The sequence below is a fragment of the Pseudomonas sp. v388 genome (assembly GCF_003935425.1).
Classification (GTDB): Bacteria; Pseudomonadota; Gammaproteobacteria; order Pseudomonadales; family Pseudomonadaceae; genus Aquipseudomonas.
In genome coordinates this window covers 115,343-173,013 of sequence record NZ_RHQN01000007.1, presented here as the reverse complement: position 1 = coordinate 173,013, position 57,671 = coordinate 115,343, and the positions used below count along the sequence as shown (strand labels likewise).

General features: G+C 62.7%; 31 protein-coding genes and 1 other RNA gene (2 of these 32 running past the window's edge). 17 read left to right on the top strand and 15 right to left on the bottom strand.

The window, feature by feature from the left end; translation table 11 throughout:
- On the top strand, positions 1 to 487 hold the 3' portion of the coding sequence (locus EGJ27_RS17600) for an N-acetylmuramoyl-L-alanine amidase (RefSeq protein ID WP_125832015.1). Its footprint begins 17 nt before the window's first position; only the last 487 of its 504 coding nucleotides appear in the window; the start codon falls outside the window, past its left edge; it ends in the stop codon at positions 485 to 487.
- A gap of 214 nt (positions 488 to 701) precedes the next feature.
- Here EGJ27_RS17600 and ffs read toward each other — a convergent pair.
- Positions 702 to 798: signal recognition particle sRNA small type (gene ffs / locus EGJ27_RS17595), an RNA gene on the bottom strand.
- A gap of 237 nt (positions 799 to 1,035) precedes the next feature.
- Here ffs and EGJ27_RS17590 point away from each other — a divergent pair.
- Complete coding sequence (locus tag EGJ27_RS17590; RefSeq protein WP_125832014.1) at positions 1,036 to 1,521, top strand: N-acetyltransferase; 486 nt, start codon at positions 1,036 to 1,038, stop codon at positions 1,519 to 1,521.
- Positions 1,522 to 1,664: 143 nt separating this feature from the next.
- Here the strand turns inward: EGJ27_RS17590 and EGJ27_RS17585 are convergent, their stop codons facing one another.
- The 5 genes from EGJ27_RS17585 to EGJ27_RS17565 form a co-directional block, all read right to left on the bottom strand.
- Entirely contained in the window at positions 1,665 to 2,831 is a 1,167-nt protein-coding gene (locus EGJ27_RS17585; protein WP_125832013.1) for a putative zinc-binding metallopeptidase, read from the bottom strand.
- Positions 2,832 to 2,927: 96 nt separating this feature from the next.
- On the bottom strand, positions 2,928 to 5,291 hold the full coding sequence (gene ligA, locus EGJ27_RS17580) for an NAD-dependent DNA ligase LigA (protein ID WP_125832012.1): 2,364 nt from the start codon (positions 5,289 to 5,291) through the stop codon (positions 2,928 to 2,930).
- Positions 5,292 to 5,417: 126 nt separating this feature from the next.
- The gene (zipA, locus tag EGJ27_RS17575) at positions 5,418 to 6,266 is read right to left on the bottom strand and encodes a cell division protein ZipA (protein WP_125832011.1); all 849 of its coding nucleotides are present in this window, start codon (positions 6,264 to 6,266) and stop codon (positions 5,418 to 5,420) included.
- A 252-nt stretch (positions 6,267 to 6,518) separates the two neighbouring features.
- Positions 6,519 to 10,007 carry a chromosome segregation protein SMC gene (gene smc / locus EGJ27_RS17570; RefSeq protein ID WP_125832010.1) on the bottom strand — a complete coding sequence of 1,163 codons (3,489 nt, stop codon included), beginning with the start codon at positions 10,005 to 10,007 and terminating at the stop codon, positions 6,519 to 6,521.
- Between the two features lie 4 nt (positions 10,008 to 10,011).
- Entirely contained in the window at positions 10,012 to 10,671 is a 660-nt protein-coding gene (locus EGJ27_RS17565; protein ID WP_125832009.1) for a GntR family transcriptional regulator, read from the bottom strand.
- Between the two features lie 289 nt (positions 10,672 to 10,960).
- Between EGJ27_RS17565 and xdhA the strand changes: the two genes are divergently transcribed.
- From xdhA to guaD, 4 genes are read left to right on the top strand one after another with little or no spacing between them, the layout of a single operon-like run.
- Positions 10,961 to 12,415, top strand: coding sequence for a xanthine dehydrogenase small subunit (gene xdhA, locus EGJ27_RS17560; RefSeq protein WP_125832008.1), 1,455 nt, complete (start codon positions 10,961 to 10,963; stop codon positions 12,413 to 12,415).
- Complete coding sequence (gene xdhB / locus EGJ27_RS17555; RefSeq protein ID WP_125832007.1) at positions 12,408 to 14,894, top strand: xanthine dehydrogenase molybdopterin binding subunit; 2,487 nt, start codon at positions 12,408 to 12,410, stop codon at positions 14,892 to 14,894. Before xdhA ends, xdhB begins: the two co-directional genes overlap by 8 nt.
- Positions 14,891 to 15,742: a xanthine dehydrogenase accessory protein XdhC gene (xdhC, locus tag EGJ27_RS17550; RefSeq protein ID WP_125832006.1), complete on the top strand. Its 852-nt coding sequence runs from the start codon at positions 14,891 to 14,893 to the stop codon at positions 15,740 to 15,742. Before xdhB ends, xdhC begins: the two co-directional genes overlap by 4 nt.
- A gap of 7 nt (positions 15,743 to 15,749) precedes the next feature.
- Positions 15,750 to 17,087 carry a guanine deaminase gene (gene guaD / locus EGJ27_RS17545; RefSeq protein WP_125832005.1) on the top strand — a complete coding sequence of 446 codons (1,338 nt, stop codon included), beginning with the start codon at positions 15,750 to 15,752 and terminating at the stop codon, positions 17,085 to 17,087.
- A gap of 10 nt (positions 17,088 to 17,097) precedes the next feature.
- Here guaD and EGJ27_RS17540 read toward each other — a convergent pair whose 3' ends face one another.
- The gene (locus tag EGJ27_RS17540) at positions 17,098 to 22,113 is read right to left on the bottom strand and encodes a dermonecrotic toxin domain-containing protein (protein WP_125832004.1); all 5,016 of its coding nucleotides are present in this window, start codon (positions 22,111 to 22,113) and stop codon (positions 17,098 to 17,100) included.
- Positions 22,114 to 22,188: 75 nt separating this feature from the next.
- On the bottom strand, positions 22,189 to 22,551 hold the full coding sequence (gene uraH, locus EGJ27_RS17535; RefSeq protein ID WP_125832003.1) for a hydroxyisourate hydrolase: 363 nt from the start codon (positions 22,549 to 22,551) through the stop codon (positions 22,189 to 22,191).
- A gap of 208 nt (positions 22,552 to 22,759) precedes the next feature.
- Between uraH and puuE the strand changes: the two genes are divergently transcribed.
- The 6 genes from puuE to EGJ27_RS17505 all read left to right on the top strand — a co-directional run bounded on the left by puuE (position 22,760) and on the right by EGJ27_RS17505 (position 28,255).
- Positions 22,760 to 23,689, top strand: coding sequence for an allantoinase PuuE (gene puuE, locus EGJ27_RS17530; protein WP_125832002.1), 930 nt, complete (start codon positions 22,760 to 22,762; stop codon positions 23,687 to 23,689).
- Entirely contained in the window at positions 23,686 to 24,228 is a 543-nt protein-coding gene (uraD, locus tag EGJ27_RS17525; RefSeq protein WP_125832001.1) for a 2-oxo-4-hydroxy-4-carboxy-5-ureidoimidazoline decarboxylase, read from the top strand. Before puuE ends, uraD begins: the two co-directional genes overlap by 4 nt.
- Entirely contained in the window at positions 24,225 to 25,220 is a 996-nt protein-coding gene (gene alc, locus EGJ27_RS17520; RefSeq protein WP_125832000.1) for an allantoicase, read from the top strand. Before uraD ends, alc begins: the two co-directional genes overlap by 4 nt.
- A gap of 62 nt (positions 25,221 to 25,282) precedes the next feature.
- Positions 25,283 to 25,807 carry an ureidoglycolate lyase gene (locus EGJ27_RS17515; protein ID WP_125831999.1) on the top strand — a complete coding sequence of 175 codons (525 nt, stop codon included), beginning with the start codon at positions 25,283 to 25,285 and terminating at the stop codon, positions 25,805 to 25,807.
- A 12-nt stretch (positions 25,808 to 25,819) separates the two neighbouring features.
- Positions 25,820 to 27,103, top strand: coding sequence for a urate hydroxylase PuuD (locus EGJ27_RS17510; RefSeq protein WP_125831998.1), 1,284 nt, complete (start codon positions 25,820 to 25,822; stop codon positions 27,101 to 27,103).
- Between the two features lie 366 nt (positions 27,104 to 27,469).
- A complete protein-coding gene (locus EGJ27_RS17505; RefSeq protein WP_125831997.1) occupies positions 27,470 to 28,255 on the top strand; it encodes an outer membrane protein OmpK in 786 nt (261 codons plus the stop codon).
- Between the two features lie 62 nt (positions 28,256 to 28,317).
- Here the strand turns inward: EGJ27_RS17505 and EGJ27_RS17500 are convergent, their stop codons facing one another.
- Positions 28,318 to 29,226, bottom strand: coding sequence for a DUF808 domain-containing protein (locus tag EGJ27_RS17500; protein ID WP_125831996.1), 909 nt, complete (start codon positions 29,224 to 29,226; stop codon positions 28,318 to 28,320).
- A 281-nt stretch (positions 29,227 to 29,507) separates the two neighbouring features.
- Between EGJ27_RS17500 and EGJ27_RS17495 the strand changes: the two genes are divergently transcribed.
- From EGJ27_RS17495 to EGJ27_RS17485, 3 genes are all read left to right on the top strand, one after another.
- A complete protein-coding gene (locus tag EGJ27_RS17495; protein ID WP_125831995.1) occupies positions 29,508 to 30,113 on the top strand; it encodes a TetR/AcrR family transcriptional regulator in 606 nt (201 codons plus the stop codon).
- A 352-nt stretch (positions 30,114 to 30,465) separates the two neighbouring features.
- Entirely contained in the window at positions 30,466 to 32,097 is a 1,632-nt protein-coding gene (locus EGJ27_RS17490) for a methyl-accepting chemotaxis protein (protein ID WP_125831994.1), read from the top strand.
- An 81-nt stretch (positions 32,098 to 32,178) separates the two neighbouring features.
- A complete protein-coding gene (locus tag EGJ27_RS17485; protein WP_125831993.1) occupies positions 32,179 to 33,000 on the top strand; it encodes an aldo/keto reductase in 822 nt (273 codons plus the stop codon).
- Positions 33,001 to 33,959: 959 nt separating this feature from the next.
- Here EGJ27_RS17485 and EGJ27_RS17480 read toward each other — a convergent pair.
- Positions 33,960 to 35,123, bottom strand: coding sequence for an HlyD family secretion protein (locus EGJ27_RS17480; RefSeq protein ID WP_125831992.1), 1,164 nt, complete (start codon positions 35,121 to 35,123; stop codon positions 33,960 to 33,962).
- Positions 35,120 to 36,799, bottom strand: coding sequence for an MFS transporter (locus EGJ27_RS17475; protein ID WP_125831991.1), 1,680 nt, complete (start codon positions 36,797 to 36,799; stop codon positions 35,120 to 35,122). Before EGJ27_RS17475 ends, EGJ27_RS17480 begins: the two co-directional genes overlap by 4 nt.
- 234 nt (positions 36,800 to 37,033) lie before the next feature.
- Here EGJ27_RS17475 and EGJ27_RS17470 point away from each other — a divergent pair, with 234 nt between their 5' ends.
- Together EGJ27_RS17470 and EGJ27_RS17465 are read left to right on the top strand one after the other, a co-directional pair.
- Entirely contained in the window at positions 37,034 to 38,167 is a 1,134-nt protein-coding gene (locus EGJ27_RS17470; protein WP_125831990.1) for an enoyl-CoA hydratase/isomerase family protein, read from the top strand.
- The gene (locus tag EGJ27_RS17465; RefSeq protein WP_125831989.1) at positions 38,149 to 39,300 is read left to right on the top strand and encodes an acyl-CoA dehydrogenase family protein; all 1,152 of its coding nucleotides are present in this window, start codon (positions 38,149 to 38,151) and stop codon (positions 39,298 to 39,300) included. The genes EGJ27_RS17470 and EGJ27_RS17465 overlap by 19 nt, the downstream gene beginning before the upstream one ends.
- A 108-nt stretch (positions 39,301 to 39,408) precedes the next feature.
- Here EGJ27_RS17465 and EGJ27_RS17460 read toward each other — a convergent pair whose 3' ends face one another.
- The 4 genes from EGJ27_RS17460 to EGJ27_RS17445 form a co-directional block, all read right to left on the bottom strand.
- Positions 39,409 to 44,595 (bottom strand): hypothetical protein, encoded by a 5,187-nt coding sequence (locus EGJ27_RS17460; RefSeq protein WP_125831988.1) that lies wholly within the window; start codon positions 44,593 to 44,595, stop codon positions 39,409 to 39,411.
- A gap of 142 nt (positions 44,596 to 44,737) precedes the next feature.
- A complete protein-coding gene (locus EGJ27_RS17455) occupies positions 44,738 to 49,969 on the bottom strand; it encodes a dermonecrotic toxin domain-containing protein (RefSeq protein ID WP_125831987.1) in 5,232 nt (1,743 codons plus the stop codon).
- A gap of 110 nt (positions 49,970 to 50,079) precedes the next feature.
- Positions 50,080 to 55,242, bottom strand: a complete 5,163-nt coding sequence (locus tag EGJ27_RS17450) for a dermonecrotic toxin domain-containing protein (protein WP_125831986.1) — start codon at positions 55,240 to 55,242, stop codon at positions 50,080 to 50,082.
- 133 nt (positions 55,243 to 55,375) lie between these two features.
- A protein-coding gene (locus EGJ27_RS17445; protein ID WP_125831985.1) for a dermonecrotic toxin domain-containing protein crosses the window boundary here: on the bottom strand, positions 55,376 to 57,671 show its final stretch. The gene runs 2,753 nt beyond the window's last position; only the last 2,296 of its 5,049 coding nucleotides appear in the window; its start codon lies off the right edge, out of view; its stop codon occupies positions 55,376 to 55,378.

Below are 57,671 nucleotides of genomic sequence, written 5' to 3'. Positions count from 1 at the left end.
TTCCACCCCGCCCCTCAAGCACCGTGAAGCCACTGAGCTGATCGTGGTGCACTGCTCCGCCACCGGGCCGCAGGCTGACATCGGTGTTGCCCAGATTACCCAATGGCACAAGCAACGCGGCTTCGACACCGTGGGCTACCACTACGTGATCCGCCGCAACGGCACGCGCGAAACCGGCCGCCCGGAAAGCGCCATCGGCGCCCATGTGCGCGGCCACAATAGCAAATCCATCGGCGTATGCCTGGCAGGCGGCGTCGATTCCCAAGGCAAGCCCCACAACAACTTTACCGCCGAGCAGTTCGCCACTCTGGAAGCGCTCCTGCGGGAACTCAAGGGGCGCTATCCCCAGGCGCGCATCCTTGGCCATCGCGATCTGTCTCCGGACAAGAACGGTGATGGCCGGATTACCCCGGATGAGTTCATCAAGGCGTGCCCGTCGTTCGATGTAGCCCAGTGGCTGGATCAGCGTCAGATCGTCAACGCCTGAGCCTGACCCTGCACGACGACGGATTTCCGCCGGCGAACCGTCGTCGTGCCTGGAGCGCGCCTGGACATGAAACGACAGGCATGCACACGCAGCGGAGCACAACGTCGGGCATCGTAAGGGAGAAATCAGGGACAGTATGAAGTGCACGCGAGCCACCAGGCGGTGACGGTGCGGCGGCGAAGCGCCAGAATCGACAGGGTTCGTCAGGTGGTAACCCCACCAGCCACACCCCGGCACACAATGTTCCCGCTGTGGCTGCTTCCTTCCGGATCTGACCAGGTTCACGGGTAATCGTTGCGGGGGGACCGATGGGGTCACCATAACGACACTCACCAGTTGGCGAGCCGCGCCATTGTACCGGTCTGGCGCGAAGTTACAACCGTTGACACGGATAAAAATTCGAAGAAGCTCAAGCACTTGTAAGAGTGCACCGAACGCCGCCGCCAGCAGCGGTCGACCGGGCAGCTGCGCCGATGCGTTCGATATCTGCGGACTGTTGCCTGCCCACACTGTAATCTTCACGGACATGACACAGCCAGGAAGTTGCCATGCAGACTCGATTGGTCGGCTATCACGAACTCGATGACACCCAGCGCCGCGAGCTTGAACAGCTTGAGGTTCAGCTCGAACAACAGGCGTATTGCGGAGATATTCATTCGGCGCTCAATACGCTGCTGGTGCGACCCAACCCCAATATTCAGGGTTTCGTGCTTCTGGCAGATGAACATCCGGTGGGGTTTTTGATGCTCAAGCGCGACGATTGCCTGCCGCACTGGGCGCAGGCGGGAACCGCGACTTTGCACGCGCTGCAGATTGACTATCGGCTGCAGGGCCAAGGGCTGGGCAAAGCCTGTCTGCAAGAGCTGCCTGCAGCGGTGCGCAGGACCTGGCCGGAAATCGAGCAGGTGATGCTGTCGGTGGATGCCGACAATCTGCCGGCCATGAGCCTGTACACCCGCCTGGGCTGGGACGATACCGGCGAAGCGTATCGCGGGCGGATCGGTTTCGAGCGGCGCATGACGTTGCGGGTGTAGCCAGGACCTATAGGAGCGCGCTTGCCCGCGCCGCCTTCCATTCGGGTATGTCGCGATTGTGTGGGAGCCAGCTTGCTGGCGAACCAATACTCCAGCAACCAGCGTTCTGCCCTGCCACCGCCCCCCCTCGCGGGCCAGTGCGCTCACGCAGGGCGCAACACCTCATCCGCCTTGCCGCCTGCGTTCTGTATCACCAGGTGGATGAAGTGCAGCTTGGTGATGACCGCCGGCGGCAGGACGAAGGGATAGAAATCCGGTTGGCCCATGCTGCGTGACAGCTCATTCAGCATGCCGGCCAGCTCGATCCACGCATTGACGAACGACAGGAAGGCCGGGCCGCCGGGGTGTTGCGGGTCGTACAGGGTCTGGAGCGGAAACGGCTGGTAGTCCAGCTCCATTTCCCGGGCGCTCATGCCGAAGCCCAAGGCGGTGTCGACCGCGTCCATCATGTGCAGGTAATGCGCCCAGGTTTCCGCCCAGTCCTCCCAGGGATGCATGGTCGCGTAGGCGCTGACGAAGCTTTGCTGCCAATCGTCCGGCGCGCCGTTCTGATAGTGGTGCTCCAGCGCATCCGCGTAGCTGGCCCGCTCGTCCCCGAACAGATGCCGAAACCCGTCCTGCCACCAGGTATCGGCAATCAGCCGGTCCCAGTAATAATGTCCGACTTCGTGGCGGAAATGGCCGAGCAGGGTTCGGTAAGGCTCGTGCATCTGAACGCGCATCGCCTCGCGATGGGCGTCGTCCGCTTCCTCGATATTGAGGGTGATCAGGCCACCCGCGTGGCCGGTGGTGGGCGGCTGACCTTCCAGATCGACACCAATGAAGTCGAACGCAAGGCCGTTTTGCTCATCGACGCTTTTGGGAATGACTTCAAGACCCAGGGCGATCAGTTGCGCGACCATACGCCGCTTGGCAGCCTCCACCTTGCGCCAGCGCTCGGGATTTTCCGCCACGGACAGGTCGGGAATGGTGCGATTCAGGCTGCATGCCGTACAGAACTCGCCATTGTCATGCGCCGGAAACAACCAGTTGCACGCCGCCGGGGTGTCGAGATTGGCGCAGCGCCGATACAAGGCTCCATCGGCATCCCCGCTGACACGCCAGGTGCCGGGTTCGCCAGCAGGCTCCAGGGCGACCACCCGCGCCTGTTCCGGCAGATAGCCCAAGGCTGCCGAACAGGCCAGGCATTGGGAGTTCTGGAAGAACACCGACTGCCCGCACCGGCAAGACCATACCTTGCTGTTGCGCCGGGTCTCGCCAATGAAAGGCGCAGCGATACGTGAACTCAGTTGCTCGAAAAAACGGTACATGGTGATCTCCCGTGGGCCTGGCAGGCACTAGATCATGCGCAAGGCCCGCGGGTTCCGTGATTCGGCCGGAGAACGTCCCGACCGATCAGCGGCAGATCAATCCACCGCAACACCGTGTTCGGCCAGGCGCTTGAGAAAGGCATCTTCGTCCAGCACCGGCAGGCCCAGTTCATTGGCCTTGGTCAGCTTGGAGCCGGCGCCCGGCCCGGCCACGACCGTGTGGGTCTTGGCCGAAACCGAGCCGGACACCTTGGCCCCCAGGCTTTCGAGTTTTTCCTTGGCGATGTCGCGGCTCATGATTTCCAGTGAACCGGTCAGCACCCAGGTCTGCCCGGCCAGCGGCAGGCCTTCGACTTCCTTTCGCTCGCTGCGCCAGTGCATGCCGAAGTCCTTGAGCTGCGCTTCGATGGCCCGGGCGCGCTCGGCGTTGGCCGGCTTGTCGAAGAATTCGCGCACCGAGACCGCCTGTTTTTCCGTCAGGGCCTGGCGCATATCGAGCCAGTCCGCCTCCAGAATGCGCTCCAGGGTGCCGAACTTATCAGCCAGTTTTTGCGCCGCCCCCGGACCTACCGACGGAATATGCAGCTTGTCGATCAAGCCGCCCAGCGTGGTGCTGGCGGCAAATTCCGCGCCCAGCTCGCCTTCGTCCTGCAGTTTCAGACCGCACTCGCCCAGCAACGCGTTGATCACGTCCTGGTTATGCTGGTCTTGGAAGAATGAGTGAATCTCGTGAGCCACTTCCAGGCCGATATCCGGCAGGTACGTCAGCACTTCGGGCAGCGCCTGCTGAACGCGTTGCAGTGAAGCCAGGGAACGGGCCAGCACCTTGGCGGTTTCTTCACCTACATCGGGAATTCCCAATGCGTAGATGAAACGCGCCAGCGTCGGCGTGCGGCTGTCGGCGATGGCCTTGAGCAGCTTGTTGGTGGATATCTCGGCAAAGCCTTCCAGATCGATGATCTGCTCGAACGTGAGCTTGTACAGATCGGCCGGCGAACCGATGAGTTGTTCATCCACCAGTTGCTCGATGGTCTTGTCGCCCAGCCCTTCAATATCCATCGCCCGCCGCGAGACGTAATGGATGATGGCTTGCTTGAGTTGCGCGGCGCAGGCCAGACGACCGATGCAGCGGTAAACCGCACCCTCGGTCACGGTTTCCCTGCCCTTGCTGCGTTTGATCAGCTGGGTGCGCTCGACATGGGAACCGCATACCGGGCAGTGCTGCGGAATTTCCACGGCACGAGCGCTTTCAGGGCGCCGCTCGGTGACCACTTGCACCACTTGCGGGATCACGTCGCCGGCGCGGCGAATGATGACCGTATCGCCGATCATCAGCCCCAGCCGTGCAACTTCGTCCATGTTATGCAGCGTGGCGTTGGCCACCGTGACGCCGGCGACCTTGACCGGCTTCAGACGCGCCACCGGCGTCACCGCGCCGGTGCGGCCGACCTGAAATTCAACGTCCAGCAGCTCGGTCAGCTCTTCCAGCGCAGGGAATTTGTGGGCGATGGCCCAGCGCGGCTCGCGAGCGCGAAAACCCAGCTCACGCTGGGCCGCCAGGCTATTGACCTTGAACACCACGCCGTCGATTTCATAGCTGAGCGACAGGCGCCGCTCGCCGATATCGCGGTAGTAGGCCAGGCATTCCTCGATGCCGTCCGCCAGCTTCAGCTCGCGGCTGACCGGCATGCCCCACGCTTTCAGTTGATTGAGCACGCCCACATGCGTGTCGGCGATTTCCTCGGTCACCTGGCCCAGACCGTAGCAGCAAAATTCCAGAGGTCGGTTGGCGGTGATTTTCGAATCCAGCTGGCGCAGGCTGCCGGCCGCGGCGTTGCGTGGGTTGGCGAACGTCTTGCCGCCGATTTCCAGCTGGCTGGCATTGAGCCGCTCGAAGCCGGCCTTGGACATGAACACCTCGCCGCGCACTTCCAGCACAGCCGGCCAGCCGCTGCCGTGCAGCTTGAGCGGGATATTGCGCACGGTGCGCACGTTGACGCTGATGTCTTCGCCGGTGGTGCCGTCGCCGCGAGTTGCGCCACGCACCAGCGCACCGTCGCGGTACAGCAGGCTCACCGCCAGGCCGTCGAGCTTGGGTTCGCAGCTGTACTGGACACGGGCGCCTTCGCCCAGCAGGTCACCGACCGGCAGATCGAGGCCTTCGGTGACGCGGCGGCCGAAATCCCGCAGGTCGCTTTCCTCGAAAGCGTTGCCCAGGCTGAGCATGGGCATCTCGTGGCGCACCTGGGTGAAGGCCGACAACGCAGCACTGCCGACGCGCTGGGTCGGGGAATCCGGCGTGACCAGATGCGGGTTATCCGCTTCCAGCGCCTTGAGTTCCTTGAACAGGCGGTCGTATTCCGCATCCGGAATGCTGGGCTCGTCCAGCACGTGATAACGGTAGTTGTGCTGGTCCAGCTCGGCGCGCAATTCCAGGATTCGAGTTTCGACGGCCTTCATACGGGTGGTCTCTCAAAAGCAAAAAGCAAAAAGCAGCCGTCAGGCTGCTCATTTTGTACATCCGGCGCCCAGGCCGCCGGGAGCGCATTGCAACTCCCGGCAGGCGGCTGGGCCATCCAGTGGCGATCAGCGGCGTTGAGTCAGAGCACGACGCTCAAATTCGACGATGCGCTGGCGGTAATGTTCAATGGTTTGCGCGGTCATGACGCTGCGCTGGTCATCCTTGAGTTCGCCGTTGAGCTCGTGGGCCAGCTTGCGCGCTGCCGCCACCATCACGTCGAAAGCCTGCTTCGGATGACGCGGGCCCGGCAAACCAAGGAAGAAGCTCACCGCACGGGTGCTGAAATGGTCGATATCGTCCAGATCGAAGACACCCGGCTTGACGGCGTTGGCCATCGAGAACAGGACTTCGCCATTGCCGGCCATGCTTTCGTGACGATGGAAAATATCCATCTCGCCGAAACGCAGCCCGCTTTCCAGGATGTTCTGCAACAACGCCGGGCCCTTGAAGCCGCTTTCGTCACGCGAGATCACGCTGATCACCAGCACTTCCTCGACAGGCGCCAGGTCCTTGTCTTCGGTGATGCGCTGGGTCGGCTTGTCGTCGGCAAAGTCGTCGTCGCCCCCTGCAAACAGGCTCGGGCCATCCACGTCCAGATTCAGGTCGCCCTGCTGCGGCTCGTCCTTGCGCTTTTTCTCGCTGGTTCCCCGTTTGCCTTCCCGAGGGGAGGCACTCATCGACGGCAAGTCGTGCTCGTCGAGTTGCGGTTCCTTGTGGGTGTCCAGGACACGGGATGGACCGAGCAACTCTGCGGAAGTGGTTTCTTCCTCTTCCGGCAGATTGGAGAAGCTACGGTCGAGCCTGAATTTCAATTTTCCCTTGCCGCCGCGCATACGGCGCCAGCCGTCGAAGAGAATACCGGCAATGACAATGATGCCGATGACGATCAGCCACTCGCGCAGACCGATTTCCATGTAATCCAGTGCCTCTAATGAAGAATTCTGAAAATAAGGGCCTAAACCCCTTTAATACGTGGTGCCAAGTCTATGTTCTGACTGGCATTTTGCCCACGAAAAAATAAAAAGTGGTCACTAAACTAGCACGACCAAAGGTAACTTTACACCGTCTGTTACACCTGTTTGGTGCACAGGTTGATATGCACCGCACGCTTGCCACATTTTTCCCGTTTCACAGCGCTGCCCGTAGCGATCCTTGAAGGCTCTGGACTAGGCATCCACCAGCGCCATCGCCTCTTCGACGTCCACCGCCACCAGTCGCGAACAACCAGGTTCATGCATCGTCACGCCCATCAGTTGGTCGGCCATTTCCATGGCGATCTTGTTGTGGGTGATATAGATGAACTGCACGGTCTGGGACATCTCCTTGACCAGTCGGGCATAGCGTCCGACGTTGGCGTCGTCCAGCGGCGCATCGACTTCGTCGAGCATGCAGAACGGCGCTGGATTGAGTTTGAAAATAGCGAACACCAGGGCCAGCGCCGTCAGTGCTTTTTCCCCACCGGACAGCAAATGGATCGTGCTGTTTTTCTTTCCGGGTGGGCGAGCCATGATTGTGACCCCTGTATCGAGTAGATCTTCGCCCGTCAGTTCCAAATAAGCCGAGCCGCCACCGAAAACTTTTGGAAAAAGTGCCTGAATTCCGCTGTTTATCTGATCAAAGGTCTCTTTGAATCGATTGCGGGTTTCCTTGTCGATCTTGCGAATGACATTCTCCAGCGTCTCCAGAGCCTCGACGAGATCGGCGTCCTGGGCGTCCAGATAGCGTTTGCGCTCGGACTGCTGCTGGTACTCATCGATTGCCGCAAGGTTTATCGCACCCAGGCGCTGAATGCGCGCGGCAATGTTTTCCAATTGTTGCTCGGCGTCCTTCTCGTTGGCCTCCGGTATCAGGGTCGCCAATACGCCGTGCAAGTCGTAGCCGTCTTCCAGCAGCTGGTCCTGAAGTGTTTTGCGACGCACCGTCAGCGACTGCCATTCCAGGCGCTGCTGCTCCAGCTGACCACGCAACAGCTGAGATTGCTGTTCGGCCTGGGTGCGGCGTTTTTCGGCATCGCGCAGTTCACGGTCGGCGTCTTCCAGGGCGATCTTGGCGATGCGCATCTCTTCGTCGACGACCATGCGCTTTTCCAGCAGCTCCTCAAGCTTGAGGCGCAGCTCTTCCAGCGGAGCAGCACCCTCCTCCAGGTTCAGGTTCAGCTGTTCGCGTTTCTCGGTGAGCCGTTCGGACTGCATTTGCAGGCGTTCCAGAGCCTGACGCGTCGAGTCATGCTGGGCCTTGAGCGAGCCCAGGCGAACCGCCAGTTGATGGCTGCGATCCTTGTTCAGGCGGGCGTCCTGGCGCACTCGGTCAAGACGTTCGCGCAGGCTGTCGCGCTGGGCCTGCAGTACCTCGCGCTGCTCGGTGTCCTGGGCCATGGCGTCCAGCGCATCCTGCAATTGCAGGCGCGATTCGCCCAGCTCTTCGTGCTCGATGGCCCGCTGTTCGGCCAGTTCGGCCAGTTCTTCGTCGAGACGGCTGCGGCGCAACGTCAACTGCTCGACCTTGGCTCTGGCAGCCGACAGCTGGGCATTGAGTTCGCTTTGCTGGCGGGCCTGATCCTGCAACTGGCGACGCAGTTGCTCGCGGGTTTCCTCCTGGCGGGTCTGCTGCTCGCGCAAGGCCAACAGTTGTTCGTCGAGGGCGGCCAGGGCGGCTTCGCGCTCGTCGCGTTCAAGCCCCAACGCATTGAGTTCCTGCGCACGGGCCAGCACGCCGCTCTGCGCTTCACTGGCGCGGCGCACCCGCAGGAAATGGCGGCTGACCCAGTAACCGTCGCGACTGATCAGGCTTTGCCCAGCCGCCAACTGGCTGCGTCGAGCCAAAGCGTCATCCAGGGTTTCCACCGGCAGCACGCTGCCCAGCCAAGGAGAAAGGTCGACGGCGCTGTCCACTTTGTCCAGCAGGCTGCCGGGCGAACGCAAGGTGTCGGTGCCGCTGCTGAACAGGCGCAGATCGCCCTGTTCGAAGCCGGTCAGGTCCAGTCCGATGAAGTCATCCACCAGCACGGCCTGCAAATCGGCGCCCAGCACGGTTTCCACCGCCAGTTCCCAACCCGGCTCGACACTCAGCCCTTCGGCCAGGCGCGGCCGCTCGGCCAATTGCTGATCGCGCAGCCACTCGGCCGTGCCGGTGTCAGGGTCCAGCGCAGCCTGCTGCAACGCTTCCAGCGAGGCCAGCCGGCCATTGAGGCGTTGCAGCTCGCCCTGGGCCTGCTGCTGGGCCTGGCTGGCGCCTTGCAGGTCCTGACGCAACTGCTCCAGACGCTCGACGACCTGTTCTTCCGCCATCTGCAATTCTTCGAGGGTCAGCTCGCGGGTGGCGAGATCCTCGCTCAACGCTTGAATCGCTGCTTCTTCCGGCGCTTCGGCCAACAGCTGGCGCTCTTCGTTCAGACGACGCTGGCGCTCGGCCAGGCGCTCCATGCTTTGCTCCAGCTGCTGGATGCGCGACTGTTGCACCTGGGCCTGACGCTGGGGTTCGGCGGACTGCTGATTGAACTGGTCCCACTGTTCCTGCCAGCCGTGCATCCTGATTTCGGCTTCTTCAAGGGCTACGGCCGATTCCTCGGCGGCGGCAGCGGTCATTTCCTGCTCCGGCTCGAGCATCTCCAGCTCTTCGCTCAGGGTCGCCAGCAACGTGGTGTCGTGGCCCAGGTGCGATTCGGTTTCCTGACGTGCCCGCTCGGCTTCGCGCAGGTCGTCCTGCAACTGGCGCAGACGCTGCTGGCCGTGCTGGATGCTCTGCTCGACCCGCGCAATGTCACCACCGACCGAATAGAAGCGGCCCTGCACCAGATTGAAGCGTTCCGACAGATCGTGGTGCCCGTCGCGCAGCCGTTCAATGCTGGCGTCGGCGTTGCGCTGCTCGGCCACCAACGCCTCGAACCCGACTTCCTGATCGCCGATCACCGCTTCGCGCTGGCCGACCTGCTCATTGAGCGCCTGCCAGCGCAAGGCTGACAGCTGCGCCTTGAGCTGACGCTCTTGGGCTTTATATTCCTGGTACTTCTCCGCAGCCTGGGCCTGACGGTGCAGGCGTTCCAACTGGCGCTCCAGCTCTTCACGCAGGTCGGTCAGGCGCGCCAGGTTCTCATGGGTGCGGCGGATACGGTTTTCGGTTTCCCGGCGGCGCTCCTTGTACTTGGAGATACCGGCCGCTTCTTCAATGAAATTGCGCAGGTCTTCGGGCTTGGCCTCGATCAGCTTGGAGATCATGCCCTGCTCGATGATCGAGTAACTGCGCGGTCCAAGCCCGGTGCCGAGGAAGATATCGGTGATGTCGCGGCGGCGGCACTTGGTGCCGTTGAGGTAGTAGCTGTTCTGGCTGTCGCGGGTCACCTTGCGGCGGATGGAGATTTCCGCGTAGGCGGCGTATTCACCCACCAGCGTGCCGTCGGAGTTGTCGAACACCAGTTCGATGCTGGCCTGGCTGACCGGCTTGCGGCTGGTGGAGCCGTTGAAGATGACGTCGGTCATCGACTCGCCGCGCAGATTCTTGGCCGAGCTTTCGCCCATGACCCAGCGCACCGCATCGATGATGTTGGATTTGCCGCACCCGTTGGGGCCGACCACCGCCGCCATGTTGCTGGGGAAGTTCACCGTGGTGGGGTCGACGAAGGATTTGAACCCCGCCAGCTTGATGCACTTCAGGCGCATGCTGTCAGCCTGCCGCCAGCGCGCTGATCACCAGTTGGCAACTGCGCTGGCCATAACTGACGAGCACGCTGCGCACCTTGGCCAGATCCCGGGCGAGCACGGCTTCGAGCAGTTGATCGAACAGGGCCAGATAGTTGCTCATCTCCGCCTTGCGTTCATCCAGCGCCAGAAAGTAACTGCGGTTCATGGAAGGTTGCAGATTTTCCACGGTTTCCTGCAAGTACGGGTTGTCGGCGAACGGATAGGACGCGCGCATCACGTTGAAGCTTTCCTCGACGAACGCCTTGACGTCCTGGCTCTCGTAGCTGGCGCGCAAACGGCGCTGGATGTCGAGGAACGGCACCAGGTCTTCCTGGGCTTTCCAGCGGCTGGCCACGGCCACGGCGAGCAGAATGTACAGTTCGCTCATCAGGGTACACAGACTGGTTACATTGTGGGCGTCGAGCACCGTGACCTGGGCACCACGGCGCGGCAGGATCGCCACCAGATGGCGGCGTTCGAGAATCAGCAAGGCTTCGCGCACCGAGCCGCGACTGACGTTCAGGGCTTGCGTGACCTTCTGTTCCTGGATCCGCTCCCCAGGCTTGAGCTCGCCGCGGATGATCCGGTCGGCGAGATGTTGAGCGATTTGCTCGGCGAGGCTATCCGGGGCCTTGAACGTCATGACAGTGCTTCACCAACGGTTGGACATACAAGCCGCGGAGTGTATCGCAACCGATACCTGTGGCGCAGGGCCATGGTGAGCAAACTGGCACGAATTAAGCAGATTTTATCGATTGTCGTGTGGCTGACCCTGTGCAAGCGGACAAGTCCGCTCCCACAAGTCCGCTCCCACGGGTCGCTCAAGCGCAACCTCATTTTTCTGACCCAAGAGTCAGAAACACATTGACCACCCCGAGCAAGCTGCTAGATTCACCAACAGGTCCCAGACCCATGAATGAGGGTACAGCGCCGTGATCCAGTTTCTTTTGAACCAGGAGCTCAAGACCGAGCACACTCTGGATCCGAACATGACGGTGCTCACCTATCTGCGTGAACAGGCGCACAGGCCGGGCACCAAGGAAGGCTGCGCCAGCGGCGATTGCGGAGCCTGCACCGTGGTGGTCGGCGAGCTGCACAGCGGCGCCGATGGCGAAGCACAGTTGCGCTATCGCAGCATCAATGCCTGCCTGACCTTCATGGCGACCTTGCACGGCAGACAGCTGATCAGCGTCGAAGACCTCAAGCATCAAGGCCACTTGCACAGCGTACAAAAGGCGATGGTCGACTGCCACGGTTCGCAGTGCGGTTTCTGCACACCAGGGTTTGTGATGTCGCTGTTTGCCCTGCAAAAGAACAGCACCACGCCCGACGCCGAGCGCACGCATGAAGCGCTGGCCGGCAATCTGTGTCGCTGCACCGGTTACCGCCCTATTCTCGCCGCCGCCCGGCAAGCCTGCGACGCACCTGCGGCCGATCAGTTCGACCAGCGCCAGACGCTGACCATCAGTCGCCTGCAAGCCATCGCGCCGTCTGCGACAGCCGAGCTCAATGATGGCGATAAACGCTGCCTGCTGCCGTTGACGGTCAGCGACCTGGCCGGGCTGTTCATGGTCCATCCCGAGGCCCGGCTGCTGGCCGGCGGCACTGATCTGGCGCTGGAGGTCACTCAGCTGCACAAGCCATTGCCGACGATGATCTACGTCGGCCACGTGGCAGCTATGAAAAAGATCGAACACTTCGACGACCGGCTGGAAATCGGCGCAGCCGTTGCTCTGAGCGATTGTCATGCGGCACTGGCTGCGGAGTACCCGGATTTCGGCGAGTTGTTGCAGCGCTTTGCCTCCTTGCAGATCCGCAATCAGGGCACGCTGGGCGGCAATATCGGCAATGCCTCGCCCATCGGCGACTCCCCGCCGCTGCTCATCGCCCTCGGCGCCCGCCTGGTGTTGCGCAAAGGCGCCAGACAACGCGAGCTGGCGCTGGAAGATTACTTCATCGACTACCGGATCACGGCGCGACAGGAAGGCGAATTCATCGAGAAGATCGTGGTGCCGACCGCCAGGCCGGACGCAGTGTTTCGCGCCTACAAGGTGTCGAAGCGGCTGGACGACGATATCTCGGCGGTGTGCGCGGCGTTCTGGCTGAAGATCGAAGGCGCCGTGATTAGCGACGCCAGAGTTGCGTTCGGCGGTATGGCGGCGATTCCCAAACGTGCAGCCGCCTGCGAACGGGCGCTGATCGGGGCCGCGTGGAGCACCGCCACGGTCGAGCAGGCCTGCGCCGCGCTGGCCGACGACTTCACGCCGCTGTCGGATTTCCGCGCCAGCAAGGAGTACCGCCTGCTGAGCGCGCAAAACCTGCTGCGCAAATGCTTCATCGAACTGCAGACGCCCCATGTCCCGACGCGGGTGACCCATCATGTCTGAGCACGCACTCCCGTTGACTCAGGAACAACGCCTGGCACTGTTCCGGCAGGGCCTGGCCACTGGCGTGGGCCGCAGCGTCAAGCATGACAGCGCCGACAAGCATGTGTCCGGCGAAGCGGTGTACATCGACGATCGCCTGGAATTTCCCAACCAGTTGCACGTCTACGCGCGGCTATCGGATCGCGCCCATGCCCGGATCGTCCGCGTCGATACCTCGCCCTGCCTTGCCATTGACGGCGTGCGAATCGTCATCACCCACGAAGACATTCCGGGCCTGAAGGATATCGGCCCACTGCTTCCCGGCGATCCGCTGCTGGCCATCGACAAGGTGGAATACGTCGGCCAGCCGGTCCTGGCCGTGGCGGCCCGTGACATGGACACCGCGCGCCGTGCCGCGATGGCGGCAGTCATCGAGTACGAAGAACTGGAGTCGGTGCTGGACGTAGTCCAGGCCTTGCGCCAGAAGCATTTCGTACTCGACAGTCACACCCACAAGCGTGGCGACTCGGCTGCAGCCCTGCAAACAGCGCCGCACCGTTTGCAGGGCACGCTGCACATCGGCGGGCAAGAACATTTCTATCTCGAAACCCAGATCGCCTCGGTAATGCCCACCGAAGACGGCGGCATGATCGTCTACAGCTCGACCCAGAACCCTACCGAAATCCAGAAGCTGGTGGCCGAGGTGCTGGCTGTGCCGATGAACCGCATTGTGGTGGACATGCGGCGCATGGGCGGCGGCTTTGGCGGCAAGGAAACCCAGGCCGCCGGCCCCGCGTGCCTGTGCGCGGTGGTCGCGCGCCTGACCGGGCAGCCCACCAAGATGCGTTTGCAGCGCAGCGAAGACATGCACATGACCGGCAAACGTCATCCGTTTTATATCGAGTACGACGTGGGGTTCGACGAGCGCGGCCGTCTGCAGGGCATCGAACTGGATCTGGCGGCCAACTGCGGCTATTCGCCGGACTTGTCGGCGTCCATTGTCGACCGGGCGATGTTCCATGCCGACAACGCTTACTACCTGGGCGACGCCACCATCAACGGCCATCGTTGCAAGACCAACACCGCGTCCAATACCGCCTATCGCGGCTTCGGCGGGCCGCAAGGCATGGTCGCCATCGAAGAAGTGATGGACCGCATCGCCCGTTACCTGGCCCTGGACCCGCTGGCGGTGCGCAAGGCCAACTACTACGGCAAGACCGAGCGCAACGTCACCCATTATTACCAGACGGTCGAGCACAACCTGCTCGACGAAATGACCGCCGATCTGGAACGGAGCAGCCAGTACGCCGAGCGCCGTGAAGCCATTCGGGCGTTCAATGCCGCAAGCCCGATCCTCAAGAAAGGCCTGGCGCTGACGCCGGTCAAGTTCGGGATCTCCTTCACCGCCAGCTTTCTCAATCAGGCCGGTGCGCTGATCCATATCTACACCGACGGCAGCATTCATCTGAATCACGGCGGCACGGAAATGGGCCAGGGCTTGAACGTCAAGGTCGCGCAAGTGGTGGCCGAGGTGTTTCAGGTCGATATCGAACGCATCCAGATCACCGCGACCAACACCGACAAGGTGCCCAACACCTCGCCCACCGCAGCCTCCAGCGGCGCAGATTTGAATGGCAAGGCCGCGCAGAACGCCGCCGAGATTCTCAAGCAGCGTCTGGTGGAATTTGCCGCCAGGCATTACCAAGTGGCCGAAGCCGAGGTGCTGTTCAGCAACGGCCAGGTGCGCATCGGCGAGCGTATCCTGACCTTCGCCGAACTGGCGCAACAGGCGTGGATGGGCCAGGTGTCGCTGTCCAGTACCGGCTATTACAAGACGCCGAAGATTTTCTACGACCGCAACCAGGCCCGTGGCCGGCCGTTCTATTACTACGCCTTTGGCGCGGCCTGTGCCGAAGTGCTGGTCGATACCCTGACCGGCGAATACAAGATGCTGCGCACCGATATCCTCCACGACGTCGGCGCCTCGCTGAACCCGGCCATCGACATCGGCCAGGTCGAGGGCGGCTACATTCAGGGCATGGGCTGGCTGACCTGTGAGGAACTGGTGTGGGACGCCAAGGGCAAACTGCTGACCAGTGGCCCGGCGTCGTACAAGATTCCCACCGCTGCGGACATGCCCGCCGACCTGCGCGTGACCCTGGTGGAAAACCGCAAGAACCCGGAAGACACCGTGTTTCACTCCAAGGCCGTGGGCGAGCCGCCGTTCATGCTCGGCATCGCCGCCTGGTGCGCGATCAAGGATGCCGTGGCGAGTCTGGGCGATTATCGCCATCAGCCGAACATCGACGCGCCGGCGACGCCGGAACGGGTGTTGTGGGGCTGCGAACAGATGCGTGAATTGACCTGCGAAACTGCCGTTTGTGGGAGCGCGCTTGCCCGCGACGGCGTCAGTTCAGTCCCATTAGCGGCGACTGCCCCAGCGCAGTCGCGAGCAAGCTGCCTCCCACGAAGGCAGGAACTCCGGGGTTCGCAATCATGAACAACTGGATCAGCGCCCTGGCCGAGCTGCAGGCCCGCGACGAGCCGAGCATCCTGGTGACCATCATCGAGGAGCTGGGCTCGACGCCGCGCAATGCCGGTTCGAAGATGGTGGTCAGCGCCGAGCACGTCTACGACACCATCGGCGGCGGCCATCTGGAATTCAAGGCCATGGAAATTGCCCGGGACATGCTGGCCGGCGGCACGCAACAGACGCGCCTGGAGCGCTTCAACCTCGGCGCCAGCCTGGGCCAGTGCTGCGGTGGCGTGAACGTGCTGTTGTTCGAACCCATGGGCCAGCCCCAGGCACAGCTCGCGGTATTCGGCGCCGGCCACGTTGGTCGCGCCCTGGTTCCGCTGCTGGCTGCCCTTCCCTGTCGGGTGCGCTGGATCGATGCGCGAGAAGCGCAATTCCCGGAATCCTGTCCTGAGGGCGTGCTGAAAATCGTCAGCGACGAACCGGTCGATGAAGTCGCGCAACTGCCCGCCGGCAGTTACTGCATTGTCATGACCCACAACCACGCGCTGGACCTGGAACTGACCGCCGCGATCCTCAAGCGCAACGATTTCGGCTACCTCGGCCTGATCGGCTCCAGAACCAAGCGCATGAAATTCGAGCACCGCCTGCGCGAGCGCGGCTTCGATCCGGGCGCAATACAGCGCATGCGCTGTCCGATGGGGCTGACGGAAGTCAAAGGCAAGCTGCCGATTGAAATCGCCGTGTCCATCGCCGCCGAGGTCATCGCCACCTACAATTGCAACTTCGGCACTCTTGGGTCCAAAGCCCGGTCCCAAGCCGAACCGATCGCCAAACTGCTGCCTGCGTCCCGGCGCAGCCAGCCGCAATGAGAGTCTTATGAGTTCAGTATCACGCCGTACCGCCCACCGTGCAGCCATCGTCCACTGCGTCGCCGACCCGGCTCAGGTGCCAGAGGACCAGTCTTATCAATACTTCGCCGACGGTTTGCTGGTGGTCGAAGACGGCATCATCCAGGCCGTGGGCCACGCCGACGAATTGCTCGGCACGCTGGGCGATGACGTTGAGCTGATCGAATACTCGGACGCGCTGATCACCCCCGGTTTCGTCGACACCCATATCCACTTGCCGCAGACCGGCATGATCGGCTCCTATGGCGAGCAGTTGCTCGACTGGCTCAACACCTACACCTTCCCTTGCGAACGTCAGTTCGAGGATCCGACGCATTGTGCCGAGGTGGCTGACATTTTCCTCGCCGAGCTGCTGCGCAACGGCACCACCACCGCGCTGGTGTTCGGCAGTGTGCACAAACAATCGGTGGAAGCGCTGTTCAGTGCCGCCGAACGCCTGAACCTGCGGCTGATCGCGGGCAAAGTGATGATGGATCGCAACGCGCCGGACTACCTGACCGACACACCGGAATCCGGTTACGCCGACAGCAAGGCGCTGATCGAGCGCTGGCACGGCAGGGGTCGCCTGAGCTACGCCGTTACACCGCGCTTCGCGCCGACCAGCTCGTCGGAGCAACTGACGCTGGCCGGTCAGCTGCTGGGCGAATACCCCGGCCTGTACATGCAGACCCACATCAGCGAGAACCTTCAGGAAATCGAGTGGGTCAAGGCGCTGTTCCCGGAGCGCAAGCATTACCTGGACGTGTACGACCATTTCAACCTGCTGGGCGAGCGCTCTGTGTTTGCCCACGGCGTGCATCTGTGCGAAGAGCAATGCGCACGCCTGGGCGAGACCGGCTCGGCGATTGCCTTCTGCCCGACGTCCAATCTGTTTCTGGGCAGCGGCCTGTTCGATCTGGCCAAGGCTGAGCGGCATCACGTCAATGTCGGCCTGGGCACCGATGTGGGCGGCGGTACCAGCTTCTCGATCCTGCAAACACTCAACGAAGCGTACAAGGTCATGCAGCTGCAAGGCGCAAGGCTGACACCGTTCAAATCCCTGTACCTCGCCACCCTGGGCGGTGCCCGCGCGCTGCGCCTGGAAGACAAGATCGGCAGCCTGAAACCGGGCAATGAAGCCGACTTTGTGGTGCTGGATTACAACGCTACACCGCTGCTGTCCTATCGCCTCAAACAAGCCAAGGGCATCGAGGAAATCCTCTTCGTGCTCATGACCTTGGGCGACGACCGGGTGGTGCACCAGACCTGGTCAGCCGGCAGGCTTGTGCATCAGTGCGCTGACGCAGGCCTGCCGACCGGCGCCTGACCATAATCAGTCAGAAGGTGTCCGCCAGGCGCGTCACAAAGGCTTCCGGACGGTGCAGGTTGCCATAAGGGAACACCGTGCCACCTACCAGGCGGACCAGCTTGCCATCGCGACGTGCCGTCGCAATCATTTCGTCCAGCGTTGACCAGTGCGTGCCTACGGCATCGGAAAGCTGATGGTCCAGCCAGCGGTTGGAGAGCACGTAGCGCGCATCCACGCCTGACAGGTCGATGTCACTGCTTTTGGGCGTGGCGCGCCGCATGTACATCATGAACAGTTCGTCGAGCCCGGGGCGGCGGAATATCACCACCGACAGCCTGTCGATTCTGCAGACGACGTCGTCGATGACCTGATAACCCGCGTTGCGCAGGAGTTTCTCCATCAGGTTCTGCAAGGCGCGGCGGCCTCCCAACGCCGCCTTGTTGCTCAGCAACGCCGAGCGGAGGACCAGGTCCGACACACCTTCTGCGCCCAGATCGAAGTCGAAACGCAGGCAACCGGTCTGATTGAGCCGGGACCTGACGGTCAGCCTCAAGCGCCCGCCTCCCATGGCGACAGGCATGCGCTGATCGAGCAACAGCAGCGGGTCATTCAAACCGGCAAGCGGCGCTCTGGTCCCGCCATGCCAGGCGTCCAGCGTCGACCTGAGGGTCAACAGCCGGGCGCTGCTCAGGCGTGAGGTCGTGGGGTCGGCCATCGCGTACAGGCGCCGCCCGATCAGTCTGACGCTGTCAGGTGTAAAACCCGGCCTGGCCTGCTCGATGAGGCGGGTGATGGGCTCGCCGAACAATCCGCCCTGCAGCAGCCACTGTTCACCCTCGTAGCGGGCCAGACGCGGCTGACGGTGGATGTCCAGCTGCATCTCGTAGTTGATTGCATCGAAATCTTCAGCGCCCTGTTGTGGATGCTTGAGCAACACGCTGCGCTGACGAGGCTGTGCTCCGGCGGGCAGGATCTGATAGCTGCGACCGCCAATGCTCACCACTTCGGCCTGATCGCGGCCGGCCACCTGAAAAATCGGCAGTTCACCCTCAAGACGCTTGAGCACCGTCACCTCGCGTGGGGGCAACGCCCATGTCGGATCGAGCGGCGACGGATCGACCAGCGCTGCCAGCGCACCGCCCGGTGCCGCAGTCGCTGATCTGGAGGAGCCGGCAATCGGCAAGGTGGAGGACGTCGTTGCCGGCCATGTCACATAGGACGGGCCAGCCTGAACCGGTGCCTCTGCAAGAGTGGGCTGGACGCGCACCACGGGCACGGCAGGTGCGGGCCGTGTCGGCACGGCGGCGGCTGACACCTCAGGCCGGATTCCAGCCGCTGGCGCCTGAACCGGCTGACCCGCATTCAGCGGCGGCTGGCTGAGCAAACGGATCAGCTCGGAAGGTTCGCCGCCACCTGCCTTTCGATAGGCCAGCGCCCATTCCGGGACCGTGCCATGGGCCTGAAAATGGGTCGCCAGATCCAACTCCAGGCGGCGTTGACGGGGCTCTGGAAAATCGAACTGATCGAGAAACTGTCGTGCGTGATGCCTTGTGAAATGCGGGCTGGCGAGGCTGTCGGCAATAAGGGTTTCCGCGATACCGGACTTGACCCCGCCGCGCAGCCCCACGTCGGTGTGGTACTCCCAACTCCTGCCATTCCAGCGCACCGGCGGCTCGTAGCCATGGACACTGTTCTTCTTCAGCCGCAGCGTCTGTTCGCCGGGACGCCGGTAGACCGGATAATGCTTGCCGGCGTGCTCGATCCATAGTTGATCGGCGTACAGCCAGGTGCCTGCGTCCCAGCCCGTTTGAGCACGCGCAGGTCCGGTCGGCATCGGCGCGTCATAACCGACGAACGGCGGCAGCACATAGCGCCTGGCGGCGGCCATCGGCGGCGCGCTCGCCAGCTGCGACACCTGCCGCAGCCGGGTGCTGCGTCTGGCCAGCCGGGCCATGGTCGCCAGCGAGGCGCCGCCGGGGATGACCGTCAACAACACGTCCAGCGCACTGAGCGCCAGGCTGGCGCTGAACAAGACGCCCTCCATGCTATTGCCGCGCTCGAACGCCGCGGCGGCGCTCTGGCCGTCATCCCAGCCATCCTTGAGACTGATCAGGGTGCCCAGGCCAGGAATGAACGACAGCACCGCCTTGAGGTACATCAGATAGCGCAGGCTGCTCGCCAGCTTGTGCTGGCGGCGGATGTCCAGGGTACTGCGCGCCTCGGCGCGGCTCTGCGCCTGCAACAACCATTGCCGGTACTGAAATTGCTGCACGGTGACTTGCAGGTTCAACGCCTGACTGAACCCGATGAAGCCCTCGAAGCCCAGGCTCAAGGCTTGCTCGATAAAACTCTTGTGGCGGGCGGCGTCACTACCTTGTGCCACCCGTTCAGCCAGCCAGCCCACCATTCGGGGCCGGGCGATCAACCGCTGGAGCAGCCGCCGGCGAGCGTCGTCCAGGCTGCTCGCCTCGATCAGGCCGTGCTCGTCAGGGGCGTGGGGCAGATACAGCAGCACCGTGCCGCGCGTCAGCGATTCGATTGCGCACAGGCCACCCAATGCCTGCCCACTGCGCTCGCCACTCACCGACTGGCCAGGCTTGAACACCACCCAGTGAGTCTGGATGCCGGCGTCGAACTGCTGCTGCGCGTCGCGCATGGCGGCCGCCTGACACAACAACTGCCAGCCGGCTTCGCTCAGACGCCGACGGTGTCGGGCCACGTAGCCCTCCAGGACAATCCCCAGCTCATAGGGTTTGAGCAGCACTTCGTGGGCCAGTCGTTGCTCGGCGGTGTGGGCCGGTGGCAGGTTGAACGTGGCGGCCAGCTTCTCACGATAAACGCGCGCGACATCCAGGTCCGGAAGCGTCTTGATCAGGTAATCGACCGTCAGCCCGGCCGGCAGCGACTGAGCGCCCAGGGTCGTGAAGCGGGCGAAGCGCAGGCGCGCCACCTCCAGCTCGTTGTCCGGATCAACGTTGTAGCGGGCCAGTTGCGAGAGGCTGAAAGTAACGGTTGCCTGACTGGGTTGCCAGTTGCGTCCGGCCACCGGCATACCGAACTGCGGGTCGATGTCCACTTTGTCGTGAACGGTTTGCGGCAACTCCACACTGATCTGCTCGGTATCGAGCTTCACACCCAGATCGCGCTCCAGCCGCTCGTCGAGCCACTGTCGGGCCAGGGTGTCGAACGTTGGCAGGGTTCGCGCCAGGTGCTGTTCCAGAACGCCGGCCGCCGCATGAAAGTCCGCCAGTTGCCTGGCGTATTCCCCACGCACCACCGGCTCGGCGTCGAGCAGCCACTGCGGCATCTGATGAGCCATCAGCGCAGTGCGTTGTTGCTCGGCAAGCTGGTCGATAGCCTGATCCCGCGCCGGGTGATCAGGCCCGCACAGGTTGTCGGCCCACTGGGCGTAAAACCGCTCCAGCCGTTCGGCCGCCGGGTGCAGGTCGCTGACCGGCTCGCCGCGCATGGCGGCCAGCACAGAGCTGATCGCGTCGATCTGCGCCTGCACGCTATGGACCATCGCGGCACCCTCGATACGCTGCACGCGAACCTGCGTCACGTCGTCCATCGCCACGCCACGCTGCAGCGGACTGACGTGGCGCCACAGCGCAGTGTCCAGTCCCGAATTGAGGGTAAACCGCACCTGTTCGCACAGCGCGGCCAGACTGGAGAAGCGGGTCAGCCCGCCGCCTTTGCCAGGCAGGTAGAACAGCACCGGCAACGCGGCGGCGGGCGTGTGTAGCGACTGCGCCTGGGCGATGACCAAGGCACCGTCGAGGGCGACCGACTGGCTGCCGACCACCAGCGTCAGCCCCGCGCTAACAGGCAGCTCGGGATATTCAAGGGACGCCTGATCGCGCTTGGCGTCCAGCACCTGTTCGAGCCGCTGCAGATCGTCGGCGTCCACAGTGCCCTCGGCCTGTTGCAGTCGGGCTTCGTTCAACAGGTGGCGATGACGCCGCTCGATCAGCCCAGCCTTGCGCTGGGTCCAGAAATCGTCCGCCAGCCAACCCTTCTGTTGACGCAAGGCGGCCAGCATGGCGCTCATCGCCTGTTCATCGCCGTTCAACTGGTCGTACTGGCGACGGTAGCTTTCAAGCCGCTCGGCGTGCTCCTGCTCAGGGCCGATCCAGGCCTGGATACGCCGCACCAGATCGGCTTGCTTGCGCTCTGTGAGGTACACCGGCCAGGACGGCGCCAGACTGCCGAAGAACACCGCACGCGAATGGATTTCGGCATCGTGCGCCAATGCCTGATCCAGCGCCTGGCGCAGTGCCTGCGGCACCGGCTGCGCCAGACGTGCGCTGCACACTTCCCGGACCTGCTCCAGCGCCGCCGGGCCTGCGGCTTGCCAGGCAGATTCTTCCTGCTTCTGCAGCTCATCCAGGCTGCTTTGCATACTGACCAGACAAGGGTCCTGCGCGGCATCAAGGGTCTGCCCCTGCCACGCGAACGGCTGATCGAGCAGCTCGCCCAGCGCCTCATTCATCGTTTCCCGGTCGGGATACTCGACCAGCGTTGCTGCCTGATCAGGCATGAACACCACGCAGGGCCGCCCGCCGTCACCCTCGATCAGCAGCGCGTCGGCCAGTCGGCTCGATTGCGCTGCGCCGTGACGGCTGACCTGCACGCCTGTGCGGCGTTGCAACATTGCATCAACCATCGCCAGCCCCGCGTCGCTCAAGGCCAGGGTTGCCTGGCCCAATAGCGCCAGTTCAGTAAGGTATTGGCGCCGCAGGTCGGCAGCCACATGCAGACGCGCCGTGGTGAAGCCCGGCGCCAGCTGCTGCCACCAATGGGCAACGGCCTGCCGATGCCGATGCAGATGGGCTTCGTCGCAGGGAAGATCGGCCACCGGCGCCGGTGCGGCCTGGACCAGTTGCATGAGCGTGCCGCGGCAGCGTTCCAGGCTCCGACATGCCTGGTGCAAACGATTGAGTTGAACGGTGGGCGTCGCGCTGCCCGCCGTGCTGTAACGCAGGATGCTGGCCAACAATGGCGCAGCGGGCAACGCCGGCGGCCGCGAGGTGAACACTGTCATGAGGCACTCCATATTCGGGAACAAGATCCCTGGAGTGTGCTCGGCCCAGTGACGGCAGGCGGGTTACATAATTACTCAGCTGCCGCGATAGGTCGAATAGGCGAAGGGTGAAAGCAGAAGCGGCACGTGGTAATGCGCCTGACGCTCATCAAGCACAAAGCGAACGACCACTTCGTCGAGAAACCCCGCTGCCGAGTCGCCCGTGGCGTGTCCGGGTTGTCCCAGCCAGTACGCGCCGGCATGAAAATGCAGCTGATAGGTGCCTGATCGATACGCCGAACCTTGCAACAGCGGCTCGTCACAGCGCCCGTCGAAGTTGGTCAGCGCCTGCGCCACCGGCTCCAGACGCTGCTCCAGCACCCGGAACAGCTCGATACGGATGCCCGCTCCCGGGCAGCCGCGAACGGTGTCCAATACGTGTGTGGTCAAGCGTCCCATTTTCAGCGCCTCCAGTAGGAAAACTGTGTCAAAACGCACCATAAAAGCGCCGAGCGATGTGCGTGGATGGCCGATTAATACACTTTTCAAAATCCTTGTACACCCGCCGCACCGAAGCGGCGGATATCGCAGCGATTTTCCGGGATAACCTGACTGGTCAGGCAAGTTTCTTGCAGATGTTCCTGCGGGCCACATGAGGACACCCGTTGTGAGCGCTGACTACCCACGCGATCTGATCGGTTACGGCAACAACCCGCCCCACCCCAGGTGGCCGGGCGAGGCGCGCATTGCGTTGTCATTCGTGCTCAATTACGAGGAAGGCGGCGAACGCAACGTGCTACATGGTGACGGCGAATCCGAAGCCTTCCTGTCGGAAATGGTCGCCGCGCAGCCGTTGCAGGGCCAGCGCAACCTGAGCATGGAATCGCTGTATGAATACGGCAGCCGCGCCGGCGTGTGGCGGGTTCTGCGGCTGTTCAGACAGTTCGATATTCCGCTGACCATCTTTGCCGTGGCCATGGCCGCGCAACGGCATCCGGAGTTAATTCGCGCCATGGTCGCCGACGGTCATGAGATCTGCAGCCACGGCTACCGCTGGATCGATTACCAGAACATGGATGAAGCCCGGGAGCGCGAACACCTGCACGAGGCGATCCGCATCCTCACTGAAATTACCGGCCAACGCCCGCTGGGCTGGTACACCGGCCGCACCGGGCCGAATACGCGGCGACTGGTCATCGAAGAAGGCGGTTTTCTCTACGACAGCGACACCTACGACGATGACCTGCCTTACTGGGAACCGCACACGCCGACCGGCAAGCCGCATCTGGTGATTCCCTACACCCTGGACACCAACGACATGCGCTTTACTCAGGTGCAGGGTTTCAACAACGGCGAGCAGTTTTTCCAGTACCTCAAGGACGCCTTCGACGTGCTGTACGCCGAAGGCGGCGAGGCGCCGAAGATGCTCTCCATCGGTTTGCATTGCCGCCTGATCGGCCGCCCGGCCAGGCTCGCGGCGCTCAAGCGCTTCATCGAATACGCCAAGGGCCACGAACAGGTGTGGTTCACCCGTCGGGTCGATATCGCCCGCCACTGGCATCAGCATCATCCCCATAGCGCAGGAACCGGACAATGAACCCCTCCTCGCTCACCCGAGTGGCATTCATCGAAACCTTCGCCGACATCTACGAGCATTCGCCGTGGGTGGCCGAGCAGGCCTATGACATGGCCCCGCTCGCCGAGCTGGACGATATCGAAAAGCTGCACGAGCGAATGAGCCGGGTGTTGCTGAACGCGACGCCCGAACAGCAGCTGGCGCTGATCAACGCTCACCCGGACCTGGCCGGCAAGGCCGCGGTCCAGGGCGAACTGACCCAGGCCAGTACCGACGAACAGGCCGGCGCCGGTATTCATCTGTGCACGCCTGAGGAATTCCAGCGTTTCAATCGGCTGAACGAGGCCTACAAAGCTCGGTTCGGCTTCCCGTTCATCATGGCGGTCAAGGGCAGCGACCGGCACCGGATACTGGCGGCGTTCGAGCAACGTATGGCCCACAGCCCGGAAACCGAGTTCGCCTGCGCCCTGGCTGAAATCGACAAGATCGCGCTGTTCCGCTTGCAGGCGCTGCAAGAGAACGCATCCACTCCCCGTCCAGAAGGCAGACCCGCAGAATGAAAGAGTACGCCGCACCTTTCGAGAAGTTCGTGAACCTGGCCGATGCGCGCCTGGGCACCAGGATTCTGTCGGTGACCGATGACTGGTTCGCCGACGCCAACCGCCTGTTTCAGCCGACGCCGGCGGTGTGGAAAGAAGGCGTGTTCGATGACAACGGCAAGTGGATGGATGGCTGGGAATCGCGGCGCAAGCGCTTCGAAGGGTTCGACAGCGCGGTGATCAAGCTGGGGGTGGCCGGCGTCATCAAGGGCGTGGATATCGACACCTCGTTCTTTACCGGCAACTACCCGCCCTCGGCGTCGCTGGAAGCCTGCTTCCTGGCCTCGGGCGATCCGGACGAGCACACCGAGTGGACGCAAATCCTGCCGTCGGTGGAGCTACAGGGCAACAGCCATCACTACCATGAAATCGGCGCCGCTCAGCCGTTCAGCCACCTGCGTTTCAACATTTACCCGGACGGCGGCATCGCGCGTTTGCGCGTGCATGGCGTGCCTCATCGCGACTGGTCGAAGGTTGCCGACAACGAGCAGATCGACCTGGTGTCGGCGCTCAACGGCGGACGCTCGATTGCCTGCTCCGACGAGCATTACGGCAGCATGAGCAACATTCTCAATCCCGGTCGCGGCGTGAACATGGGCGACGGCTGGGAAACCGCGCGCCGCCGCACGCCGGGCAATGACTGGGTAATCGTCGCGCTGGGGCATGCCGGTGAAGTGGAAAAGGTCATCGTCGACACGCTGCACTTCAAGGGCAATTACCCCGACAGTTGCTCGATCCAGGGCGCGTTCGTCAAAGGCGGCACAGACAGCCAGATCGAAACCCAGAGCCTGTTCTGGCGCGAACTGCTGCCCAGCCAGAAACTGAGCATGCACGCCGAACATGAGTTCGCCGAACAGATAAAAGCCATCGGCCCGATCACCCACATCCGCCTGAACGTGTTTCCAGATGGTGGCGTGAGCCGGTTGCGGGTGTTGGGGAAGATTGCCCAGTAAAAGCGGCGCAGCTTCAGGATATCGAGCATGCGTTATTTGAATTTGAAAACAGAAGACCACCTATGCAAGCACTCACCCTCGAACCGCTGACCAAGGAAGCCTTCGCGCCGTTCGGTGACGTGATTGAGACCGCGGGCAGCGCGCATTTCATGATCAACAACGGCTCGACGCAGCGCTTCCATCGGCTGGCAGAGGTGGACACCGCGCTGCCGGACGACAAGGCGATCATCAGCATCTTCCGCGCCCAGGCGCTGCCGATGCCGTTGACCATCGCCATGCTTGAACGCCACCCCTTGGGCAGCCAGGCGTTCATTCCGTTGCTGGGCAACCGGTTCCTGATCGTGGTCGCTCCGGCGGGCGATGTACCGCAAGCCGGACTGACCCGCGCCTTCGTGTCCAACGGCCAGCAAGGCGTGAACTATCACCGTGGAGTCTGGCATCACCCGGTGCTGGCCCTGCAGGCGCAGGACGACTTTCTGGTGGTGGATCGCAGCGGCAGCGGCAACAACTGCGACGAGTATTTCTTCGCCGAACACCAGCGGATGCGACTCGACCCGGCGAGGGAAATCGCCGGGACGTTACTGTAGAAGGAAATCGGCGTGCAGGCACATTGGATGGAATGGCTGAATCTGGGCGTGCGCTGGATTCACATGATTGTCGGCGTGGCCTGGATCGGTGCGTCGTTCTACTTCGTCTGGCTGGAAAACAACCTCAACCGCAGCAACCCACGCGAAGGTTTGTCCGGCGACTTGTGGGCCATTCACGGCGGCGGCATCTATCACCTGGAGAAATACAAACTCGCGCCGCCGACCATGCCGGAGAACCTGCACTGGTTCAAATGGGAGGCTTATTCGACGTGGCTATCCGGCGTGGCGCTGTTGTGCGTGGTGTTTTACGCCAACCCGACGCTGTACCTGCTGGCGCCGGGCAGCTCGCTGAGTGGCATCGAAGGTGTGGGCATCGGCCTGGGCTCGCTGTTGGTCGGCTGGTTCGTCTACAGCATCTTGTGCGACTCGGCGCTGGGCAAGCGGCCGGCGTTGCTGGGTTTGCTTCTGTTCGTCCTGCTGGTCGCCGCCGCCTGGGCCTTCAGCCAGGTTTTCAGTGGTCGCGGCGCCTATCTGCATGTGGGCGCGATCATGGGCACCATCATGGTCGGCAACGTGTTCCGCATCATCATGCCCGCCCAACGCGCGCTGGTAGCCGCCATCGCCGAGAACCGCACACCGGACCCGAGCCTCCCGGCCAAGGGCCTGCTGCGTTCGCGGCACAACAACTATTTCACCCTGCCGGTGCTGTTCATCATGATCAGCAACCACTTTCCCAGCACCTACGGCAGCCAGTACAACTGGCTGATCCTGGCGGCCATTGCTGCGCTCGCGGTGCTGGTGCGCCACTACTTCAATACCCGGCACGACAGCCACCGTTTTGCCTGGACGCTGCCGGTCGCCGCGCTGGGCATGCTGTGCCTGGCTTACGTCACCGGTCCGGCGCAGCCGCCGTCCAGCGCGGCAGTCGGCATCCAGTATCAGCCGCTGCCGGGCACTGCGGTGGGCGGTTACCGGGCGGACGAGCCACGGCCCGAGCCGGTCGCGCCGTCTGTAGCCGCTGCGGCACCGGCCGTGGATTTCGCCCAGGTGCAGCAGGTCATACAGTTGCGTTGCACGGTCTGCCATTCGGCCAAACCCACCAGCTCACTGTTCAGCGCGGCCCCTGCCGGCGTGATGTTCGACAGCGCCGAACAGATTCGTCAGCAAGCGACACGTATCCAGGCCCAGGCGGTCACCTCGCAGATCATGCCGCTGGGCAATATCACCCAGATGACGATTCAGGAACGCGAACTGCTCGGCGCCTGGGTCGATCAGCACGGCAACAGCCGACAGTAACGGAGCCGGCGCCCTCTCGTGCGCCAGCGCCGGGCCTGTACGCCCTGTCCTGGAGCACTTGAGCCGGAACTGACAAGCCAGTATCCTCCGCCGCCGCTGTTGATCCGGGCCGTTTGCCCGGCATCCAGGAACCTGACCGAACGGTCGACTCATCGAGCGACCGATAACGCGTCCGTCTTGTTGAAAACATCTCCGTCATCGGCCGTTTTGCGGGCGGCCGAGGGGATATTTCGACCTAAAAACAGCACTTGGCTCAGCTCTTGCTATCTGCAGGATAGTTGACCGAACAGACAATTTATTACAGCGGGACAAGCGCCGAATAAAGAGCGCCCTCCCACGACCTTATCGAGACCAGGGGAGCATCACATGAAACGCACTTTTTCCAGCGTGTTGTTGGCGGGAAGTCTGCTGGCGGCCGGGCCGGCACTGGCCGAGGGCCTGTTCCAATGGCAGAGCAACAGCCTGACCTACCTCAACGGCCGGGACTTTACGGTCAACCCGCACATCCAGCAGACGTTCACCTTCGAACACGCCGACGCCTGGAAGTATGGCGACAACTTCCTGTTCGTCGACAAAATCTTCTACAACGGCAAGCCTGACGCCGCTGCGGGCAACAACACCTATTACGGTGAGTTCTCGCCGCGTCTGTCGATGGGCAAGATCTTCGGCCAGAAATTCGAGTTCGGTCCGATCAAGGACGTGCTGCTGGCCGCCACTTACGAGTTCGGCGAAGGCGACAACGAGTCGTACTTGATCGGTCCGGGCTTCGATCTGGACATTCCCGGCTTCGACTACTTCCAGCTCAACTTCTACCAGCGCCACACCGAAGGCAGCCGTGCCGGCGACAACGTCTGGCAGATCACGCCGGTGTGGTCCTACACCATTCCGGTGGGCAAGTCGGACATCCTGATCGATGGTTTCATGGACTGGGTCGTGGACAACGACAGCAACTCCCGTGGCACTTACCACGCCAACCTGCACTTCAACCCGCAGATCAAATACGACCTGGGCAAGGCGCTGAGCCTGCAGGATCGTCAGCTGTACGTCGGTATCGAATACGACTACTGGAGCGACAAGTACGGCATCAAGGACACCGCCGCCTTCGACACCAACCAGAACACCGCCAGCCTGTTGGTCAAAGTGTTCTTCTAAGTCGCTTGCGGAACAAAAAAAGGGGCGCTATCAAGCGCCCCTTTTTTGTGTCCGCCGGCAGATCACGCCCTGGCGCTTTTCCACATTTTGCTCGCCAGGGTGAACACCAGCACCAGCAAGCCGCCGGCAATGATCCCCGCCACTGCATCGAGTAACGTCGGGACAATGACCGCCACGGCACCGACAGCGCCGGAAGCGGCTGCGGTCATGCCGTCAACCAAGTGATGCAGGAACGGCATGCCGTGAACCAGAATGCCGCCGCCGACCATGAACATCGCTGCCGTGCCCAGGATCGACAACACCTTCATCAGCACCGGAGCCAGCCATAGCAGGCCGTTGCCGATGGCCTGGGACACTGAACCTGCTTTCTTCTTCAGGTACAGGCCCAGATCGTCCAGTTTGACGATGCCGGCCACCAGCCCATAGACGCCGACCGTGATCAGCAGCGCGACGATGACCAGCACGCCGACCTGATCCAGAAACGGCCTGGCCGATACCACGCCCAGCGCCAGCACGATGATTTCTGCCGACAGGATGAAGTCGGTGCGGATCGCGCCCTTGATGCGCTCGTTCTCGAACGCCACCATGTCGACCGTCTCGTCGGCGGCGACCTTCTTGCGCTCTTCATGCTCGGCGTCGGTTTCCGGGTGCAGCCACTTGTGAGCAATTTTCTCGAAGCCTTCAAAACACAGGAACGCGCCGCCGATCATCAGCAGCGGCGTGATCAGCCACGGGACAAAAGCGCTGATCAGCAGCGCGGCCGGCACCAGGATCGCTTTGTTGAGCAGCGACCCCTTGGCCACGGCCCACACCACCGGCAATTCCCGGTCTGCCGTCACGCCGGTCACTTGCTGGGCATTGAGCGCCAGGTCATCGCCCAGCACACCGGCAGTCTTCTTGGTCGCAAGCGCCACGTCGTCCAGCAGCGTTGCAATGTCATCCAACAGGGTCAGCAAACTTCCAGCAGCCAAAATGAATATCCTTGAAAGAAATGAAACATGAATGGCGTGTATTGAATCACAGCCCGTAGCCCGGTGGCGTGACAAGGTATGACCAGCGGGCGGGGGAATGGTTTGGCTGCGCTGCAGGAGCCGAAGCAGCGACTTGGTAGCCTGATTTGGGTGGGACGCTGTTTTACTGCCGCTGCGCGGCAGATCGCGAGCAAGCTCGCTCCCACAGGTTGCGACGTTTCAGTAGGAGCGGACCCGGTGCTACTATGCGCCACCGCCGTGCAGGCAAGGGATGACCGGTCATGAGCAGTATCCGCGAGCGCAACATGCAACTCATCTTGCGCGCCGCCAGTGAAGAATTCGCCGATAAAGGCTTCGCCGCCACCAAGACCGGTGACATCGCGGCGAGGGCCGGGCTGCCCAAGCCCAACGTCTATTACTACTTCAAGTCCAAGGAAAACCTCTATCGCGAGGTGCTGGAAAGCATCATCGAACCGATCCTGCGCGCCTCAAAGCCGTTCAACCCGCAAGGGGTCCCTGCCGAGGTGCTGAGCAGCTACATTCGCGCCAAGATCCGGATCTCCCGCGACCTGCCCTTCGCCTCCAAGGTCTTTGCCAGCGAAATCATGCATGGCGCACCGCACCTCACGCCTGAGCAGATCGAACACCTCAACGGCCAGGCCAGGCACAACATCGAGTGCATTCAGGCCTGGATCGACAGCGGCCAGATCGCCCCGCTGGACCCGCATCACCTGATGTTCACCATCTGGGCCGCGACCCAGACCTACGCCGACTTCGACTGGCAGATCTCCACGGTCACCGGCAAACAGCGGCTGGACGACGCCGATTACGAGGCCGCAACCCGGACGATCCTGCGGCTGGTACTCAAAGGCTGCGAGCCCGACTGAAAACCGAATCGCAGAAAGCAAAAAACCCGCCGAAGCGGGTCGTTTTGCGTACATGACCATCCCAACATCCTGTCGGCTGCCTCCTGGCAATGGTCGATCATCCCTGACCACCACAACGATCCTTCGTTGCAGCTGTTGAATTGGATCCTACGCCCAGACACCAGCCCGGCAAATAGCAATTGGCTTGAGTTGCTGTAAGCATTCGCCTACATCCAAAGACAGCTGTAAATAAACGTGACTCAGGTCTCAGGTTTGGTCATCTTGCGCCGAGACGCTATGAAGAAGAACCGGAAACGGCGTTCGCGTCGTTCAGCATTCGTAAAACAAAAATAATGACATCGGGGTGTAGATCATGAACATGCGCAGTCTGTCCATCAGCCGTCGGTTGTGGCTGATCCTTATCGTTTCTGTGCTGATGCTGTTTGTTCTGGCCGCCGCCATGCTCAAGCAGATCCACGACGATCTGTACCAGGCCAAGGCCGAGAAGACCATGCACGTCGTACAGACCGTCAGCGGTGTGCTTTCGTATTATCAGGGCCTGGAAGCGGCCGGTTCGCTGACCCGCGAAGCGGCGCAACAGCAGGCGCTCAAGGAAATTCGCGTACTGCGCTACGGCCAGGGCGATTATTTCTGGATCAACGACCTGCGGCCGGTGATGGTCATGCACCCCACCAACCCCAAGCTCGAAGGCCAGGACCTGTCCGCCATCCGCGATCCGGACGGCTTTGCGGTGTTCAACGAAATGGTCACCGTTGCCAAGAGCCAGGGCGCCGGAATGGTCAATTATCGCTGGCCCAAGCCTGGCGCCAGCGAGCCGGTGAAAAAAACCTCTTACGTGCAACTGTTCCAGCCATGGGGCTGGATTCTGGGTTCCGGGGTCTACGTGGACGACGTGGCAGTCGAATTCCGGCAGCAGATGTTCATCGCCTTGATCTACAGCGCCGGGATCGTGCTGGTGCTGGTAGTGCTGCTGAGCCTGATCGTGCGCAGCATCGTGTTGCCGCTGCGCCAGACGGTGCAGGCCATGGCCAACATTTCCAGCGGCGAAAGCGACCTGACCCGAAGCCTTGAAACACGAGGCAACGATGAAGTTGCCGAACTGGCACGGCATTTCAATGCTTTCGTCGCCAAGCTACGCAACGTCGTGGGCCAGTTGCAAACATCGGCAGTCGGGCTTGCCCAGGCGTCCACGGAGCTGGGGCACGACGCCGAACAGGCCCAATCACGCAGCCAGCAGCAATCGCAACAGATGGATCTGGTGGCCACCGCCGTCAATGAAGTGACCTATGGCGTGCAGGATGTGGCCAAGAACGCCGAACATGCGGCCAGCGAAATGCGCGACGCCGAATCCCAGGCGCAGCAGGGGCAGATCAACATCGATAACAGCCTCAAACAGATCGGCCACCTGTCCGGCACCATCGGCCAGGCGGTCGAGGTGATGCAGACCCTGGCCAGCGAAAGCACTCAGATCGGCAGCGTGCTGGAAGTGATCAGCTCGATTGCCGAGCAGACCAACCTGCTGGCCCTCAACGCCGCCATCGAAGCGGCCCGCGCCGGCGAACAGGGTCGCGGCTTTGCGGTGGTGGCCGACGAAGTTCGCCTGCTCGCCCAGCGCACCCAGAAATCCACGGCGGAAATCCAGGGCATGATCGAGCGCCTGCAACGGCATACGGATGCGGCGGTCAAGGTGATCGGCGACAGCAGTCGTTCTTCGCAACTGACCATCGAGCAGGCCAACCAGGCCGGCCAGAGCCTGTCTTCCATCAGCCAGGCGCTGCGCAACCTCAACAGCCTGAACGCGTCTATCGCCAGCGCGACCTTGCAGCAGTCGCATGTGGTGGAAGACATCAACCAGAACGTGACCCAGGCCGCGCAGCTGTCGCAAAGCACCGCGCTGGCTGCCGAGCAATCGACCGGAGCCAGCCAGCATCTGCGCCATCTGAGTGAACAGCTGAACGGCCTGCTGAAACAATTCCGCGTCTAGAGTGCCCATACGACGGCCTGCACGGAACCTCGTTCGGGCCGCGTTGCCAGAGGCCTATCCACTTACATCGCAGGGGGTCACATGCGCACACTGGAACTGGCGGGCAGGACCGTGCCGGTGCTGGGTCAAGGCACCTGGCACATGGGCGAAAAAGGCCATCAGCGTTCGGCGGAAATCGCCGGGCTGTGCCTGGGCATCGAGCAGGGTCTGACACTGATCGACACGGCTGAAATGTATGCCGACGGCGGTGCTGAAGAAATCGTCGGCCAGGCCATCGCCGGGCAGCGGGACAAGGTGTTCATCGTCAGCAAGGTCTATCCGCACAACGCCAGCCGCAAGGCGATGCCGGTGGCGTGCGAGGCAAGCTTGCGGCGGATGAATACGGATTACATCGATCTTTATCTGTTGCATTGGCCGGGACAACACCCGCTGGACGAGACCGTCGAAGCGTTCGAGCGACTGCGTGAAGCGGGCAAGATCGGCCGTTGGGGGGTCTCCAATTTCGATGTCTCGGACATGATGGAGCTGGACAACCCCGACTGCGCTACCAATCAGGTGTTGTACAACCCGGAGCAGCGTGGGATCGAGTTCGATCTGCTGCCATGGGCGGCCAACCGGCATTTGCCGATGATGGCCTATTGTCCGATTGGTCAGGCGGGAAATCTGCTGTATCACCCGGCGCTGCAGGAAGTCGCGCAGCGGCATGGCGCTACGCCGGCGCAGATTTGTCTGGCCTGGGTGTTGCGCCAGGAGAATATGATCGCGATTCCGAAGGCGACCAATCCGGAGCATATTCGTTTGAATGTGGCGGCAACGGGGATTGAGTTGACGCCTCAGGATCTGGGGGATCTTGACCGGGCATGGCCTGCGCCTTCGAGGAAAATGCGTTTGGCGATGGTGTAAGGGTTTGCGGGCCACAGCTGTTTGCGTGCGGCTGATAGTGGTGTTGCCTTGAACGGCCCCGTTGAGAGATTTTTGGTTGAAGCCAGCTTGCTGGCGAAGGCGGATGCTGGTGGTGGGCATATCCGTTACCGGGTCGCCTGATCGTCTGGTTCCGGCGCCAAATCCAGCGGCTCCTGCACGCTCGGACCTGCGGCCGGCACACTTGCTGGCGAAGGCGGCCTTGCGGTCTAGGGGCATATCCATTGTCAGGGTGCCTGATCGTTTGGTTCCGGCCCTTACGGCCGGGTCACTTTCCTTTCGGGGAAAGTAACCAAAGCCACTGCTCCTGGTTTGGCCCCGCCTGTCGGCGGGGTTCCCTCACTGCGGTGCCGCTCCACCGGGCCGCGCTGAAAGGGCCGTCCCGGCCCACAGCGCTGGCTCGGCATCCCTGCCTCGCTCCCCGGTTCCGCGACACCTCCGTTCGGCCTGCACCCAAGTCGCGATGGGCGGCGCCTGGGAGATTTGTGGAGAAGAGCAAAAGCTTTGGCTTTTTGCTTTTAAACCACGATGGCCCAGTCACCGCCGTACGCGACGTGTGGAGGCCGAGTGGAGGCATTGCGCAGGGGGAAACGAGGCAGGGAGGCCGAGTGAGTGCTGCGGGCCGGGACGGCCCTTTGCAGCACGGCCCCCGGAGCAATGCCGGAGCGAGGGAACCCCGCCGACAGGCGGGGCCGGAACCAGGAGCAATGCCTTTGCTTACTTTGGGCGAAACCAAAGTAAGCCGGCCGTAAGGGCCGGAACCAAACAATCAGGCAACCTGGTAACGGATATACCCCCAAACCCAGCGGGTCCGATACGCTCGGACCTGCGGCCGACATACTTGCAGGAGCCAGCCTGCTAACGAAGGCGACCTGACGGTTTGGGGCATATCCATCATCAGTTTGCCTTGTGTTCAGGTTCCTCCCCGCAAGGGCCGTGCCTCATTCGGTCGGATCAGGCGGCACGTCACCCTCGCCGCTGGTGTCGATACTGACCACCACCGACATCCCAGGCCGCAAGCGATCCAGCTCGGGCTGATCGGCATCGACGATGATCCGCACCGGTATCCTCTGAGAGATTTTCACAAAGTTGCCGGTCGCATTGTCTGCCGGCATCACACTGAACTCCGAACCGGTCGCCGGTGAGATGCGTTGTACGCGGCCGTGCATCTTGAAGTGATTCAGCGCATCGACCGTAAAGCTCACCGGCTGCCCCAAACGCACGTCGGCCATTTGGGTTTCCTTCATATTGGCAACGATCCACAACCGCTTGGGCACCAGCGCCATCAGTTGCGCGCCGGAATTGACATAGGCGCCCAGCCGCACGCCGATCTGCCCCAACTGACCATCGCGAGGCGCGGTGATGCGGGTGTTGTCCAGATCGATGCGCGCCAGTTCGATGGCCGCCTCGGCATTGGCGACCGAGGCTTGCAGCGAGCCGCGGTTGACGATCACGGTTTGCAGGTCTTCCCGCGCGATCAGCACTGCGGCCCTGGCTTCGGCCACCGCGGCAGTGGCTTGAGCGTCGGCGGCGAGCGCGACGTCCAGCTCGCTTTTCGACACCGAACCGTCGGTAACCAAGGCCTTGCTGCGCCGCAGGTCAGCAGCGCTCTTGCGGCCCTGGGCGATGCTGTTTTGCAGCTCGGCCTCACGCTGGGCAATGGTCGCCTCGGCACTGCGCCGCTGCTGCAGATTGTTGGCCAGCGAAGCCTTCTCCACCGCCAGTTGCGCCAGCGCCTGATCCAGCCGCTGGCGGTAGATGCGGTCGTCCAGACGCACCAGCAGGTCGCCGGCCTTGACGAACTGGAAGTCTTGCACCGGCACTTCATGCACATACCCGCTCAGTTGCGGCCCGATCACGGTGGTCTGGCCGTGTACCTGAGCGTTTTCGGTGCTCTCGATGGGGCTGCCGAACGGCGGCAGTTGCCAGGCGTACAGCACGATCAGCACGCCGATCAGGGCAATGCCGGCGAAAATGGCCGAAGAAACCACTCGCGTGCGCAGCGGGCGCGGCTGGCTGGTGACCGGCGATTTGAGTGGGGCCGGCGGTGGGCCGTCGCTGGCGCTGCGGGTCGGGTTGCTGTCGGAAGAGGTCGGTTCGGTCATGAAGTTCGGGCACCGCTGTGGGGTACTGAAGGCGGAGCCGACGGCGCGACAGGCGCCAGCGGCAGAGGCTGGGTGGTCATTTTAAGCCAAAGCACTCGCGCTGAAATCCAGATCATGGTCAGCACGGCGATCAAGGCGATCAGCATGAATACATCGTTGTAGGCCAGCACGTTGGCTTCGCGGGTCGCGGCACTGGCCAGGGCGCGCACGCCTTGCGTGTTGCGCAGCGCGGGGTCGGCAATGGTTGAGCTGTACGCGGCGCTGTAGCTCTGGATGCGTGCCTGTACCAGCGGGTCGATCAGGGTCAAGTGCTCGACGATGTGGCTGGAGTGGAATTTCTCGCGCACGATCTGAAACGTGCCAAGGGCCGCCGATCCGATCAGTCCGCCCAGGTTCTGAGTGATCCCGAACAGCACCGAAAAGCTCACCATGTTGCGCGGGTTGGCCAGCACCCCGCTGATGCCCAGCACCAGGGTCGGGCCGAGAAAGAAGGTGCCGCCGAAGGCCAGCAGGAATTGACTCAGGTACATGTTGGATTGACGGGTCAGGTTGGTCGAGCCGCTGTCCATCCAGGCTCCGGCCGCCATCATGGCCAGGGAAATGAGCAGTGGCTTGATCAGGTGCGCCGGGTTGATGGTCAGCGCGCTGGTAACCAGCCCGCAGATACTGCCCAACAGCATGACCAGATACAGGGTATGCAATTGCTCGCTGCCCATGTTCAGCGCCTGGAGAAAGGCGACCGCGCCCACCGATTGCTCCGACAGCACGACGCGGAACAGTATCACCGCCAGCGCCAGACGCAGGATCGCCCCGCTGCCCAGCCAGCGCGTAATCAACAGCGGGTTGCTGCGATTGTGTTCGATGGCCAGGCCCGCGCAGATCAGTACGATGGACGCCGCCGAGGCCAGGCCGATCCAGTCGGCCTCCAGCCACCATTCGATCCGCCCCAGCGAGAGCACCGCGCACAACAGTGCAAAGCCGCTGGCGAGCAGGCCGAAGGTGAGGAAGTCGAGTTTTTCGAAGGCCTTGAAGCGATCGCCCGGCGGCAGCTTGAGCAATAGCACGCACCCCAGCGACAGCAGTGCCATGCCCAACTCGAACAGATACAGCCCGCGCCACTCGGCGATCTGCAACAGATCCTCGGAGACCAGCCTGGCCAGCGGCGTCGCCAGCTGCGCGGTGCCCAGCCCCAGCACCAGCGCCTTCATCCGCCATTTCTGCGGGAACGCCTGGATCATGTAGTACAGGCCCAAGGTACTGAGCGCCGCGCCGACCATGCCGTGGGCAGCGCGCACCGCAATGGCGGACTCGATGTCATTGACGAACAGGTGCGCCAGGGTCACCAGTACATACAGGACCAGAAACAGCTCGGTGAACGTGCGCAGCCCGAACTGCTGGCGAAATTTCACCAGCAGCAGGTTCATCGATAGATTGGTCATGAAGTAGGCAGCAGGCAGCCAGGCGATATCCACCGAGGTGGCGCCCAGCGCGCCTTGCAGGTAGGGCAGATTGGCGACCACCAGCGCGTTGCCCAGCCCACCGGTGAGCGCAACGATGACGCCGATGATGGCGAACGCCCAGCGCTTGCCGGTCGAATGCAGCGGTGTAGACGGCGAGCCGGGCATTACCGGGCGTTCGTGGGGAGCCCACTCGCGCGGCGCGTACTTGTCAGTCATGGGGCGTATCAATCATGGGCGCAGCCTGAAGAATTCACATGTGTGACAGCAAGGACCGCCAGAATACTCGTCACCTTCTGCTCAGGCATCGCGCCGACAAGCCCCGCCCAGCGAAACGCTGGCCTGTCCGATGGGTCAAGAACGCAGTTTTGCTTTGCAGATTTGCACTGCTAGGATCAGTTGCGTATCCGGCGAACACTAGAATAACAAGCGAACATGAACAAGGAGTTCAGCATGAGTTCACAGGTCTTACCCGCCTTATCGCTACGCCAGCCAGCCAACGCCACCGTGCTGGCCGAGGTTCGCAACCATATCGGCCACCTGACCCTCAATCGCCCCGCCGGGCTCAATGCCCTGGATCTGGAGATGATCCGCGCCTTGACGCGCCAGCTCAGCCGATGGGCCGAGGATGATGCGGTGTATGCGGTGGTACTGCGCGGCGCGGGTGACAAGGCCTTCTGTGCCGGAGGTGACATTCGTGCGCTGTATCGATCCTGGCGGCAACCCGGTCATGCGCCGGGCGACGAACCGCTGCATCACACCTTTTTTGCCGAGGAATACGCGCTGGATCTGATGCTGCACCATTACCGCAAACCCGTGCTGGCGCTGATGGACGGCCTGGTGCTGGGCGGCGGCATGGGACTGGTGCAAAGCGCCGATCTGCGGGTGGTCACCGAGCGCAGCCGGCTGGGCATGCCGGAAGTCGCCATCGGCTATTTCCCGGATGTCGGCGCCAGTCACTTCCTGTCCAGGCTGCCCGGCGAACTGGGCATTTACCTGGCCCTGAGCGGCGCGCAGATCGGTGCGGCCGACGCGCTGTATTGCGGGCTTGCCGACTGGGCGATGGACAGCGCATTGCTCGGTCGCCTGGACCATATGCTCGATCACCTGAAATGGAAGTCCACGCCGCTCAAGGATCTGCAAGGTGCGATGGCGAGGCTGGCCCGGCAGAACCTGCCTTCCCCGCCGCTGGCCCAGCTGCGCCCGGCCATCGACCACTTCTTTGCCCTGCCGGACATCGCGAGCATCATTGAACAGCTCGAGCAGGTCAACGTGGCGGACACTCACTCCTGGGCGCTGGACACGACCAAGCGCATGCGCGGCCATTCGCCTCTGGCCATGGCCGTAACGCTGGAGATGCTCAGGCGCGGGCGGCACCTGGCGTTGCCGGCCTGTTTCGACATGGAACTGCACCTGGACCGCCAGTGGTTCGAGCAGGGCGACTTTCTCGAGGGTGTGCGCGCCCTCATCATCGACAAGGACAAGAAGCCGCACTGGAAACATGCCCGCCCGCAGGACGTTCTTGCGGCCGACGTGCAGGGTTTCTTCAGCGGCCTGGAGGTTGAGACATGCAAGATATCGAACTGAACCAAGAGCAGGTGATGATCCGCGACATGGCACGCGACTTCGCCCGAAACGAAATCGCGCCCCACGCCCAGGCCTGGGAAAAAGCCGGCTGGATCGACGATGCGCTCGTGACGAAGATGGGTGAGCTGGGGCTCTTGGGCATGATCGTGCCCGAGCAATGGGGCGGCACTTATATCGATTACGTGGCCTATGCCCTGGCCGTCGAGGAAGTGTCTGCCGCCGACGCCGCCACCGGCACACTGATGAGTGTTCACAGTTCGGTAGGCTGCGGCCCGATCCTCAATTACGGCAGTGAAGAGCAAAAACACGCCTGGCTGGAGAAGCTGGCCAGCGGCAAGGCCATCGGTTGCTTTTGCCTGACCGAGCCCCATGCCGGTTCCGAGGCGCATAACCTGCGCACCCGCGCCGAACGGCAGGGCGATGAATGGGTGATCAACGGTGCCAAGCAGTTTGTCAGCAACGGCAAGCGCGCCCAACTGGCCATCGTGTTTGCGGTAACCGACCCGGAGCTGGGCAAGAAAGGCCTCTCGGCGTTTCTGGTGCCCACTGACAACCCGGGGTTCACCGTGGACCGCAGCGAACACAAGATGGGCATTCGCGCCTCCGACACCTGCGCCGTTACGCTGAATGACTGCCGCATTCCGGCGGCCAATCTGCTGGGTGAACGGGGCAAGGGGCTGGCCATCGCCCTGTCGAACCTTGAAGGCGGCCGCATCGGCATTGCCGCCCAGGCGCTGGGCATCGCTCGCGCAGCCTTTGAGGCCGCGCTGGCTTATGCCCGCGAACGGGTGCAGTTCGACAAACCGATCATCGAGCACCAGAGCATCGCCAACCTGCTGGCCGACATGCATACCCGCATCAACGCGAGCCGATTGCTGGTGCTGCACGCCGCGCGGCTGCGCAGTGCCGGCCTGCCCTGTCTGTCGGAAGCTTCCCAGGCCAAGCTGTTCGCGTCCGAAATGGCCGAGAAAGTGTGCTCTAAGGCGATCCAGATCCATGGCGGTTACGGTTACCTGGAAGACTATCCGGTGGAGCGCTACTACCGGGATGCACGGATTACCCAGATCTACGAAGGGTCCAGCGAAATCCAGCGGCTGCTGATCGCCAGGGAACTGCGCAACTATCTGGTTTGAGTGGCAGAACCCGTTTCGCTCACGCAGATTCGCCTTGCCCCGTAGGCGCTTGCCCGCGACTGCCATCCCGCCGTCGCCAGCAAGCGCCTCTCACGGCTACGGAACCACTTAGCGTCTAGCGGCGAACCGCTCGCGTCCCAGCAGCGTCACCAGCAGTGCGACCGAGTCGGCGTTGCTGAGGATGACCTGGGCGCGTTTTCCCGGGTCGGCGTAGAACACATCCCTCGCCTGCTCCAGATTGCGCTTGCCGGTTATGCGCAGGATCGTCTGTTTGCCATCACCGTCGGTGCGCCGCAGGTCGCGCCACAACCCTTCTTCCAACTGCTTGAACAGCTGACTGCGGTCGGTGTTGTAAGACAGGATTTTCTGTTGCTGAGCCACCTGCTCGGTCTTGACCCGCAACCGGTAACCGGGCGTGTCCTCCAGCAGATCGAGGAACGGCGCGAAGGAGTCCACATAGGCGATGTCGTCGGTATTCAACACCTGATGGGACAACTCGTGGATCAGGATCGCCGCATGGTAATGGGAGGCGTAGTTGAAGGAGCCCGCGCGCTGGACCCGGGTTTTCAAGCGAAACACCGGAGGCCTGAAGAACCGTTCGGTCAGGTAGATCCGCTTGAACGGATCTCTGTCGAAGGTGAACGCATTTGACGGCTCGTGGCCGCGTCGGTTGGTGCCCACCACATAACGCTGAGAATCGATGGGCGACAGCGACGGGTGCATCAGTTCTTCATAAAGCTTGGTCACTGCCTGCTTGATCGAGTCGTACAGACCGGCCTGCGGGGTCCGTTGGGAAAAGAATTCGCTGACGATATGCTGCGCCCTGGAATCGAGGGCGTTGAGCGGCGGCCGCAGCGTCAGGTTGTCCAGGCAGTTTTCCAGGTAGAAGCGCGCCTGGGCATGGCCTTCTTCGATAAATTCGGCCCAGGCTCTGGAGACATGCCGAATCTCCGGCATGCCGGCGGCTTCCACCATGAGAATCTCGTTGGCGTCGGTGTCGACCAGCGAGCCTTTTATCCGGCTGACCACCCCGCCGCCGCCGCGCAGGCCGGTGTCGAGGTCGAGCACCCACTTCTGGTCCTCGCCCAGTTTGACCGCCGGCCCGCGCACGTTGTCGCTGACGATGTACCAGCGGTTGCGGTCGTAATTGAGTTCATAAACTGCCCCCGAGACCGCCACGTACACCCGCCCGTTCGCGTCATCCCGATAGGTGTTGAACAGCTCGTTCTTGCGCATATTCTTGAGCGCGACATCATGCGCTTCAAAGGCACGCAACCGGCTTCTGAGTTCCGGCGTGAGTGCGCCCTTGCTCCATGAAAATTCAACGAAGGGCGTAAGCTCCACGGGGTGCGGCGCCCCGCTGGGGACCGGGTCTTCATGCACGAGTTCTCGGGAAGTGATCAACATGCTCACTGCCGCAGTGAACTCGGTAAGCGCCTTGCCCCAGCGACGCTCGCCGGCCGCTGCAGCCGACGCGTTGAACAGCCCCTGGCTTTGCCAGATCCCGACCAGAGCCCCCAGCCGGCCGGGCATGAACGCCAGCATCTGCTCGACACCCAGGCTGAACAGATAATGAGAAGACCTCTTCCACTCTTGATCGTTGGTCACGACTTTGCGGCCGATTCGCCACATGAACGTGGCGACCATGCCTTTGAATAAAAGCTCCAGGGCGTTGCCTTCGTCGGGCTCGATTCGAAGCGTAACCGGCCCCGGTCGATTCAGCGGAATATCGAGCGATGACTCCGTGCTGAACGGCAGGTGCGGCTCCTGGAAACCGCCGTGGTCATAGATTTTGCGCACGCTCTTGTCGAGGCGTTCAAGCACATAGGCCTGGAGCGTCGGCGACGTGTGGATGTCATTCAAAAGCGCAGCCTTGTCGGGGTACTCCTTGAATACGAAGTCTCCCAGCAGGGAATACAGCACCCATGGCCCGGGGTTCGGCTCGGCCGGGGCGATGACGTAGGTGCCCATCACCGCTGCGGGTTTCCAGCCGTGCCGTGCCGGCGAGAGGAGCAAGGGACTTATGATCGCGTGATACCCGCCCACCGGCAGGCGAGCGATGCCGTCCGGCATTTCCAGGATCGCACCGACCAGACGACAGGCCTCGGCACTCAACCCGCCCTGCATTTTCAGCACCATCGCCCGGAGCACGTCCAGCGTCGGCATTTGCTCGGCGAATCGCCGCTGCCGCAGGGCGTAGGTCGGATTGTCCTCGGTGAAAGCCGCTTGCAGCAGGTCCAGGTATCCGGTCGCCACATCCAGTGATCGCACCATGCCGCGCAGGTACAGCGGCGTCAGCAAGGGACTGGCCGCTGAGCCATCGGCCATCCTGACCGACAAGGTACCCTCCTGCACCGCGTAGAAGCGATTGACCGCAAACCCCGTCAGACTCTCTGCCGCCTGGGACGTCGCCGCCGGTAGCGACTGCGGGATGTCGCCGGGAGCAACGGGCGCCGCCACGTAATGGGTCAGCGTCACGTTGATGCTGTCCGGGTCCAGCTCCAGCTCGGGAAAGTCGGTCTTGAGCTTTTCCGACACCAGTCGGCGGGAATAGTCATGCAGAGTAGGGATATTGAACAGGAAATCCTCCTGCAGTCCGCAGGCCACGTAGAAGCGCTGCAGGCCGATCAACAGCTTGGCCTGGTCCAGCGGCGAGGCCTCGCTGACCCAGCTCGGCACAATGGTGATGTCAACGATGGTCTGGATTGCCGCCCTGAGTCCATTGAGGATCTTGCGGTTGATATCGCTGTATTCGGCAGCATCGAGCAGGTTACTGAAGATCGAATGGCTCAGGCGCCAGGCGGTTGCGTCCCGATAGGCGCACAGTGTTCCCAGCACCCGACGTTGATCCTCACTCGCCAACTGCGCCTCGAAGAAATCAGCCTCGATTTCTCGCAATATCACGCGCACCACCGGGGAATGGTGATTGGCAAGATAATCCTCAAGCTTGGTGCGGTCCGCTTCGGACAGCAGATCGAGGACCTGCTCGCACTGGTCGACCCGACTCAATCGCGCAAGAATCTGGGATTCGATACGGGAGATGGAATCGAAGTCACCAATGCCCAGGCCCACCGCCCACATGACGTAGCGGTCATCAATGTCGGGGTTGTGCAGCACGAATGCATTGTTCAAGAACAGCGGTGCCTGACCCAGATCGAAGCTCAGGGCCACGGCATAGGTATCCACGCGCTCGGCGCCCAAGGCCTCGCGTAACGAAGCCTGTGGTCGGTCCAGCACTTGCTGAACCATGTCCAGTGCGGCAGCTGCAACGTTTTGCAGGCGTCTTTCAATGGTGACTTCCAGGCGCAAGGCGTTCTCCCGGACTCGCCTGGACAGCGCAGCGGGCCTGATCTGCGTATCGACCCGGCGCCAGGCCAGCGTGGAAAAGCGGCGTACCTGTTTTTCGTAGCGTTCGGCGAAATCGCTGCACACCCTGCGCAGAATGGTGTTGAGCAATCCTGTCGGCAGCCTGACTACCGTTTCGTATTGCCCCGTCGGGGAATCCCGTTGAGCCACCCAGTCATCTGGAATATCGCCCTGCTCCGCGCCGCTGATGCGCTCGAGGGCGAACGTCAGCAGTGGTGTCAGGCCGTTCGCACCCGCCTGTCCGATCCACAGGCCCCGGGCGTCCAGCCCGGTCTCGACCACCAGCGCCAGATGGCGATTCAGCTCGCCATACATGCAGGCCCGAACGCCGGGGTGCAGGTGGGGCAACTGGCCGACCAGCGCATCCAGATTGTCCACCCGGTCTGCCCAGGTATCCGAAGGCGCTGGGAGATCGCCGCGGGGCACCCGCGGGCGCCCGCCCGAATCGGCCCAGACCTGCTCGAAATCCACTGATTCATCCTTCCAGCGCCAGGACCCGTTGAGACTCAGCAACCGGTGGTCCAGCAAACCGCGTATATCCAGCGCGTCGTCGACCCTGACCGCCGCCTGGTCGTAGCTCACCGCAGGAAGATTCAACACATGCCACAGGTTGCGTTTCTGCAACGCGATGATCGCGTCCATCTGCGTGTCGAACACCGGCCCGGTCATCTCCTGCAAACGCACGGTCAATGCGCCCGGTTCACTCCTGATGGCCGGGCGGTCCGCCACGCCCGCGTGAACCAGCAATATCTCGCGGGATCGGGCATCGGTGAAATAGGTGTCCATCTGCTGCCGATGGTTGACCCGTGCAATGCCGTGGGCTGACGAGTAGAGATAAAGCCCGCGCAACTCCAGGCCGGGAAATTCGATCAGAAAGATGCCCGCCAGCCTGATCGGGTCATGGCCCGCAATGTCGACATACAGGCTTTCGACCCTGATCTGCGTGATCAGATTGCCGGACATGCCGGGCGACGCCAACAAGGCACGAAGGCGACGGTATTCGAATTGCGTGACCAGCGCGTTGGCGCGGGCGCGCAGCAGCTCCTGACGGAACGTTTCGGCCAGGGCCTCAATTGCGAACTGACGCATGGTGCGCCCATCCGCCAGCGGAGCGCTCCAGTAGTCGGACAACAGTTGCTCGTAGGTTCCGGGCACTTCAGCGTCGATGTCGCCCAGGGCCTGAAGATAGATGCCGGCCTGGTCCTGACTCAGTACGGCGCCGCGTTTATCGAGAAACTGTCGATACAGGCCTGCCTGAAGCAGCTCGTCGACATACAGCTCGTAGGCGGCGTCGGCCAGTGTCTGGGTAGCCAGCACCGATGGCGTCGGCACCAGACTGAGCGCGGACTGCGGGTTGACGACCTGCACCAGATGCCTGAAAACGTCGGTTTTCTCGTGGGGCAAGGCGTCGTCGAGCTTGTCCTGCAGCGCTTGTCCCACTGCCTGTTGCAGCGTCGGCAGTTGATGCAGCCGCTCGGACAAGGTTTCCAGGTGGTCCGCCTGTTGCTGGAGGATCATGCGCATGCGCTCGCTGAACTGCGGCGTCGGAACCTGTTCCAGATCGATTTCCCGGGAAGGTGCGGCCATCTCGGGGTAGCGCTGCTTCAGCGCGTCCAGCAAGGCAATACGACTGTCGAACTGCTCGATGCCGAACATCACACTGCTGATATACACCGGGGCCGCGGGATCATTGGCATCACTGATCACGAACAGCCCGGCCAGCTCGGCGCTGGCAGGCGCGCTGTCGCCGATCAGAAGGCGGTCGACTCGCGGCAGGTTCGAGGTTGCCTCGGGGGTATCGATCAAGGCCCTCAGCCAGTGGGCGGTCACCTGAGTGATCCGCGAGGTCGCCAGCGCCTCGGTGATGTCCTGGGAGAAGCGCTGCCTGAGCGCTTCGTCGAAAAAATACGGTGGGGATGTTGCAGGCATGTGCCGTTCCTTCTCTCGATAAATCCCGGCGCGGCTGATGACCGCGCCGGGCAAGTTGAGAAACAGCTTATGTATCGGCCCGCCGGTGTTGCGTTACATAAAGCAATGGCCCGGCGGCTTTCCGGTTTTTTTGGGTGATGACTTAGTGCACCAACGACTCCCGACCCAGCAAGGTTACCAACAGCGCCAGCGAGTCGGCGTTGGCCAGGATGACGTTGGAGCGCTTGTGTACGTCGGCGTAGAACACCTCCCGCGCCTGTTCGAGTTTCTCGGCACCGGTGTGTTTGAGAATCAGCCGTTTGGCGGCCTTGTCGGAAACGTCGTACCACTTGTCATCGTCGCGCTGGATGCGGAACAACTCACTGCGCGGCGTGCGATAGGACAGGCCGTGCTGGTGGTGAATGATGCCGTTCCGGACGCGGTTGTGGTAAGACGAAGTACTTTCCAGCAGGTCGGGAAACGGCATCGACGAATCGAGATAGGCGATGTCCTCGGTCCCGCAGAACAGATGCGTCAGTTCATGGAGCATGACCGTGGCCCTGGCGTGGATACCCGGATGAAAGGTGCTGGCCCTCACCACGCTGGTCTTGAGTCGCACGGGCGGGTCCCGGAAGAAACGTTCGGTCAGGTACAGACGCTTTTTCGGATCCTTGGGGTAAACGAAAGCCGATACGTCCTCCATGATCGATTTGCGCACCCCCATCACGTAGCGCCGCGAGTTGAACGGCGACAGGGTCGAGTCGGTGAGCGCGCTGTACAGCTTCTTCACGACATTGAGGACCGCATCGTGAAGCTGGGCGTCGGCAACGGAGGTGTCGAAGAAATCCGCGAGGATGACCTGCACCCCGCGCAACGCCGCGGTGCCGTCGGCGTTGCGGTATTCGAGGTTATCAATGGCGTTCTCCAGATACTCCCGGGCCAGGGTGTGGGCTTCGAAAATCTGCGCCGCACGCTCCGGCCATTTGTGCCGAATCTGCGCCATGCCGCTGGCCTGCACCACCATGATGTCGTCGGCGCTCATACTGATGACGCTGCTTTTCAGATACGAAACCGTCCCGCCGCCGCCACTGAGCCCCAGTTTCAGATCCAGCCGCCAGCCGTCGGCGTGCAGGCTGATTCGGGGGCCCGGTGCGCAATCCCCGACCACGCGCCAGCCGTTCTCGTCCTTCTCGATACGAAACACCGCGCCCGACAGCGAGATATAGATCCTGCCGCTGGCCGTTTCCCGGTAGTAACTCATCACCGGATCCTTGACCATGCTGCTCAGCGCCACGTCAGTGACCTGAAGCGCCCGCAACCGCGCCCACAGTTCCGGGGTCAGGCTGTTATTGCTCCAGGCAAACATCTGGGTTTCGATCGTCCATTCCGGCGCTGGTGCAGGCTTGTGCTCGGCCGGGATTTCGTCAGCACTACCGGTTTCGGGCCGGGAATCGTGTGCCACAGGCTCAGCCATGCTGGATTCTTCTTCCCGGGTTTGCCGGGTAAGGATCAATACACCTATGGCTGACAGCAATTGTGCGGCCGCCTGGCCCCAGTCCATTTTCCGGACGTCATTGACCGAGTCTTCCAGCAGGGTCACGCTCTGCCACGCGCCCAGCAGAACCCCGAGACGCCCGGGCAACAGCGACATCAGCAGTTCGGTTCCCATCTGCCAGAGAAACCAGGCATCGGCGCGGCTTTCTTCGGCATTGGTGACGCTGAAGCGGGCAAACCACCATTGCAACATCTGGGCGGTGCTATCGAATATCGCGTGCAGGGCGTTGCCCGTGATCGGCTCGATGACCATCGTGACCGGTGCGGCAGGCCGCGCAGGCATGTCGAAGTCCGAACTGAAGATGACCGGCAGGTGTGGTTCGCGGAAACCGCCGTTGTCATAGAGGTAACGCGATGCGGCGGGAAGACGCTCCAGCAGCAGTCGTTGCAGCCCGGCGTCGCCATGAATCGCCGCCAGCAACGCCGCCTCGCTCTCGAACTCGCGCATCGGGTATTCGGGGTTGAACAGCGTGTACAGCACCCAGCTTCCGGTGGCCGGCGCACGGGGCGCGATGACGAACACCCCGAGCACCGTGTGCGGCGCCCAGGCAGGCATGGCACGCAATTGCAGCGGGCTGATAATGATATCCCGATGGTTCACCGCCTGGCGCGCCGTGCCGTCGGGCATGCTCAACACCGCTTGCACCGACAGGAATGCATCGCTGCTCAGCTCATCGTTGAGCAACATGACGTAGTTTCTGAATATCTCCATCGGCGCCACTTGCTCGACGAAGTAGGTACGGCGCTTGATGTATTGCTCGGTGCCGGGCGTGAATTTGCCGGCCAGCAGTGCGCGGTATCCGGCGCCCAGATCCAGGTCGCGGACCAGGTCACGGACGTAGTCGATCGTGATCGGGCAATCGCCGCTGGCAACGCCCGGGATGCTGACCGTCAGTACGCTGTCGGGATAGAGAGGAAAACGGCCGATGGCGTAATCAGTCAGGCTGGCGACCTCCCGTGTGCCCGCCGTGGCGACCCCATGCGGCGTATCGCCGACCGGCACGCCTTCGATGATGTAATGCGTGATGGTGACGGTAATCACGTCCGGGTCCAGGTTCAGGTCGGGGAAATCAGCCCGCAGACGCGGCACGAGTCTGGCGCGGGCAAACTCATGGGGGTCCGGGAGATCGAACAGGTAGTTGTCGCCCGACACGCAGGCCACGTACCAGCGCTCGACCAGCCATGACAAGGCGCGCAATTGATCCATCGGTACCTTTTTTAGCCAGTCCGGCAGCAGGACCTGCGAGGCCATCAGGTTCATCACGCTGCCAATCCGGTCGAGCAGAAACCGGTTGTGGCCGTCGCACTCGCTTTCCTTGAGTATGTCGCGCAGGGTATTCCAGGGCAGCTTGCGGCGCAGGGCCTGCTTGCAGATGCCGACCGCTTCCCGGCAATGGCGCTCGATATCGATGCGTTGCAACGCCTCGATCACAGGCTCGACCACCCGCGCCAGATTGACCTTCACTCTCAACGGGCCTTCCAGGCGATTGAGGTGCGCCTTGGCCTGATCACGATCTTCCGCTGCCAACTGTCGGAGCCAGGCCAGGCGCAGGGAGGGCGATTCCAGGCTGGTGGCCAGACCTTCTTCCAGTGCCTGGATCGACTCGTAGCGGCTCATGCCGTCGACCATCGACCACATCACGCACGAATCCGGCCTTCCGATCTGAATCAAGACCAGGGTGTTGGCCAGGGTCATGGGCGGCAGGTCCGGCGCGACCATCAGATCCAGGGTGAAGACGTCCACGCCGTCATTACCCAGTGCCTCGCGCAGGTTGAGGTCCGGTCGGTCGAGGATCTGCTGAAACATGTCCAGGCTCTGCACGTCCAGGTGTTTCTTGAGCCTGGCGATCGACAACATCTGGCGCAGGGCGCACTCGCGAATGTGCCGGTCCAGCGTCAACGGGCGGACCTGATTATCGGACCAGCGCAAGGGCCTGGCAAAGAAGTTGCGCAGCATCCGTTCGTAACGCGGGACGAATGCCTCGGCCACGCGCTCTACGATCCACTCCAGCAGGTCGATGGGCAGGTCAGGTGCTTCGGGATGCCGCTCAGGGTCGGCGGCCACCACCCTGGCACCGGCGGGCAACGGCCCGGCGGCATGTCCGCAAACGCGCTCAAGCGCCTGAGAAATCAGGCGCACGTTGGTGGTGGAATCCACCTGCACCGCCAGATCGGCGGCCCCCATCTTCAGCTCGCCGTGTACCGCCAGATAGCGATTGAGCGCTTGCGTCACGCAGCCCACTACCCGCTCGTGCAACTCACACTCAGCCTCGACGGACTGATACAGCGAGTCGAGCTGTGCGCCCCAGGTATTGGCGGGATGGTAGAGCACGCTGTCCAGGTCTTCGGCGGTGAATTCGGCCGTGGTTTCGAGAGTGGCCCAGCGCAAGGCAAACTCACTGTCGCTGGCGGTCCAGCGCCAGGTCTGCTGCAGCATCGGCAGACGCCGGTCGAGCCAGTGGCGGATGTCCAGCGCATCGTCCAGCCGCACGGCAGCACGCTGGTAGTGAATGGGCTGCAGGCTCAACGCGTGGGCAAGGCTGCGCCGTTGCAGGGCAATGATCGACTCCAGCATGGCGGCAAACAACGGGGTCCCGATGCGGTCGAGCAACACGCCCTGGACCGGATGTTCGTGCAAGGCCTGATGGGCGTCGATGGACGTCAAGGGCAGCAGCTCGGCCAGCCCCGCTACGCTGTTGAAATGTTCGTTGAGCGCCTGCATGCCGGAAAAGCGACTGAAGCCGTGCAGCACCGAGAACAGATACAACTGCGTGGAGCCTTCCTTGAACTGCACCACGAAGGTGCCCGCCAGCTTGAAACCGGACAGGTCGTTGAGCACCAGCGACGGCTGCCAGATGCTGCAATAGTCACGCTGTGGAACGACATGCGGCCTGATCAGCAAGCCCGACAGCCGACGCAGTTCGTCGCCGCTCAGCGACTTCGCCGCCTTGTGGCGCAGCAACTCATGGGCAAAGGTTTCGATCAGCGCCTGGGCCATGAACTCACGCAACGGCAGACCATCGGCCCGGTGGGCGTTCCAGTATTCGTCCAACAGGCTGTCATAGGCGGCCAGCAGTCCCTGGTTGGCCTGGGCCAAAGCGCTTACCCAGGGTTCAGCCTGTTCGTCATCCAGCTCCCGGCCCTCAGCGTCCAGAAAGCGGCGACGCAGACCGGCATCCAGATTCGCCGTGCCGGTGGCATGGTCCTGGAAGGCGGCGTCGGCCAGTGTCTGGGTGCCCGCCACCTCGCCGTTGTCGGCCACCAGTTGCAGGCGATGGGTAAAGACCTCGACGCGACCGCGGGGCAAGCGCTGATCGAGCTGGCGCTGAAGGTTGCCGCCGATGGCCGTCGCCAGTGACGGCAGACGGTCAAGCTCTGCGGTCACGCGCTCCAGATGCCCGGCCTGTTGCTCGACAATCGCCAGCATGCGTTGGGTAAACGGGTTGCCCTCGACCAGTTCCGCCTCCAGCCGCGGAGCGCGGGTATCGTGGACCTGGTACCGCTGATTGAGGGCTTGCAGCAGGCGCTCACGGTCGGCGAAACATTCGATGCCGCCCAATACGGTGCTCAGGAATACCGGAGCCGACGGATCCTGGGGATCGCTGATCATCCAGGCGCTGCCCAGCGCGCCCACCAGCGGCTCGCCTGTGTCACTGTGCAGACGGGCAACGCGTGGCAATGGTTGCGATGATGACTGGGCGGACGGTTCGTCGATCAGGCGCCGCAGCCAGCGGTGTTGATCGGCGTCGATGCGGGCTCGGTCGAGCGCCTCCTGAAGGTCCTCGGTGAAGTGCTGCCTGAGGGTGTCATGGTAAAACCAGGGTGCTGCGGTTGGGCTCATGGCAAGGTTCCTTCCTCGTGAGCCTGTCGCACCGGCGAACCGCGCGACAGGCCAAAAAAGACGATCCTAACCAGCCACGCAACGCCGGCTGCGCTACATAAAGCAAGCCGTCAGTTGAATCGTTGCAGGCCCAGCAGCCCCGCCAGCATGGCTATCGAGTCGGCATTGCCGAGGATCACCCGGCTACGCACCTGCGGGTCTTCGAGAAAGGCCTTGCGCGCCTCATCCAGCGTCGGCTGCCCGGTCAGACCGGTCAGCCTGGCAAACAATCGGACATCGCCGGGACCCAGGTCGCGCATACCGTGATCGCCGGGGATGCGGAACAGAAATTTGCCGGGCGTCAGGTGCGACAGCGCACCCTGGCGCATGAGCTTGAGTCGCGCCTTGTAGAACTGCCATACCGGCAAGCGGTCATCGATCATCTCCACCGGCGGCGCACCTGCCTCCAGATAAGCGAAGTCCACGGCGCCGCAGGCTTGGTGGGACATCTCGTGAATCAGAATCGAGGCCCGGTAATAATCTTCGAGATTGAAAGCCCGGCTGCCGGTGGATGCGTCCTTGAGGGGGTAATCGGGCGGTGAGAAAAACAGGTCGCTGAGAAAGATGCGCTTGTGCGGATCGTTGACCACCACAAAAGCAGAGGTCGATTCGTGCCCGCGCTTGCTGGTGCCCAAAACGAAACGCCCAGAACCGAGCGGCCCCAGAGAAGATTCCGACAAGCCGACGAACACCTCGGTCAACCGTTGCCTGACGCCGTCGATGATGGACGGGCTAGCCTCCACGCCGAAAAAATCCTTCAGCACCTTCTGCACCGGGGCCGACAGTCCGTTGGCGGTGGGCGCGTTGAGGTTGAACAGCGCGTTCTTCAGGTAACCCAGCGCGGCGTAGCGAGCCATGTTGATCTTTCGGGCTTCGTCGAGCGAATAGAGGCGAATGTTCTTCATGCCTTCGGCCCGGACGGTCATGAACGCTCTGGCCACGTCATCAAGCTCACGATCATAAGGGCTCGACGAGCCCGGGCCGCTGCGCAGCTCCTGCTCCAGGTCCAGTTGCCACTGCTGCTCCTGGTCGCGTCGCAGCCTTGGCCCCAGGCGATCAGTGCCGTTGATGCGCCAGACGCCCTCGACCTTGCGCACCTGGTAAACCTTGCCTTGCACTGCCGCGTAGTACGTTTGGGTCAGCGGGTCGCGATACAGCGTGTTCGCGGCATCGTAGTGCAGCGCCGACAGTTCGATGTCGACCACCTCGAACGCGTGCAGCCGCAAGTCGGCGGGCAACTCGGTGCGGCGCCTGGAAAAGATCGACATCCAGGACTGGAAACGGGAGCGCCTGGGCTCGATTTCCCCGCGCCGGGTCGAGACCAGCGTGCCCAGCGCCACGGAAAAATCGCCGATGGCCTCTCCCCAACGTCGCGCCATCGCCGCACTGACCGAATGCTGCATCAGGCTCGCGCTCTGCCATAAAGAGACCAGTAACCCCAGTTTGCCCGGTGTGAAGCTCAACAGCTGTTCGGCAAGCAGCCCGGTGAGATGAGTGAATCGTGCCCGGTCAGCCTCGGCGCTGGTGACGGCCTGCGTGCGACTGAGCCTGTGCATCAATTGCACGAAGGCTTCAAATAGGTGAAGCAGCGCATTGCCCTCGATGACCGAGGTGTCCAGGCTGACCTTCTCGGCCCGTTCCAGCGTGGTATCGAAGACCGCGTCGCTGCTCTGGGCAGGAAGAACGATATGCGCCTGGTTCAGCCCGCCGTTGGCGTAGCGGTCGTAGCGGCGTGGTTCGACCCGGCTCAACAGCAAGTCCTGCAATGGCCCGGCGACCCGCAGCCGGGCCAGCAGGTGCTGATGATCGCGAAATTCGCTGAAGCTGAACGCCTCGCTGAAATGAACATGCAGCACCAGCGGCCCTTGGGTCGGGTCTTTCGGGCCGATCAGGAAGAAGCCGCCGACTGCATCGGCAGCCATGCCCTTGCGCGGCAGCAGGGCCAGCGGACGCAGCACGATCTGCCGGCCATTCACCGGACGGCGTGCCAGACCATCGGGCATATCCAGTACTGCCTCGATGTAATCGAAGCCGGCCTGGCTGATCACGCCCTGCATTTTCATCTCCATCGCCGTTACCAGCAGCCGCCACGGCACATTCCGCATGAAGCGCTCACGGTGCTGCGCATATTCGGGTTTGCCCGGGTCGAATCGCTCGGCAAGTAACCGCTGGTACTGCAGCCCGACATCCAGTTCATGAACCAGCCGGGCCACGTACCGGGCGTCCAGTCCTGCCGGCGCGGGCGCGCCGTCTGACAGGCTGACGCTGGAAACGCCATCCTGCATATGGGAAAAATGATTGAGCGCGTAGTCCACCAGGCTCTCGCTGCGCTTGATCGTTGCAGCCGGAACGGACATTGGAATGTCGCCGGTGCCTACGGGGGCAATGGCGTAGCGGGTCATGGTCAAGGTGATCGTGTCCGGGTCCGGATCGTGGCCTGAAAAATCACGCCGCAGCGCTTCGCGCAATCGTTCCCGGGCGAAGAGTCGAATGGTCGGGACGTCGGCCAGGAAGTCGGTGGCCGGATCGTGGTCACGCACATAGGCCTGTACCAGATCGACGTAGAGTTGCAGATCGTCCAGCGACGCGCTCTGCAGCCAGTCCGGCATCGCGCCGATCAGCAGCAGGTTCTGCACGCGAATGGACAGATGGTCGAGCCAGGTCAGGAGCCAGTCCGGGGTGGCGTTCAGGTCCACCAGGCTCTTGAAAGGCTCGGCAGCCAGACGCTGGCGTCGAGCATCCCGCAGCGCAGCGGCAAACTCCGTGCTCAGCCATTGCTGACCGTGCAACTGCATGCAGCGCAGGAAATCCCCCTCGACCCGTTCCAGGCTCACTGTGATGGTTGCGTCTGCGGCGAGGCTGTCATCCAGCCACTGGCGAACCTCACCGGGGAATATCGCCAGCCATCGGGAGCGCCAGTCGGGGTCGGTCAGGCGTGCCTGTAGCCAGGTCTGCAACGGCGCGGCGCAGTCCATTGCCTTGAGCCCGACGAGTGGCGACCAGAACAGCAGGCTTTGCTGCGACTGATCGGGCGCTCGCAGCGCCCAGGCAACGTCGAGCCCCAGGGAAAACCGTCGGCCGTTCAATCGGACGTTGAGGGCCAAGGCCTCGACCCGATTGCGCCGCAGGGTGCTCAACGGGCAATCCAGCATGCCTTGCAACAGGTCGAGCAGCGCCGCGGGAATAACGTCCATGCGACGTGCCACAACCAGCTCCAGACGCAACAGTTGCTCGCGGGTGTCGCGTAAGGTCTGGGTGACCTGATGCTGTGTACCCGCGCTGCGCAACGGTCGGTCGTAGAATTTCTTGAAGCTCGCCGTGCAGGAGGCCAGCAGCGCAGCGGCCCCTCTGCTCACGACAGTATCGAGCACTGAAGCAGTGAGCGGCCCCATGCCTGCGGCACGTTGATGCTCGGCCGGTAACCGCACCCTGCTGTCGGGCGGTATCCGCCGTGCTCTCGCACCACTGAGGCGTTCGAGCACCAGGTCCGTCAGGCCATGGGAGCGGGGGCTTTCACAATGGACGCGCTCATCGCCGTCGGCGCAGACGCCCTGCTCATTCCAGGTCAGCCGGATGTCCTGTCCCTCGTGGGGCGCAGGATAGCCGAGCGCCGCCAGATACGGACTCAACGCCCGCCGGGCCAGTACTTCGATAACCGGACGCCGGTCGCCGATATCACGCAAGGTATTTTCGATCCGGCGCAGCTGCCTTGCCCATTCCGACGCCGTGGTGGGGACCGAGCCGGCTGAGGACCCGGAGCGGGGTTCGGAAGGTGATTCGCAAGGCCATGAAGCCTGGAAGTCGGTCGGCTCACTCAACCAGCGGCCACCGCCCCCGATCCACGGCAGACGCGGGTCAAGCAGTGCGCGTACATCCAGAGCATCGTCGAGCATCGCACGCAGTTCGCCGTGCTCCCGGCGATGGCGCCGCAGCGCTGCGGTCAGACTGCGCGTCTGCAACGCGATGATGGCGTCGATACAGTCGTAGAACAGTGGCTTGTCCACCGGGTAGTCCTTTACTTGCAGGCTGAACCCGGTGTCTGCGGCCGGTAACTCGTCCTGATCGTACAGCGACAGGTAGCCGCGCAGTTCTTTTCGGCCTGCCGGGCTGTCGGCCAGATAGTCGAGCGCCTGCCGGTCCTTGAGGTGACGCACGCCCTTGCGAGGTGAATAAAGAGCATATGCGCCCTGCTCCAGATGAATCAGGTACAGGCTGTGCAGTTTGTACGGGCCTTGGCGGCCGACGGTCAGCGACAGTCGACTGAGCGTGACGGGCGCGCGCTTGTGCAAGGGTGTCGCTGCGAGGCGCGCCAGCACGCTGACGGATGAAGCCGCAGCCTGTTGCAGCAGCCAGACCTGATGACTGAACACGTCAGCCAGCGCCTGGGCGAAGCGTTGGCGACGAGTGAAGCCGCCAGCATCCGGGTCGTTCCAGTACTGGTCGATCAGGTGGTGATAGTCGGCCTCCAGATCCGCCAGGTGGAGGTTCAGACCGGTTGTACCGAAGGTGTCCAGCGCCTGTCCGTCGAGCCCGATCAAGCGTCGCCGCGGACCGACGGGCAACACCTGGCGTGTCAGCACGTCCAGCGCCAGCTGTTCCAGATTCTGGAGCCGGACAGGATGCTCTTCCTCTGCGCCGTGTTGAGCACCGCCGCGCCCCACTATCTGCACCAACGGAGCCTGAAGATTGAGGTTGCCGTTGGCCCAAGGCGTGCCGAACGTGGCGGCAAGCCATCGGCCCAGGACTTGAGTCAACGACGGCAGTTGCTGAAGGTCGGCCGCCAGCCGGCGCAACGTTTGCGCCTGATGGTCGATGACCTGCCACATGCGCGGCTCGAACAGTGGCCCGTCCACGACCTGCAACTCGAAGGCAGGATTCTGATCGGCAACCACGGAAAACGCCGCCATGACGTAGCTATCCAGCTGCCGTCGATCGGTGAAGCGCAGCAGGCCATCGGCCAGGGTGTCGAGGTACAGGGTCTCGACGTCGCCGATCCGGCATTCGATCACCAGCGCCGTGACCATGCCAAAGGATTCCGGGGAGCCATCGTCCAGGACCAGACGCAGCGCTTTGCACGATACCGGGCCATCGAGCACGGGGCGCTCGGTTTCGCTCAGATGGTGCAGATAACCAGACGTCCGCGCCGAGATCCGGTTCTCGGCCCGGGCGATGTTCAGATTACGCTGGAAACGCTGACGCAGCGCCTCCGTGTAGAAATAGGGGGTGACGGGCATGGCAACGTTCCTTCTGCACAAAACGCCACCCGGCGTCGAGCCGTGGGTGGCGCAAAGAGTGAAAAGCAAGCGTAACCAGAGCCTGCTCAGGCGCTGCTGTACATATAGCAATCGGGCCGGCCTGGGCGTGCGCTCAGGAAAACCGCTCGCGACCCAGCAGGCTCGCCAGCATGGCGACTGAGTCGGCATTGCCGAGGATCACCCGGCTGCGCACTGCCGGATCGCTGAGAAAGGCCTGGCGCGACCGCTCCAGGGTAGGCTGGCCGGTGAGCCTGATCAGCTTGCCGAACAGCCGGCCATCGCTGGGTTGCAGGTCGCGCCAGCCGTCGCGCCCGTAGATGCGGAACAGCCGTGCCCCAGGCGTTCGGTGCGACAGCGCCTCATCCCGCAAAGCCTGCAACTGGGTCCTGTACGACAGCCACTCCGGCTCGCTGTCATCGATCATGTCCACCGGTGGCGCGCTGGCGTCCAGATAGGCGAAGTCCACCGTTTCGCAAGCCTGGTGGGACATTTCATGGATCAGGATCGAGGCCCGGAAATGATCTTCGGCGCTGAACGCCCGGTTGCCCGGCAGCACGTCCTTGAGTGAATAGGTCGGCGGGGAAAAGAACATGTCGCTGAGGAACACGCGCCTGCGCGGGTCGCCCACCATCACGAAGGCGGCCATGGACTCATACCCGCTCTTGGCCGCGCCCAGGACAAAGCGGCTGGAACTCAGCGGTGCCAGTGACGGCTCGCACAGGCCGACGAACACTTCGGTCAAGCGTTGCCTGACGCCGTCGATCATCGCCGGGGAAACCTCCTCTACGCCGAAGAAGTCATTCAGCACCGCCCGCACCGGCTTCGCCACCCCTTGGGCGGTGGGGGCATTGAGGTTGAACAAGGCATTTTTCAGGTAGCCTAGCGCCTGATAGCGGGCCATGTTGATCTTGCGCGCCTCTTCGCGGGAGTACAGCCGAATGTTCTTCATGCCTTCGGCACGCACCGTGATGTAGGTGTTGATCTGGGTTTGCATCGCCTCGCTGGAGTCTGGCGAAGGGCTGCCGCCGCGCAGTCCCAGCTCCAGGTTCAGCTGCCAGCGCTGCTCACCGTCGAGCCGCAGCCCCGGCCCTTCACCGGTAATCCCTTTGATGCGCCAGACGCCTTCAAACTGATGCACCTGGTAAACCTTGCCCTCCACCACGGCATATCGGGTCTGGGTGGACGGGTCCTGATACAGGTTGTAAAGAGCGTCGTAGCGCAGCGACGACAGTTCGACGTCCAGCACTTCGAACTCGCTCAGGCGCTCGCGCAATTCAGGGGACAAGGCTGAATTGCGCCAGGAAAAGATTGTGGGTCGGGGACGAGCGCGAGGCCGCAGCGGCTCGTTCTCCTCCCGTCGGGCCGTCACCAGCATGCCCAGCGCGGCAGTGAACTCGCCCAGGGCTTCTCCCCATTGCCGCTCGGACGCCGCACTGACCGACTGACGCATCAGGTTGCGGGTTTGCCAAAGCGAAACCAGCAAGCCCAGTTTACCCGGCGCGAAGATCAGCACCTGTTCGGTCACCAACCCCATCAGCCGCACGAATGCCGCCCAGTCGGCCTGATCGCTGGTCACCGCCTGCTTGCAACTGAGGCGGCGCATCAGTTGCACGAGGCTGTCGAACAGGTGCCGCAGCGCATTGCCTTCGACGATCACGGTGCCCAGCTTTACCTGTTCGGGGCTGAACAGCGTCGTATCGAAAACCCCTTCGGTGCTGAACGGCATGTGCGCTTCGATCAACCCGCCATGGTCATAGCGTTTGCGCATTTGTGCGTCCAGGCGGCTCAACAGCAAGGTCTGCAACGGTCCCTCGGCGCGCAGCTCGGCCAGCAGATGGTCATGGTCACGAAACTCCCGCAGGCTGAACCACTCGCTGAACTGGATATGCAGCACCACCGGCCCGCGTTTGATGTCCTTGGGGCCGATCAGGAAAAAGCCTTCGACCGGATCGGCGGGCATGCCCCGGCGCGCCACCAGAGTCAGCGGGCGCAGCACCACATGTTGGTCCTGCACCGCCTGACGGGCCGCATCGTCCGGCATGTCCAGCACCAGCGCGAGGTAGTCGAAGGCGGTCTGGCTGATCAACCCTTGCAGTTTCATTTCCATCGCCGTCACCAGCAGCCGCGAGGGTACCTGGCGCATGAAGCGTTCACGGCGAGTCTCGTACTCCGGTCTGGCGGGATCGAAGCGCTCGGCCAGCAATCGCTGGTAGTGCAGGCCGACATCCAGATCATGCACCAGCCGCGCCACGTACTGTCCGTCCAGCCCCGCTGGAGCCAACAGGCCACCCGGCAGCCCGACGGTGAGCGTCCCCTCCTCGACCTGCGAAAAGTGGTTGAGAGAAAACTCCACCAGGCTCTCGCTCTGGGTCAGCGTTGCCCCCGGCACGGACATCGGGATGTTGCCG

Coding starts and splice junctions, on each gene's coding strand:
- EGJ27_RS17455 (WP_125831987.1), bottom strand. CDS start 49,969: ATGAGCCCAACCGCAGCACCCTGGTTTTACCATGACACCCTCAGGCAG.
- EGJ27_RS17585 (WP_125832013.1), bottom strand. CDS start 2,831: ATGTACCGTTTTTTCGAGCAACTGAGTTCACGTATCGCTGCGCCTTTC.
- EGJ27_RS17485 (WP_125831993.1), top strand. CDS start 32,179: ATGCGCACACTGGAACTGGCGGGCAGGACCGTGCCGGTGCTGGGTCAA.
- EGJ27_RS17505 (WP_125831997.1), top strand. CDS start 27,470: ATGAAACGCACTTTTTCCAGCGTGTTGTTGGCGGGAAGTCTGCTGGCG.
- EGJ27_RS17590 (WP_125832014.1), top strand. CDS start 1,036: ATGCAGACTCGATTGGTCGGCTATCACGAACTCGATGACACCCAGCGC.
- xdhC (WP_125832006.1), top strand. CDS start 14,891: ATGAACAACTGGATCAGCGCCCTGGCCGAGCTGCAGGCCCGCGACGAG.
- EGJ27_RS17540 (WP_125832004.1), bottom strand. CDS start 22,113: ATGACAGTGTTCACCTCGCGGCCGCCGGCGTTGCCCGCTGCGCCATTG.
- EGJ27_RS17475 (WP_125831991.1), bottom strand. CDS start 36,799: ATGACTGACAAGTACGCGCCGCGCGAGTGGGCTCCCCACGAACGCCCG.
- EGJ27_RS17470 (WP_125831990.1), top strand. CDS start 37,034: ATGAGTTCACAGGTCTTACCCGCCTTATCGCTACGCCAGCCAGCCAAC.
- EGJ27_RS17480 (WP_125831992.1), bottom strand. CDS start 35,123: ATGACCGAACCGACCTCTTCCGACAGCAACCCGACCCGCAGCGCCAGC.
- EGJ27_RS17465 (WP_125831989.1), top strand. CDS start 38,149: ATGCAAGATATCGAACTGAACCAAGAGCAGGTGATGATCCGCGACATG.
- alc (WP_125832000.1), top strand. CDS start 24,225: ATGAAAGAGTACGCCGCACCTTTCGAGAAGTTCGTGAACCTGGCCGAT.
- EGJ27_RS17490 (WP_125831994.1), top strand. CDS start 30,466: ATGAACATGCGCAGTCTGTCCATCAGCCGTCGGTTGTGGCTGATCCTT.
- EGJ27_RS17460 (WP_125831988.1), bottom strand. CDS start 44,595: ATGCCTGCAACATCCCCACCGTATTTTTTCGACGAAGCGCTCAGGCAG.
- zipA (WP_125832011.1), bottom strand. CDS start 6,266: ATGGAAATCGGTCTGCGCGAGTGGCTGATCGTCATCGGCATCATTGTC.
- uraH (WP_125832003.1), bottom strand. CDS start 22,551: ATGGGACGCTTGACCACACACGTATTGGACACCGTTCGCGGCTGCCCG.
- smc (WP_125832010.1), bottom strand. CDS start 10,007: ATGCGCCTGAAGTGCATCAAGCTGGCGGGGTTCAAATCCTTCGTCGAC.
- EGJ27_RS17450 (WP_125831986.1), bottom strand. CDS start 55,242: ATGCCCGTCACCCCCTATTTCTACACGGAGGCGCTGCGTCAGCGTTTC.
- EGJ27_RS17565 (WP_125832009.1), bottom strand. CDS start 10,671: ATGACGTTCAAGGCCCCGGATAGCCTCGCCGAGCAAATCGCTCAACAT.
- EGJ27_RS17515 (WP_125831999.1), top strand. CDS start 25,283: ATGCAAGCACTCACCCTCGAACCGCTGACCAAGGAAGCCTTCGCGCCG.
- ligA (WP_125832012.1), bottom strand. CDS start 5,291: ATGAAGGCCGTCGAAACTCGAATCCTGGAATTGCGCGCCGAGCTGGAC.
- guaD (WP_125832005.1), top strand. CDS start 15,750: ATGAGTTCAGTATCACGCCGTACCGCCCACCGTGCAGCCATCGTCCAC.
- xdhB (WP_125832007.1), top strand. CDS start 12,408: ATGTCTGAGCACGCACTCCCGTTGACTCAGGAACAACGCCTGGCACTG.
- uraD (WP_125832001.1), top strand. CDS start 23,686: ATGAACCCCTCCTCGCTCACCCGAGTGGCATTCATCGAAACCTTCGCC.
- EGJ27_RS17495 (WP_125831995.1), top strand. CDS start 29,508: ATGAGCAGTATCCGCGAGCGCAACATGCAACTCATCTTGCGCGCCGCC.